Source organism: Streptomyces sp. NPDC058289 (assembly GCF_042880975.1).
In the GTDB taxonomy this organism is placed as follows: Bacteria; Actinomycetota; Actinomycetes; order Streptomycetales; family Streptomycetaceae; genus Streptomyces; species Streptomyces stoeckheimensis.
The window spans coordinates 1-54,341 of the sequence record NZ_JBHVYI010000055.1; the positions used below are offsets into that span (position 1 = coordinate 1).

55 protein-coding genes and 2 pseudogenes (1 of these 57 running past the window's edge) are annotated in these 54,341 nt (G+C 73.3%); 36 read left to right on the top strand and 21 right to left on the bottom strand.

The window, feature by feature from the left end; all coding sequences use genetic code 11:
* Positions 1–306: 306 nt before the first annotated feature.
* The 5 genes from ACFVX6_RS25830 to ACFVX6_RS25850 all read left to right on the top strand — a co-directional run bounded on the left by ACFVX6_RS25830 (position 307) and on the right by ACFVX6_RS25850 (position 3,086).
* Entirely contained in the window at positions 307–804 is a 498-nt protein-coding gene (locus ACFVX6_RS25830) for a hypothetical protein (RefSeq protein ID WP_389695244.1), read from the top strand.
* A gap of 63 nt (positions 805–867) precedes the next feature.
* Entirely contained in the window at positions 868–1,284 is a 417-nt protein-coding gene (locus ACFVX6_RS25835) for an ACT domain-containing protein (RefSeq protein ID WP_389695246.1), read from the top strand.
* Between the two features lie 125 nt (positions 1,285–1,409).
* On the top strand, positions 1,410–1,901 hold the full coding sequence (locus tag ACFVX6_RS25840) for a hypothetical protein (protein WP_389695248.1): 492 nt from the start codon (positions 1,410–1,412) through the stop codon (positions 1,899–1,901).
* Positions 1,829–2,341 (top strand): hypothetical protein, encoded by a 513-nt coding sequence (locus ACFVX6_RS25845; RefSeq protein WP_389695250.1) that lies wholly within the window; start codon positions 1,829–1,831, stop codon positions 2,339–2,341. The genes ACFVX6_RS25840 and ACFVX6_RS25845 overlap by 73 nt, the downstream gene beginning before the upstream one ends.
* A 244-nt stretch (positions 2,342–2,585) precedes the next feature.
* Positions 2,586–3,086 (top strand): hypothetical protein, encoded by a 501-nt coding sequence (locus tag ACFVX6_RS25850; protein ID WP_266911468.1) that lies wholly within the window; start codon positions 2,586–2,588, stop codon positions 3,084–3,086.
* 10 nt (positions 3,087–3,096) lie between these two features.
* Here ACFVX6_RS25850 and kstD read toward each other — a convergent pair whose 3' ends face one another.
* Both kstD and ACFVX6_RS25860 read right to left on the bottom strand, forming a co-directional pair.
* Positions 3,097–4,893, bottom strand: a complete 1,797-nt coding sequence (gene kstD / locus ACFVX6_RS25855) for a 3-oxosteroid 1-dehydrogenase (RefSeq protein ID WP_389695252.1) — start codon at positions 4,891–4,893, stop codon at positions 3,097–3,099.
* A gap of 200 nt (positions 4,894–5,093) precedes the next feature.
* Positions 5,094–6,218 (bottom strand): aminoglycoside phosphotransferase family protein, encoded by a 1,125-nt coding sequence (locus tag ACFVX6_RS25860; RefSeq protein ID WP_389695254.1) that lies wholly within the window; start codon positions 6,216–6,218, stop codon positions 5,094–5,096.
* A gap of 230 nt (positions 6,219–6,448) precedes the next feature.
* Between ACFVX6_RS25860 and ACFVX6_RS25865 the strand changes: the two genes are divergently transcribed.
* The gene (locus ACFVX6_RS25865) at positions 6,449–7,930 is read left to right on the top strand and encodes a hypothetical protein (protein ID WP_389695256.1); all 1,482 of its coding nucleotides are present in this window, start codon (positions 6,449–6,451) and stop codon (positions 7,928–7,930) included.
* A 76-nt stretch (positions 7,931–8,006) separates the two neighbouring features.
* On the opposite strand, the gene ACFVX6_RS25870 is transcribed toward ACFVX6_RS25865, so the two are convergent.
* Positions 8,007–9,434 carry a PP2C family protein-serine/threonine phosphatase gene (locus ACFVX6_RS25870; RefSeq protein WP_389695258.1) on the bottom strand — a complete coding sequence of 476 codons (1,428 nt, stop codon included), beginning with the start codon at positions 9,432–9,434 and terminating at the stop codon, positions 8,007–8,009.
* A 711-nt stretch (positions 9,435–10,145) separates the two neighbouring features.
* Here ACFVX6_RS25870 and ACFVX6_RS25875 point away from each other — a divergent pair.
* The 3 genes from ACFVX6_RS25875 to ACFVX6_RS25885 all read left to right on the top strand — a co-directional run bounded on the left by ACFVX6_RS25875 (position 10,146) and on the right by ACFVX6_RS25885 (position 14,943).
* Positions 10,146–12,380 carry a molybdopterin cofactor-binding domain-containing protein gene (locus tag ACFVX6_RS25875; RefSeq protein ID WP_389695260.1) on the top strand — a complete coding sequence of 745 codons (2,235 nt, stop codon included), beginning with the start codon at positions 10,146–10,148 and terminating at the stop codon, positions 12,378–12,380.
* 57 nt (positions 12,381–12,437) lie between these two features.
* Positions 12,438–12,893 (top strand): (2Fe-2S)-binding protein, encoded by a 456-nt coding sequence (locus ACFVX6_RS25880; RefSeq protein ID WP_266959941.1) that lies wholly within the window; start codon positions 12,438–12,440, stop codon positions 12,891–12,893.
* A gap of 67 nt (positions 12,894–12,960) precedes the next feature.
* On the top strand, positions 12,961–14,943 hold the full coding sequence (locus tag ACFVX6_RS25885; protein ID WP_389695262.1) for an APC family permease: 1,983 nt from the start codon (positions 12,961–12,963) through the stop codon (positions 14,941–14,943).
* Positions 14,944–14,965: 22 nt separating this feature from the next.
* On the opposite strand, the pseudogene ACFVX6_RS25890 reads toward ACFVX6_RS25885, so the two are convergent.
* Positions 14,966–16,081 (bottom strand): annotated as a pseudogene (locus ACFVX6_RS25890) (helix-turn-helix domain-containing protein); the annotation flags it as partial.
* Positions 16,082–16,224: 143 nt separating this feature from the next.
* Here ACFVX6_RS25890 and ACFVX6_RS25895 point away from each other — a divergent pair.
* Together ACFVX6_RS25895 and ACFVX6_RS25900 are read left to right on the top strand one after the other, a co-directional pair.
* Positions 16,225–16,797, top strand: coding sequence for a TetR/AcrR family transcriptional regulator (locus ACFVX6_RS25895; RefSeq protein WP_389695264.1), 573 nt, complete (start codon positions 16,225–16,227; stop codon positions 16,795–16,797).
* Positions 16,798–16,887: 90 nt separating this feature from the next.
* Complete coding sequence (locus tag ACFVX6_RS25900) at positions 16,888–17,532, top strand: DUF6461 domain-containing protein (RefSeq protein WP_389695266.1); 645 nt, start codon at positions 16,888–16,890, stop codon at positions 17,530–17,532.
* A gap of 12 nt (positions 17,533–17,544) precedes the next feature.
* Here the strand turns inward: ACFVX6_RS25900 and ACFVX6_RS25905 are convergent, their stop codons facing one another.
* On the bottom strand, positions 17,545–18,864 hold the full coding sequence (locus ACFVX6_RS25905; RefSeq protein ID WP_389695268.1) for a M48 family metalloprotease: 1,320 nt from the start codon (positions 18,862–18,864) through the stop codon (positions 17,545–17,547).
* Positions 18,865–19,002: 138 nt separating this feature from the next.
* On the opposite strand from ACFVX6_RS25905, the gene ACFVX6_RS25910 reads away from it, so the two are divergent.
* Entirely contained in the window at positions 19,003–19,956 is a 954-nt protein-coding gene (locus tag ACFVX6_RS25910) for a DUF4304 domain-containing protein (protein WP_389695270.1), read from the top strand.
* A 45-nt stretch (positions 19,957–20,001) separates the two neighbouring features.
* Here the strand turns inward: ACFVX6_RS25910 and ACFVX6_RS25915 are convergent, their stop codons facing one another.
* Positions 20,002–20,430, bottom strand: a complete 429-nt coding sequence (locus ACFVX6_RS25915; RefSeq protein WP_389695272.1) for a LysR family transcriptional regulator — start codon at positions 20,428–20,430, stop codon at positions 20,002–20,004.
* Positions 20,431–20,533: 103 nt separating this feature from the next.
* On the opposite strand from ACFVX6_RS25915, the gene ACFVX6_RS25920 reads away from it, so the two are divergent.
* The 7 genes from ACFVX6_RS25920 (at position 20,534) to ACFVX6_RS25950 (ending at position 27,508) form a co-directional block, all read left to right on the top strand.
* Positions 20,534–20,821: a helix-turn-helix domain-containing protein gene (locus tag ACFVX6_RS25920; protein WP_389695274.1), complete on the top strand. Its 288-nt coding sequence runs from the start codon at positions 20,534–20,536 to the stop codon at positions 20,819–20,821.
* Positions 20,822–21,030: 209 nt separating this feature from the next.
* Positions 21,031–21,429 carry a hypothetical protein gene (locus ACFVX6_RS25925; RefSeq protein WP_389695276.1) on the top strand — a complete coding sequence of 133 codons (399 nt, stop codon included), beginning with the start codon at positions 21,031–21,033 and terminating at the stop codon, positions 21,427–21,429.
* Positions 21,426–22,205 (top strand): transcriptional regulator, encoded by a 780-nt coding sequence (locus ACFVX6_RS25930; protein ID WP_389695278.1) that lies wholly within the window; start codon positions 21,426–21,428, stop codon positions 22,203–22,205. The genes ACFVX6_RS25925 and ACFVX6_RS25930 overlap by 4 nt, the downstream gene beginning before the upstream one ends.
* 71 nt (positions 22,206–22,276) lie before the next feature.
* Positions 22,277–22,729 carry a roadblock/LC7 domain-containing protein gene (locus tag ACFVX6_RS25935; protein ID WP_389695280.1) on the top strand — a complete coding sequence of 151 codons (453 nt, stop codon included), beginning with the start codon at positions 22,277–22,279 and terminating at the stop codon, positions 22,727–22,729.
* A gap of 71 nt (positions 22,730–22,800) precedes the next feature.
* Positions 22,801–23,175 (top strand): hypothetical protein, encoded by a 375-nt coding sequence (locus ACFVX6_RS25940; RefSeq protein WP_389695282.1) that lies wholly within the window; start codon positions 22,801–22,803, stop codon positions 23,173–23,175.
* Between the two features lie 162 nt (positions 23,176–23,337).
* Positions 23,338–26,901: a CDP-glycerol glycerophosphotransferase family protein gene (locus tag ACFVX6_RS25945; RefSeq protein WP_389695283.1), complete on the top strand. Its 3,564-nt coding sequence runs from the start codon at positions 23,338–23,340 to the stop codon at positions 26,899–26,901.
* 124 nt (positions 26,902–27,025) lie between these two features.
* Positions 27,026–27,508, top strand: a complete 483-nt coding sequence (locus ACFVX6_RS25950) for a VOC family protein (protein ID WP_389695285.1) — start codon at positions 27,026–27,028, stop codon at positions 27,506–27,508.
* A gap of 73 nt (positions 27,509–27,581) precedes the next feature.
* Here the strand turns inward: ACFVX6_RS25950 and ACFVX6_RS25955 are convergent, their stop codons facing one another.
* Positions 27,582–28,322, bottom strand: coding sequence for an NAD-dependent deacetylase (locus ACFVX6_RS25955; protein ID WP_389695287.1), 741 nt, complete (start codon positions 28,320–28,322; stop codon positions 27,582–27,584).
* 47 nt (positions 28,323–28,369) lie between these two features.
* Positions 28,370–29,176 carry an aminoglycoside N(3)-acetyltransferase gene (locus ACFVX6_RS25960; protein ID WP_389695351.1) on the bottom strand — a complete coding sequence of 269 codons (807 nt, stop codon included), beginning with the start codon at positions 29,174–29,176 and terminating at the stop codon, positions 28,370–28,372.
* Positions 29,177–29,319: 143 nt separating this feature from the next.
* Between ACFVX6_RS25960 and ACFVX6_RS25965 the strand changes: the two genes are divergently transcribed.
* Together ACFVX6_RS25965 and ACFVX6_RS25970 are read left to right on the top strand one after the other, a co-directional pair.
* Positions 29,320–30,198, top strand: a complete 879-nt coding sequence (locus ACFVX6_RS25965; protein WP_389695289.1) for an ATP-grasp domain-containing protein — start codon at positions 29,320–29,322, stop codon at positions 30,196–30,198.
* A 42-nt stretch (positions 30,199–30,240) separates the two neighbouring features.
* Positions 30,241–31,110, top strand: a complete 870-nt coding sequence (locus tag ACFVX6_RS25970) for a GNAT family N-acetyltransferase (protein ID WP_389695291.1) — start codon at positions 30,241–30,243, stop codon at positions 31,108–31,110.
* Positions 31,111–31,112: 2 nt separating this feature from the next.
* Here the strand turns inward: ACFVX6_RS25970 and ACFVX6_RS25975 are convergent, their stop codons facing one another.
* The 3 genes from ACFVX6_RS25975 to ACFVX6_RS25985 all read right to left on the bottom strand — a co-directional run bounded on the left by ACFVX6_RS25975 (position 31,113) and on the right by ACFVX6_RS25985 (position 32,745).
* A complete protein-coding gene (locus tag ACFVX6_RS25975) occupies positions 31,113–31,556 on the bottom strand; it encodes a subtilase-type protease inhibitor (RefSeq protein ID WP_389695293.1) in 444 nt (147 codons plus the stop codon).
* Positions 31,557–31,740: 184 nt separating this feature from the next.
* Positions 31,741–32,199, bottom strand: a complete 459-nt coding sequence (locus tag ACFVX6_RS25980; protein WP_389695295.1) for a cyclic nucleotide-binding domain-containing protein — start codon at positions 32,197–32,199, stop codon at positions 31,741–31,743.
* Between the two features lie 243 nt (positions 32,200–32,442).
* Positions 32,443–32,745 (bottom strand): hypothetical protein, encoded by a 303-nt coding sequence (locus ACFVX6_RS25985; RefSeq protein ID WP_389695297.1) that lies wholly within the window; start codon positions 32,743–32,745, stop codon positions 32,443–32,445.
* Between the two features lie 375 nt (positions 32,746–33,120).
* On the opposite strand from ACFVX6_RS25985, the pseudogene ACFVX6_RS25990 reads away from it, so the two are divergent.
* A pseudogene (locus tag ACFVX6_RS25990) lies at positions 33,121–33,285 on the top strand (MarR family transcriptional regulator); the annotation flags it as partial.
* A gap of 247 nt (positions 33,286–33,532) precedes the next feature.
* Positions 33,533–36,262 (top strand): DNRLRE domain-containing protein, encoded by a 2,730-nt coding sequence (locus ACFVX6_RS25995; RefSeq protein WP_389695299.1) that lies wholly within the window; start codon positions 33,533–33,535, stop codon positions 36,260–36,262.
* A gap of 75 nt (positions 36,263–36,337) precedes the next feature.
* Here the strand turns inward: ACFVX6_RS25995 and ACFVX6_RS26000 are convergent, their stop codons facing one another.
* Complete coding sequence (locus tag ACFVX6_RS26000) at positions 36,338–36,625, bottom strand: ArsR/SmtB family transcription factor (RefSeq protein WP_389695301.1); 288 nt, start codon at positions 36,623–36,625, stop codon at positions 36,338–36,340.
* A 128-nt stretch (positions 36,626–36,753) separates the two neighbouring features.
* Between ACFVX6_RS26000 and ACFVX6_RS26005 the strand changes: the two genes are divergently transcribed.
* Positions 36,754–37,296: a hypothetical protein gene (locus tag ACFVX6_RS26005; protein WP_389695303.1), complete on the top strand. Its 543-nt coding sequence runs from the start codon at positions 36,754–36,756 to the stop codon at positions 37,294–37,296.
* A complete protein-coding gene (locus ACFVX6_RS26010) occupies positions 37,293–38,054 on the top strand; it encodes an HAD-IC family P-type ATPase (protein ID WP_389695305.1) in 762 nt (253 codons plus the stop codon). Before ACFVX6_RS26005 ends, ACFVX6_RS26010 begins: the two co-directional genes overlap by 4 nt.
* Here the strand turns inward: ACFVX6_RS26010 and ACFVX6_RS26015 are convergent.
* On the bottom strand, positions 38,042–38,542 hold the full coding sequence (locus ACFVX6_RS26015; protein ID WP_389695307.1) for a DUF3224 domain-containing protein: 501 nt from the start codon (positions 38,540–38,542) through the stop codon (positions 38,042–38,044). The genes ACFVX6_RS26010 and ACFVX6_RS26015 overlap by 13 nt on opposite strands.
* A gap of 112 nt (positions 38,543–38,654) precedes the next feature.
* On the opposite strand from ACFVX6_RS26015, the gene ACFVX6_RS26020 reads away from it, so the two are divergent.
* Positions 38,655–39,695, top strand: coding sequence for a helix-turn-helix transcriptional regulator (locus tag ACFVX6_RS26020; RefSeq protein WP_389695309.1), 1,041 nt, complete (start codon positions 38,655–38,657; stop codon positions 39,693–39,695).
* Positions 39,696–40,067: 372 nt separating this feature from the next.
* Positions 40,068–40,598: a hypothetical protein gene (locus tag ACFVX6_RS26025; RefSeq protein WP_389695311.1), complete on the top strand. Its 531-nt coding sequence runs from the start codon at positions 40,068–40,070 to the stop codon at positions 40,596–40,598.
* A 15-nt stretch (positions 40,599–40,613) separates the two neighbouring features.
* On the opposite strand, the gene ACFVX6_RS26030 is transcribed toward ACFVX6_RS26025, so the two are convergent.
* Together ACFVX6_RS26030 and ACFVX6_RS26035 are read right to left on the bottom strand one after the other, a co-directional pair.
* Positions 40,614–40,982, bottom strand: coding sequence for a S26 family signal peptidase (locus ACFVX6_RS26030; RefSeq protein ID WP_389695313.1), 369 nt, complete (start codon positions 40,980–40,982; stop codon positions 40,614–40,616).
* Positions 40,983–41,037: 55 nt separating this feature from the next.
* The gene (locus ACFVX6_RS26035; protein ID WP_389695315.1) at positions 41,038–41,508 is read right to left on the bottom strand and encodes a hypothetical protein; all 471 of its coding nucleotides are present in this window, start codon (positions 41,506–41,508) and stop codon (positions 41,038–41,040) included.
* A 127-nt stretch (positions 41,509–41,635) separates the two neighbouring features.
* On the opposite strand from ACFVX6_RS26035, the gene ACFVX6_RS26040 reads away from it, so the two are divergent.
* The gene (locus ACFVX6_RS26040) at positions 41,636–42,013 is read left to right on the top strand and encodes a hypothetical protein (RefSeq protein WP_389695317.1); all 378 of its coding nucleotides are present in this window, start codon (positions 41,636–41,638) and stop codon (positions 42,011–42,013) included.
* Here ACFVX6_RS26040 and ACFVX6_RS26045 read toward each other — a convergent pair.
* The 3 genes from ACFVX6_RS26045 to ACFVX6_RS26055 form a co-directional block, all read right to left on the bottom strand.
* A complete protein-coding gene (locus ACFVX6_RS26045; protein ID WP_389695319.1) occupies positions 41,962–42,525 on the bottom strand; it encodes an adenylate kinase in 564 nt (187 codons plus the stop codon). The two genes, ACFVX6_RS26040 and ACFVX6_RS26045, sit on opposite strands and share 52 nt — an antisense overlap.
* A 29-nt stretch (positions 42,526–42,554) precedes the next feature.
* The gene (locus ACFVX6_RS26050; protein WP_389695321.1) at positions 42,555–43,391 is read right to left on the bottom strand and encodes a MerR family transcriptional regulator; all 837 of its coding nucleotides are present in this window, start codon (positions 43,389–43,391) and stop codon (positions 42,555–42,557) included.
* A 73-nt stretch (positions 43,392–43,464) separates the two neighbouring features.
* A complete protein-coding gene (locus ACFVX6_RS26055) occupies positions 43,465–43,950 on the bottom strand; it encodes a hypothetical protein (RefSeq protein WP_389695323.1) in 486 nt (161 codons plus the stop codon).
* Positions 43,951–44,323: 373 nt separating this feature from the next.
* On the opposite strand from ACFVX6_RS26055, the gene ACFVX6_RS26060 reads away from it, so the two are divergent.
* The 4 genes from ACFVX6_RS26060 (at position 44,324) to ACFVX6_RS26075 (ending at position 47,697) form a co-directional block, all read left to right on the top strand.
* Entirely contained in the window at positions 44,324–45,781 is a 1,458-nt protein-coding gene (locus tag ACFVX6_RS26060) for an MFS transporter (protein ID WP_389695325.1), read from the top strand.
* A 330-nt stretch (positions 45,782–46,111) separates the two neighbouring features.
* Entirely contained in the window at positions 46,112–46,258 is a 147-nt protein-coding gene (locus tag ACFVX6_RS26065; RefSeq protein WP_389695327.1) for a hypothetical protein, read from the top strand.
* 94 nt (positions 46,259–46,352) lie between these two features.
* Positions 46,353–47,090 (top strand): peptidoglycan-binding protein, encoded by a 738-nt coding sequence (locus ACFVX6_RS26070; protein ID WP_389695329.1) that lies wholly within the window; start codon positions 46,353–46,355, stop codon positions 47,088–47,090.
* Between the two features lie 61 nt (positions 47,091–47,151).
* Positions 47,152–47,697 carry an AAA family ATPase gene (locus ACFVX6_RS26075; protein ID WP_389695331.1) on the top strand — a complete coding sequence of 182 codons (546 nt, stop codon included), beginning with the start codon at positions 47,152–47,154 and terminating at the stop codon, positions 47,695–47,697.
* A 19-nt stretch (positions 47,698–47,716) separates the two neighbouring features.
* Here ACFVX6_RS26075 and ACFVX6_RS26080 read toward each other — a convergent pair whose 3' ends face one another.
* Positions 47,717–48,460 carry an SDR family NAD(P)-dependent oxidoreductase gene (locus ACFVX6_RS26080; protein WP_389695333.1) on the bottom strand — a complete coding sequence of 248 codons (744 nt, stop codon included), beginning with the start codon at positions 48,458–48,460 and terminating at the stop codon, positions 47,717–47,719.
* 233 nt (positions 48,461–48,693) lie between these two features.
* On the opposite strand from ACFVX6_RS26080, the gene ACFVX6_RS26085 reads away from it, so the two are divergent.
* The 3 genes from ACFVX6_RS26085 to ACFVX6_RS26095 all read left to right on the top strand — a co-directional run bounded on the left by ACFVX6_RS26085 (position 48,694) and on the right by ACFVX6_RS26095 (position 51,767).
* Positions 48,694–49,326 carry an ArsR/SmtB family transcription factor gene (locus ACFVX6_RS26085; RefSeq protein WP_389695335.1) on the top strand — a complete coding sequence of 211 codons (633 nt, stop codon included), beginning with the start codon at positions 48,694–48,696 and terminating at the stop codon, positions 49,324–49,326.
* Positions 49,323–50,591, top strand: a complete 1,269-nt coding sequence (locus tag ACFVX6_RS26090) for an MFS transporter (protein WP_389695337.1) — start codon at positions 49,323–49,325, stop codon at positions 50,589–50,591. Before ACFVX6_RS26085 ends, ACFVX6_RS26090 begins: the two co-directional genes overlap by 4 nt.
* 117 nt (positions 50,592–50,708) lie before the next feature.
* A complete protein-coding gene (locus ACFVX6_RS26095; protein ID WP_389695339.1) occupies positions 50,709–51,767 on the top strand; it encodes a LacI family DNA-binding transcriptional regulator in 1,059 nt (352 codons plus the stop codon).
* A 22-nt stretch (positions 51,768–51,789) separates the two neighbouring features.
* On the opposite strand, the gene ACFVX6_RS26100 is transcribed toward ACFVX6_RS26095, so the two are convergent.
* Together ACFVX6_RS26100 and ACFVX6_RS26105 are read right to left on the bottom strand one after the other, a co-directional pair.
* Positions 51,790–52,305 (bottom strand): putative immunity protein, encoded by a 516-nt coding sequence (locus tag ACFVX6_RS26100; RefSeq protein ID WP_389695341.1) that lies wholly within the window; start codon positions 52,303–52,305, stop codon positions 51,790–51,792.
* A 78-nt stretch (positions 52,306–52,383) separates the two neighbouring features.
* On the bottom strand, positions 52,384–53,697 hold the full coding sequence (locus ACFVX6_RS26105) for an ROK family transcriptional regulator (protein ID WP_389695343.1): 1,314 nt from the start codon (positions 53,695–53,697) through the stop codon (positions 52,384–52,386).
* Positions 53,698–53,963: 266 nt separating this feature from the next.
* Here ACFVX6_RS26105 and ACFVX6_RS26110 point away from each other — a divergent pair, with 266 nt between their 5' ends.
* Positions 53,964–54,341, top strand: partial view of an NADP-dependent oxidoreductase gene (locus ACFVX6_RS26110; protein ID WP_389695353.1) — the 5' portion only. 540 nt of this gene lie beyond the right edge of the window; 378 of the gene's 918 nt are visible here — the first part of the coding sequence; it begins with the start codon at positions 53,964–53,966; its stop codon lies off the right edge, out of view.

Here is a 54,341-nt window from a genome sequence, read left to right on the forward strand (position 1 = left end):
GCACCTCGCTGCACTGCCGGGGCACCCGGGTACGTCCAGTACGCGGGAGCCCCGGCAGCGCGCCGAGGCACGGCACCGGACGACGCGGGCCTGACCGGCAAGATCCGAAAGAGACGACCTTGGCCGTCTCCCGACGGAACGTGTACGCGGCGCACCACCGGGCGCGGAGCCGCCGCCCCGGTGGGGAGCCGCCGCCAGGCGGGGAGCTCGGATCCGGCGCCCCCCGCGGGCCCCCGTAAACCCCTTGCCGGACCCGGAGGGCCCTCGGCATCATGGCCGCCATGACGATCACCCGCCGAAAGGGCGATGCCGCGTAGACGGCCCGGCGCGCTGCGCGCCGAACGGGGAACGTACGAGGACCGGCGGCCGCCCGCCTGGGCGCGGGCGCTCCCGCCCGTGGACCGGCTGCCGCCCGAGGCGGCCGCGGCCGTGCACTGGGCCCGCCCCGGACGGGCCGGTGAGATCGCGGACCTGCTGGCCAGGTACCGCGGCTTCCTGAGCCGCCCCGGCCGCCACCTCTACTTGGGCCCCTCCCCGTGCGCCGACTGCCCGGGGTGCTCCTTCGCCGGCGTCGCCTCCGTCCGCGACGAGCTGCGCGACCACCACCGGCTGCTGCCGCCGGTCGGCAGCACCGCCCTCGGTCGCGTGCTGCGCGGCCTGGACGACGAGTTCCGCCGCCGCACGATCGAGGACCCGGACCCGCCGGACTCCGGATGTGCCGACTGGCTCGGCCGCCCGCTCGCCTGGTGGCACCGGCGGCTGCGCGAGGCGGACCCGGAGCCCGACCGGTCCGAGTACTGGTGACTTCGAGGGCACCGCCCCGGGGTGTCGGACCGGCCGCGGCCCGGCCAGGGGTACCGTGGCGGCGTGAGCGGAGAAGACGACCTGCGGAAGCTGCTGAGCGGAATGCGGCCCGAACTGAACGACGGGCTGTACGTGTTCTGCACCATCCCCGGAGACACCGACCCGGAGGCCCTGGCCGGGCTCACCCCCGTCGCCTCCGTCCTGGAACCCGAGGGGCTCACCCTCGTGCTGAGCCAGGAGGACGCCGACGAGGCCGGACTCCCGTACACGTACACCGCGGGCTGGATCACCCTGCGCGTCCACTCCTCCCTCGACGCCGTCGGCCTCACCGCCGCCTTCGCCACCGAACTCGGCGCACACGGCCTGAGCTGCAACGTCATCGCCGGCTACCACCACGACCACCTCTTCGTGGACGCCGCCCGGGCCGCCGAGGCCGTGGCCGTCCTGGAAGCGCTCGCGGAACGCTCCGCACAGGGCTGAGCCGCCCGCCCGTACCCCTTCCGGCGGCCTGCCGAAGAAGGTCATCTCCATGTGCCGCACCAGGCTTCCCGGGCGCGTGTGCGAGCGTACGCTGAACCCCCGAACAGGCCTGAGGCGTACCAGCCATGACGGAACGCCGGACCCGCAAGCGGCGCACGATGTTCGAACGTGACACGGAGCTCACCGCCGTCGACGAGCCCCTGGACCAGCTCACGGACCCGGGCCCCCACCGCCCCGACGAACTCCCCGCGCACGCCGAGGCCTTCCGTACGCTGCCCGGCCGCGCGGGACACCGCCCGCTGAGCCTCGCCCCGCTCACCGCCGAGGCCGTCTCCGGCCTGGTCCGGGAGGCCGTCGGCGAACACGCCGACGAGGCGTTCTGCCGGGAGGACTGGGCCGTCACCCCCGGCAACCCCTTCGAGGCCGTCGAGCTCACCGCGAACGTCCGGGCCGGGTGGACGAGGCCTGGGAGCTGTCCCGGGAACACGAGTACGGGGAGCCCTTCCCGGCGGCTGTCGTCTTCCCCGACTCCCGGACCGTCCACGTGGAACTGCTGCTGGCCCGCGGCCAGGCGAAGGCCGCAGCGGCGGAGCTCGAGGCCGTGGACCGGCGGCTGACCCCCAGGGGCATCCAGAACCCGTCCCGGTGCCCGCGGCGGCTCCACCTGGCCCGCGCGGTGGCCGCGGAGGATCCGGCGCGGGCGCGGGAGCCGGCCGAGGAGGCGGTACGCCGGGCCCGTGCCTTCGGGGCTGCGTCCGGCATCGGCCAGGCCCTGCGGGTGGCCGCGGAGGTGGCTTCGCCGCAGGACCGCCCGGCCCTCCTGGAGGAGGCGGTGGAGGTCCTGTCGGCTTCGCCGGCGGCCCACGAGCCGGCGCTCGCGCCGGCCGCGCCGGGGGAGGAGCGGGGGGATGCGGAGCTCCTGCTCCGGGCGGTCCTGGCGGCTCGGGCCTGCGGGGCGGACGGCCTGGTGGCCACCGCCACGACGGCCCTGCTCGCCCGCGGTGGCGCCCTGCCGTGCGGGTCCGTGCCCGGAGCGGCACCGGCCACCACCCGCTGAGCGGTCTCGGGGGCGCACAGGCCTGCGGGCGGGTGGGCGGGTGGGGCCGGGTCGGCCCTGCGGGGCTGGGTCCCCTACCCGCCCTTCGCCCGTTCCCCGGGGCTGCGCCCCAGACCCCGCGCCTCAAACGCCGGCGAGGCTGGATCTACCCAGCCCCCGGGCAGCGGCACACCCGGAGCCCGGGTCAGGGGGCGGGTCGGGGGTGGAGGGCCGCGGGACGCGGCAGGGCACGTACCATGGCGGCATGTCCTTCCTCCGCCGCCACCGCGCCGCCACACCCGCCGGCCCGGACTTCGACGTCCTGGCCATGGACCCGGGGGACTGGCCGGGCAACCTCGGGGCCGGGCTGCTGCCCGCGCCCGACGGCAGCTGCCAGGGTGTCTTCCTCCGCTACGACCTGTTCGGCGGACGCGGCCCCGCGATGATCATCGGAAACCTCCCCGAGGGTTCCCCCGCGCGCGACCTCTCCGAGGGCCAGGTCCCCTTCGAGGTGGCCCAGCTCCTCGACGCCCTCGAGAACGACGAGGACGTCGAGGTCACCGGTGCCGAGGACTGCCCCGTCATGCAGGGCGACAACCTCCTCATCGTCCGGAAGGTCAAGCTCTCCGAGAGCCGGATCAGCTGCGTGCAGTTCGACCGCAGCGACAACGTCCTGGTCACCATCGCGAGCTGGGACCGGCCGATCACGGACGACCTCTACGCGCTGCTGAAGCCGCTCCCGGCCGAGCTCTTCCAGCAGGGCTAGTCCGCCCGCGTCACGCGTCCGCGATGTCGTTGGCGGCCACGTAGCCGAACGTCATCGCGGGGCCGATCGTCGACCCGGCCCCCGCATAGCTGTGCCCCATCACGGCCGCACTCGCGTTGCCCGCTGCCCACAGGCCGCGGATCACCGATCCGTCCGCGCGCAGCGCGCGGGCCCGTGCGTCCGTGACGATGCCGCCCTTCGTGCCCAGGTCACCCGGCACGATCTTGAAGGCGTAGAACGGCGGCGCCCAGATCGGGGCCAGACAGGAGTTCGGCGTCACGCCGGGGTCCGTGTAGTAGTGGTCGTACGCGGTGTCGCCCCGGTGGAAGTCGGGGTCGGTGCCGTTCCACGCCTGCGCGTTGAAGCGGTTGAGGGTGGAGCGCAGGGCGGCCGCGGGCACCCCGATCTGGTTGGCGAGGGCGTCCCAGGTCCATGCCTTCTTCGCCGCGCCCGCCTGGTACCAGGAATCGGGGAAGACGATCGTCGGCAGGATGTCCTTGAACAGGTACTTGTTGCGGTAGTTCTGATCCACGATCAGCCAGGCCGGGATGTGCGAACCGGTCGCGTCCCGGTCCTTCTCGTACATCACGTGCACCACATCGCTGTACGGGGCGGCCTCGTTGACGAAGCGGGCGCCCTTCGCGTTGACCATCAGGCCCCCGGGCAGGGTCCGTTCGGCCAGGCAGAAGTACGGTTCGTTCGGGAGCGGGATCGAGGGACCCCACCAGGCGTCGTCCATCAACGCCAGTGCCGCACCGGCCCGTTGGCCCGCCCGGATCCCGTCGCCCGTGTTCTCCTTCGCGCCCACCGACCACTGGGTGCCGACCGGCTGCTGCTGGTACTGGGCCCGCATCTGCGCGTTGTGCTCGAAGCCGCCCGAGCCGATGACCACGCCCTTGCGGGCCCGCACCACGCCCCGTACGCCCTCCTTCTCCACCACCACGCCCGTGACCGCACCGCCTTCCTGGACCAGGTCGACGAGCGGGCTGTTCAGCCACACCGGGACCCCGGCCCGGATCAGACCGGCCCGCAGACCGGTCGCCAGGGCCTGGCCCATGGTCAGCGGCTTCTGCCCGCGCAGCGCGGCCGCCGTACCGCGTGCCAGGCATTCGGTGGACACCGCGAGCCCCTTGGCGCTCACGGCGGCGAGGTTGAGCCACTTGTAGTCCTGGCTGAACACCACCATTCCGGCCGGCACGGGCATGTACGCCGGGTTCAGGTGGGCCAGTTCGGCGCCGAGTATGTTCCCGTCGATCTGGTCCGGCTCGATGGAGCGGCCGTTCGGGAGCCCGCCGGGGAGGTTCGGGTAGTAGTCGCTGTAGCCGTCCATGAAACGGAAGCGCAGCGGGCTGTTGGCCATCACGAAGTCCAGCATCCGGGGCCCGTTGGCGAGGAAGGCCGCCTGCCGGTCCGCGGAGGAGCCGTTGCCGACCACCGCCGACAGGTACTGCGCGGCCTTCGCCGGGGTGTCGGGCACGCCCGCGCCCAGGATCACCGAGTTGTTGGGCAGCCAGATCCCGGCACCGGACCGGGCGGCCGAGCCGCCGAAGGTCGGGGCCTTCTCGACCACGAGCACGCTCAGGCCCCGCTTGGCCGCGGTGAGTGCGGCGGTCATTCCGGACGCCCCGGAGCCGACCACGACGACGTCGTACTCGCCGAGCGCGGGTTCACCGGCCGCGTGCGCGACGGCGGTCGGCAGCACGGTGGCGGCGAGCACCCCGGCGCCGGTCCCGGCGAGGACCGTCCGGCGGGAGGGGAGGGCATCGCTTGGTCCGGGACTCGCTGAGGAGGCGGTTCTCGCGGTCATGGGCAGGCTCCAGCGGAGAGGGAGTGAGGGGTGGATCCAGCATTCTGATGCTGAGTCAGAAAAGGTCTTCGGGGGATCATGTGAAGTCAAGGCATACGCGCCGGTTGCGCTCCGGGCCCGGACGCGCGAAATCCCGTGCCGCACACACCGGGTGTGTGCGGCACGGGATTTCGTGGGCGACCGCGCGGTGCGCGGCCGGGTCAGCGCGTGCCCACCGCCGCGCGGACCGCCCTGCGGGCCATGCCCGCGTCGTCGTGCAGGCGGCGCAGCAGCAGGCGCTGCTCCTCGCCCGAGGACTGGGCGCCCGCAGGCAGCGTCTGGGTCGGCGTGGCCGCCAGCATCGAGCGCTGCACGGCCGTCTCCGACATCCGGATCTCCCGGGTCAGCACCAGCATCAGGTTCACCAGGAACGCGTCCCGGGCGGCCGGACCGGCAGCCTGCGCCAGGCGGCTGATCTGGGCCCGTGCGGCCGGGGCGTCGCCCAGTACCGTCCACAGGGTGGCCAGGTCGTAGCCCGGCCGGTACCAACCCGCGTGCTCCCAGTCGAGGAGGACGGGACCCGTCGGGGACAGCAGCAGGTTCGACAGCAGCGCGTCGCCGTGGTTGAACTGCCAGGGGTTGCCCGACATCTTCACGCCGTGCAGCAGCTTCTGCAGATCGCCGAAGTCACGGTCGGTCAGCAGGCCCAGCTGGTAGTCCCGGGCGATCCGCCGGTCGTAGTCCAGCGGACGCCCGAACAGCTCGTCGGCGGGCTGCCAGCCGTTCACCTGGCGCACCGCTCCGAGTGCCGCCCGCAGGTCGGCCCGCGGCGGGGCCTCCACCGGATGCCGCTGGAGCGCGGCGACCCGGCCGGCCATCCGCTCGACGATCAGTACGCAGTTCTCCGGATCGGCGGCGATCAGCCGCGGCACCCGGACCTGCGGGCGGTGCCGGACGAACGTCCGGTACGTCGCTATTTCGTGCCGGTACCGCTCGCGCCACTCGGGCGAGTGATCCAGTAAAACCTTCGCGACGGCCGTCATCCGTCCGGTGGTTCCCACCAGCAGGACCGACCGGCCGCTGCGGCGCAGTACCTGGACCGGCGCGAACTCCGGACAGATGCGCTGCACGGAAGCGAGTGCGGTGCGCAACTGCGCGCCCTGGGGACCCGACAGGTCGATTCTTCCGCTGAGCGGCTGCGATCCGGTACCCGGCATCCGCCGTGCCCGTACGGCGCCCTGCGCCGAGGCCGCGGGGCGGCCGGGTTCGAGGTAGGGGCCGCCGCCCGCGGGGAGCGTGCGGTGCGGCCGGACCGGGGCGGACACGGAGGACGTGGCTACGTACATGGCGTTACGGATCCCTTCGTGCGCCGACGAGTTGCATACGCCGCCCCGCCGGATCCCGTGCATCACCCTGGGGAGTTCCGCCGGTGACCGGGTCGGGGAGGCGCATTCCTACCTGACACCCGGGCGTGGGTGGCGGACCACATTGCGTGCCCTGGCGAACCCTGGCGAATAGTCGCTCGGCATCTGACGGGGGGCTACTGTCAACTCAGCCGAGAACCTGGGGGCTTGACGTGAGCAAAGGTCCAAACACCCGTCTGAACGACCTGTTCGGCCTGGCCGGCTGGTCCAAGGGCGAACTGGCGAGGATGGTCAACCGGCAGGCGGCCTCGATGGGTCACCACCAGCTGGCCACAGACACCTCGCGGGTGCGGCGCTGGATCGACATGGGGGAAACCCCGCGCGAGCCGGTGCCCACGGTACTGGCAGCACTGTTCACCGAGCGGCTCGGTCGTGTCGTGACCATCGAGGACCTCGGGTTCGTACGACAACGGCGCACCGCCAAACAGCAGTCGGACGGGGAGCAGGAGAACCCCGACGGAATGCCCTGGGCGCCCGAACGCACAGCCGCGGTCCTCACCGAATTCACGGGAATGGACCTCATGCTCAACCGTCGCGGTCTGATGAGTGCGGGTGCCGCGCTCACCGCCGGCTCAGCCCTCAGCAATGCCATGCACGACTGGCTCCACACCGACCCCGCCCGCGCGAAGGACGTGCACCGCCACGGTGACTCCTTCCAGGCCGACTCCGCGGGCTACGACCGCTACGAGGCCGCGCCCATCGGCTCCCAGGAGATCGAGGCCCTGGAGCGTTCGGTGGAGGTCTTCCGCGCCTGGGACGCTTCCAGAGGCGGCGGCCTCCAGCGCAAGGCCGTGGTCGGGCAGCTCAACGAGGTGGGCGGCATGCTCGCGTACCACCACCCCGACCACCTCCAGCGCAGGCTGTGGGGGGTGGCCGCCAACCTGGCGGTCCTGGCCGGCTGGATGTCCCACGACGTGGGCCTGGAGCCCACCGCGCAGAAGTACTTCGTCATCGCCGCGCACGCGGCCCGCGAGGGCGGCGACCGGCCGCGCGCCGGGGAGGCGCTCTCCCGGGCGGCCCGTCAGATGGTCCACCTGGGCAAGCCGAACGAGGCCCTGGACCTGATGAAACTGGCGCAGTCCGGCTCCGGCGAGCAGACCCTGCCCCGGACCCGCGCCATGCTCCACACCATCGAGGCCTGGGCGCAGGCAGCGCTCGGCAAGGGGCAGGCCATGCGCCGCACCCTGGGCGAGGCCGAGGACCTGTTCGTGTCCACCTCGGGCGACGTGCCGCCGCCCTCCTGGATGCAGCACTTCGACGAGGCCGATCTGCACGGCATGCAGGCGCTGGCCTTCCGTACCCTCGCCGACCACGATCCCTCGGCCGCGACCATCGCGCAGCAGCACGCGAAGGAGGCCCTGCGGTTGCGGGCCGACGGCCACCAGCGCTCGAAGATCTTCGACTACATCTCGATGGCCTCCGCTTGCTTCATCGCCGACGACCCGGAGCAGGCCGACCGCTACGCCCGCCTGGCGCTGGTCTCGATGAACGAGACCTCCTCGCACCGGACATGGGACCGGCTGCGCGAGATGTACCGGCTGAGCGGCCACTACTCCGGATTCGCCGGCATCGAGGAGCTCCGCGAAGAGATCAAGCTGGCCCTCCCGAACAGTCACGTGGCGCGATCGGTCTGAGACCGGTGGCCGACGGGGTCCGGGGACGAGAAAGGCCGCGCCTCCCGGCGCGGCCTCGAGTCCCGTGAACCGCCCGCTACGAGCCGATACGGGCCACCAGTACGCAGGCGTCGTCCTCGCGCTCGCCCTCGCCGAACTCCCCGATCACCAGGCGCACACAGTCCTGCGCGGACCGGGCGGCGGAGAAGTGCGGTGCCAGCGCCAGCAGTCGTTCGGTCCCGTCGGCCTTGCTGAACTCGATGCTGCGCGGCGTCAGTCCGTCCGTGTGCAGGACGAGTACGTCGCCCACCTCCAGCCGCTCCTCGGCCTGGCCGTACGTGGCTCCGGAGGTCGCTCCCAGCAGGACGCCCTCGGGCGGCAGCAGTGAACGGCCCTGGCCGCGCCGGAACAGCAGCGGGGCGGGGTGACCGGCCTGCGCCCAGGACAGCACCCGGCGCGCGGGATCGTAGCGGCAGCACACGGCGGATCCGAGCGCGGGCTGGACGGAGGTCTCCAGGAGCTGGTTCAGCCAGCCCATCAGCGGGCCCGGCTCGATGCCCGCCATGGCCATCCCGCGCAGGGCGCCGAGCATCATCGCCATGCCGGAGGTCGCGGTCACGCCGTGCCCGGTGAGGTCACCTACGGTCAGCATCGAGTCCCCGTCGGGGAGTTCGAGCGCGTCATACCAGTCGCCGCCGATGAGGGCGCTGGTCGCGGAGGGCAGATAATGCGCCGCGACGTCCAGCGCCCTGGTGTTGTCGTGCGGGAACCGCAGGGAGCCGCGCCACGGGGGGAGCACGGCTTCCTGCAGCTCGACCGCCAGCCGGCGCTCGGTCTGCGCGATCTCCTGCCGACGCTGCAGCGAGTCCCGGGACTCGCGCACCGCCCGCTGGCTCCGGCGCAGTTCACTCACGTCCCGCAGCACGGCCCACATGGAGGCCGTGCAGCCGTCGGAGTCGAGTACCGGCTCGCCCCTCATGTGCAGCGTCCGGACCCGGCCGTCGGCCCGGACGATGCGGAACTCGCCGTCTATCGGCTTGCCGTCCACCAGACAGGCCGTCACCATCGCAGTCAGCAGCGGCTGGTCCTCGGAGAACAGGGTGGATCCCAGTTCATCGAGGGGCAGCGCGCCGGCCTCGGGGGAGCGGCCGAAGATCTGGAAGAGTTCGTCGGACCAACTGACCTCATCGGTCAGCAGGTTCCACTCGGCACTGCCGACCCTGGTCTGCTGGGCCTCGGCCCCCGTCTCGGGGGCGGCCTGCGGCAGCGCGGCCGACTCGGGCGAGGCGGGCGGCAGTCCCTCTTTGAGCTGGCCGAGGTGGGCGCGGATGTCGTCGAGGTGGTGGACGGCGAGGTCGCACAGTGCGCGCTGCCAGCGGCCCTGCGCGTCGTCGTCGTCGACCACGGTATCGCGGCGGACTGCGTCGACTTCGCCCCGGAGCTGTCGGGTCTGCGAGATCAGCGCGTCCACCGACCCTGGCTCTGGGGGTTGCGCGGGGCGGTCCGCGTACAGGTGGGACGGCATCTGAACTCCGATACAGGCGCGGCACGGCCAAGTCTGAGGAGGGACCGGTTCTGAAGGAAGGGCCGGTAACGACTGTGGCACAGCCAGCGACGGCCTGTAAGGCGTTTGGCAACATCCGTGGCGGACTTGCATCAGGCATATGCCTGAGGCCTTCCGGCCCTCCTGGAGCGTGCGAACGAATCCAGTCAGCCCCTGTCGACTGGCAGGCGGCGGAACCCCGTTGGCCCTTGTCGTTCCCGGGCCGTCGCTCCGTGACCGGTGCCGGGCGGATCGCACCGGATGCGTGGCGGGCCCGGGCGCACCCGGCGTGCACGGTGTGCCGTAGCCGTGCCGCAGCCGTGCTCCTTCCCCCGTCCGACCACGGCCGGAAACCGGCCGTGCGGACGAGGGCGATCGATCGTACGGCCGAGGTGTACGAGGCCCGCCCGCTGCCGTATTGGCGAAAGACGACGCAGGACCCGGATCAACACGACCGGGCCGGCGCCCCCCGAACGAAGGACCCCGTGGGCCTCGGCCGCGCCGGCCGCGCGAGAGGGCGGATCCGACCGCCCGTGCAGTGTGATCGTGGCCCCGGGTGACGGTATGTCCGATATTCCGCCCGGGGTGTGATCCAGGCTTCCCCCAGCACCCCCGAATGGCTACTCTACGTGCCGGTAATGAGCCGGGGAGGCTCGCTGAGGCGGGCCGCGTGCAGGGTGGGGACACAACGACATGACCGGGCAGAGCCATGCGCCGACCGATGGGCAGAGCCGGCGGTCCTTCCTCACCTATCTGATCGCCGCGCCGACCCTCGCCCTCGTCACGCGCGCCGGAGCCGACCTCCTCGCCCCGCAGCCCGCGCAGGCCGTGATCCCGACCCTGCCCGCCCCCGCCGACCTGGTCGACCTCGGCGACCTGTTCATCCTGGCGGGCGCCCCCACCTCGGCCCTGCTCGCGCTCGTCGTGGAGGCCGACGGAACCATTCGCTTCCGGCTGCCGCGCGAGGAGGTAGGCCAGGGGCTCACCACCGCCGTGGCGATGCTCGTCGCCGAGGAACTGGACACCCCGCTGGCCGCCGTACGGGTCGAACTGGACGACGCGCGCCCCGAGCTGCTCTTCAACCAGCTCACCGGATCCTCCAACTCCATCCGCTCCCTCTACGGTCCGGTCCGCCAGTGCGCCGCCACCGCCCGGGCCCGGCTGGTCGCGGCCGCCGCCGTGCGCTGGAGCCTCCCGGCGTCGACCCTGATCACGGCGAACGGCGCCGTCCGCGCCCCCGACGGCCGCACCGCGACCTACGGCTCCCTCGCCGCGGCCGCCGCCGAGCCCGCCCTGATCGTCCTCGGCGCCACCCCCAAGCCGACGGCGAAGCACGCCCTGGTCGGCAAGCCCACCAGCCGGATCGATGCCCGCGCCATGGTCACCGGGGCCCAGCGCTACACCCTCGACCTGGACGTGCCCGGGGCCAAGCCCTGCGTGGTCCGCCGCCCGCCCACGCTCGGCGGCAGCGTCCGCTCCGTCGCCAACCTCGACGCCGTCCGGGCCATGCCCGGCGTCCTGCACGTGGTCACCGTCGCCACCGGGGTCGCCGTCGTCGCCGAGACCTTCGGGCAGGCCCTCAACGCCAAGGCCGCGCTCCAGGTCACCTGGGGCCCGGGCCCGGCCGACCAGCTCTCGGACGCTGCCGTGCGGACGAAGCTGCGCGCCGCCACCCCGCCGCTGCTCGTGCCGCCGCTGCTCACCGCGCACGTGGACGCCGAGTTCGACTTCGCCTTCGTCAGCCACGCCCCGATGGAGACCAACTCGGCCGTCGCCGACGTGCGCGAGGACCGCGCCGAGATCTGGTCCGGGCTCAAGTCGCCGATCGTGGCCCGCGAAACGATCGCCGCCGACCTCGGCCTGCCCCTGGACAAGGTCACCGTCCACGTGGTGCAGGCGGGCGGTTCCTTCGGCCGCCGGCTGTTCTTCGACGCGGCCCTGGAAGCGGCCCGGATCTCCAAGGCCTGCCGCCGCCCGGTCCGACTGATGTGGACCCGGGTGGACGACACCCGGCACGGCCGGATGCGCCCGGCCACCCACCACAAGATCCGGGCGACGCACCTGCTGGGCGAGGTGCTCAGCTTCGAACACCGGGTCGCCGCCGCGGAGACCGACTTCCGGCACGGACTCGGCGAGATCATCACCGCCACCGCCGCCGGCCTCCCGCTCGGCATCGGCAACGCCACCCTCGCCCAGACCCTGTTCCTCACCACGATCAAGTCCCCGTACCACTTCGGGCTCACGACCCAGGCGCTCACCGAGGTGCCGACCGGGGTTCCCACCGGGTCCTGGCGGTCGGTGTACTCGGCGAACACCCGGGGGGCCGAGGAGATCGTGGTGGACGAGCTGGCCGCCGCGACGGGTCGGGACCCGTACCAGTTCCGCCGGACCTTCCTGAAGACGGCCGCGCAGCGCGCCGTGCTCGACAAGGCGGCCACCGAAGGGGGCTGGGGCCGGGCCATGCCGTCCGGGTGCGCCCAGGGCATCGCCTTCCACGAGGAGTACAAGTCCCGGACGGCCTGCCTGGTCGAGATCGACACCAGGGATCCGGAGCACATCCGCGTCACGAAGGCGGTCATCGCCGTCGACGTGGGCCTGCCCGTCAATCCGCGCGGTCTGGAGGCCCAGATGATCGGCGGTCTGACCGACGCGATCTCCACCACGCTGAAGGCCGGTCTGCACCTGGACAAGGGGCTCCCGCTGGAAGGCAGTTACAGCCAGTTCCACTGGGCGCAGCAGCGCGACACCCCGAAGGACGTACGCGTCTTCGTGCTCCCGGCGACCGGAACCGAGCCCGGCGGGGCCGGCGAGCTGGGCCTGCCCGCCGCCGTCGGTGCGATCGCCAACGCCTACGCCCGGGCCACCGGCACCAAGCCGCGCAGCTTCCCCCTCGACTTCGACGTCGACTTCACCCCTTACCCGCGCTAGGCCGTCTGGACCTGACCGGCAACATCCCCAAGAGACGACCTCCAGGAGAGCCGAACCGTGCCCTCGCACACCTTCACCGTCAACGGGCAGAGCGTCACCGTGGACGCGCCCGACGATCTGCCCCTGCTGTGGGTGCTCCGCGACATGCTGAACGTGCGCGGCCCCAAATACGGCTGCGGAGTGGACGTCTGCAAGGCCTGCACCAGCCACCTCGACGGGGTGGACGTCCGCCCGTGCGTGGTGCCGGTCTCCGCGTGCGCGGGGAAGGCGGTGACCACGATCGAGGGACTGGCCGACGGCGAGGACCTGCACCCGGTGCAGGAGGCCTGGCTCGAACAGGACGTCGCCCAGTGCGGCTTCTGCCAGCCCGGCCAGATCATGGCCGCCGTCGCCCTGCTGAAGCGGACCAGCACGCCCACGGACGAGGACATCGACGCGATCGCCAACATCTGCCGCTGCGGCACGTACTTCCGCATCCGGGAGGCCATCCGCAGCGCGGCGGCGAAGATGTAGGCGGTTCACCCCATGACACAGGGTCTATATGGGACAAATCGCCACGGTTTTGGCTGATCATGCCTGAATGAGGCGTATCAATGCGAAACGTGTGCTGGTCGGCGAACCGCTCGACACCGCGCGTCTGGGCGAGACCCTGCTGCCCAAACGGCTCGCGCTCCCGATCTTCTGCAGCGACCCGCTCTCCTCCGTGGCCTACGCCACCGAGGAGATCCTGCTGATCCTCGCCCTCGGCGGGGTCGCGCTGCTCCACCTCGCCTGGTACGCGGCCGCCGCCATCGTGTTCCTGCTCGTGGTCGTCGTCGCCTCCTACCGGCAGACCTGCTACGCCTACCCGGGCGGCGGCGGCGCCTACATCGTCAGCTCCAAGAACCTCGGCCAGACCGCCGCCCTCACCGCTGCGAGCGCCCTGCTCGTCGACTACGTCATGACGGTCGCCGTCTCCGTGGTCTCCGGGGTCTCCGCCATCACCTCGGCGATCCCCTCCCTCTCCGACCACGAAGTCCCCCTGTCGGTGGCTTTCGTGGTGCTGCTGACCCTCATGAACCTGCGCGGGGTACGGGAATCGGGCCGCGTCTTCGCCGTCCCCACCTACGGCTTCGTCCTTGTCATCTACCTGATGTTCGCGGTGGCCGCCTACCGGCTCGCGACCGGCGACACGATCCGCGCCGAATCCGCGGAGCTGCCGATCACCGCCGAGGGCAACTACGCCGGCCTCGCGGTGGTGCTCCTCGCGCTGCGGGCCTTCGCCTCCGGCTGTACCGCGCTCACGGGCGTCGAGGCCATCAGCAACGGCGTCCCCGCCTTCCAGAAGCCGAAGAGCAAGAACGCGGCGAGCACCCTCGCCGCGATGGGCGCACTCGCCGTCACCATGTTCGCCGGGATCACCTACCTCGCCATGAACTACGAGGTGCACGTGGCGGCGGAGCCGACCGAGCTGGGCCTTGCCCCCGGAACCCCGATGTCCACCGCGCTCGCACAGATCGGCAGAGCCACCTTCGGCGACTGGCACGTCCTCTTCTACCTGCTCCAGGCCGTCACGGCCGGCGTCCTGATCCTCGCCGCGAACACCGCCTTCAACGGCTTCCCGATGCTCGCCTCGATCCTGGCCAAGGACCGGTACGTACCGCGCCAGCTCTTCAACCGCGGCGACCGGCTCGTCTACTCCAACGGCGTCGTCCTGCTGGCGCTCGCCGCCATCGGCCTGATCGTCGCCTTCGACGCCCAGCTGACCCGCCTCATCCAGCTCTACATCATCGGCGTCTTCGTCTCCTTCACCCTCTCCCAGGCGGGCATGGTCAAGCACTGGAAGCAGGAGCTCGCCTCCCCGGAGACCCGCAAGGAGGAACGGATCCACATCCACCGCCGGCTCGCCATCAACGCGGTCGGCGCCGTCATGACCTCCGTGGTCCTGGTCATCGTCCTCATCACCAAGTTCACCCACGGGGCCTGGCTCGTCGTCATCGCCATGCCGCTGCTCTTCATCGGGATGAAGGGGGTGCGCCGCCACTACGACACGGTGGCCCGGGAAGTCGCCGTCGCCCCCGGGGTCAAACCCCGCAAGCCCGCCCGCCACCACGTCGTCGTCCTCGTCGCCGCCGTCCACGCGCCGACCCTCAAGGCCCTCGGCTTCGCGATGGGGCTGCGCCCCGACACCCTGACGGCCGTCTCGGTGGCCGCCGACGAGGACGATGCGAACCGGCTGCGCGAGGCCTGGGCGGACCACGACCCGGGCATCCCGCTCAAGGTGCTGCACTCCCCGTACCGCGAGGTGGTCGGGCCCGTGCTGGCCTACGTGCAGGAACAGGCGGCCGCCGAGGGCACGGACATGCTCTCCGTGGTCATCCCCGAGTACGTGGTCGGGCACTGGTGGGAACAGCCCCTGCACAACCAGAACGCGCTGCGCCTCAAGGCGCGCCTGCTGTTCACGCCCGGGGTCGCGGTGATCGACGTGCCGTTCCTGCTGGAGTCCGCGAAACCGTCGGAGGAGGGAGCTGCGGGGACGGGGGACCCGCAGGAACAGGCGGGGACCCGGCCGGGCGCTGGGTGACCGCCGTGTGGGCCAGCGCCAGCTCCACGACGTGGGCGGGATCGGCCAGCGAGCGGCCGGTCAGCTGCTCCAGGCGGCGCAGCCGGTTCGAGACGGTGTTGCGGTGGCAGTACAGCCGCTGGGCGGCGTACGTGGTCGAGCCCCGGCAGGACAGCCAGGTGCCCAGGGTGGTCAGCAGCACCCTGCGGTCCTCCGGAGCCAGCGCCAGGACCGGACCCAGCACCACCTGACGCAGCCGGCCCGCGAGTTCGGGCTCGGCCGCGACCAGTGCCGCCGGAAGCCGCTCGTCCAGCAGGGCGGTGTGCGGACCGTCCGCCCCCGGCGCCGCGCGGAGCGCGAGGACGGCCAGCCGGCGGGCCGCGGCCAGCTCGCCCGGCGTCTCCACCACCGGGCTCACCCCGGCCCGTAAGCCGAGGGGCGCCAGCAGATCGGTCACGGAGGTCAGCGGCAGCCCGCCCAGCTCCACGAGGCCGGTCTCCCCGTCGGCGCGGATCCGCCACAGCACGCGCGGGGCGCCGGCCGGGGCCGCCCACGCGCCGTCCCCGGGATCGAGGACCACCACGGCGAACCGGCCGCGCTCCGGAAGTCCGAGCCGCCGCGCCGACTCGGCGGACCGGCCCGCCGGACCGCCGTCGTCGAACAGGGCGTCGAGGAGGGCGCCCCGCAGCTCCCGCTCGCGGTCGCCGCGCACGGCCTCGGTCCGACGGTAGGACTCGGCCGCCGCGTCCGCCATCCGGTCGACCACGTCCCACAGCGCGGGCGCCCCGGGCAGCAGCCGGGGCAGCGCCGCCCGGTCGTGGGCGGCGACGGCCTCGGTCAGGACCTGCCACAGCAGCCTGCCGCAGAGCCGGTGGAGGCGCAGCAGGGAGTCGAGCGGCAGCCCCTGCCGGGCGCGGAGCTCGCCGTCGGCGCGGGCCTCGCCGAGCTCGGGCGGCAGCCCGCGGGCCGCACGGACCAGACCGTCGACGGTCTGGCGGAGCAGCTGGTGGACCCGCTCGCGCAGGGCGGCCCGGCCGAGCAGGGCAACGTAGACGGCGCAGGCCGGGTCCTCGGCCGGTGACCGGTCGGCGAGCCGCTCGGCGGCCACGGCGATCCGGCGGTCCAGGTCCTCGCGTATCTCCCCGATGATCCGCTCCATGACGGGCAGGGTGGCACGTCCGGGGGGCCGCTGGGGAGGGCCGCGACGAGGCGGTGTCCGCTAGCGTGTCCGAAGCACTGCACGTGCAGTGCATATGCGGCGGTCATACCGGCAGCCACGTCCACACGGTCAGGGATCCACCCATGCGCCAGAACCCCGAGCGCCGCGCCGCGCTGCTCGACGCCGCCATCGAAGTCCTCGCCCGCGAAGGCTCACGGGGGCTGACCCTGCGCGCAGTGGACGCGGAGGCCGGGGTGCCGACCGGCACCGCCTCCAACTACTTCGCCCACCGCGCCCAGCTCCTCGTGCAGATCCTGCACCGCACCCGCGAGCGGCTGACCCCCGATCCGGCGGACCTGACGGGCCCGTTCGACACGAAGGTGCTGCTGCGCCGGCTCCTGGAGCGCATGCGCCGCGAGCGCAGCGTCCACACCGCGATGCTGGAACTGCGCCTGGAGGCCACCAGACGGCCCGAACTCCAGGAGGCACTGGCCGGGTTCCAGGGCGCCGAACTGGAGGCGAACATCGCCTGGCACCTGGAGGCGGGACTGCCGGGGGACCGGCAGGGCGTGGTCCTGATCTACCTGGCCATGCTCGGGCTGATCGTCGACGACCTGACCGTGCCCGGACTGCTGGACCCCCAGTCCCCCCAAGGGGTCGAGGGGCTCATCGACACCATGGTCGAGCGCCTCCTCCCGGAAGGTCCCGCCGACTGACTATCGTGCCGGTAGGGCCGGTTCCGGCAGGACCGGCGGCACCGGCTCGCATCGCGGGGATCGCAGGGATCGCGGGAGGAAACCGTGGCAATGGCGGACATCACGGGGCAGGGTGCGGCCGACGGCGCCCGCGGCTGCGACGGCGGCATCCAGTGGTTGGCGGACTGGAGCGCCTGGTACGTCAGCCTCACCTTCGCCCGGGGCATCGGCCCCGAGGAACTGGCCGCCCGGCTCGGCGCCCTGCCGGACCTGCACCCCGGGCCGCTCGGAGCCATCGACGCGTGGAGCATGGTCACCGAGACGGTGGACGGCGACGGGGTGGCCCGGGTCGGGAGCTGGGGCGGCTGGTCCTTCGCCGTGGAACACGGAGTGCCCGCCGGGGCGCAGCGCCTCGCGGAGGTCTCCCGCTCCGGGGCCGAGGCCGTGTACCTCGACCCGCAGCCCGATCACCCGCCCAAGCAGTTCGCGTACGCCCGGGACGGCGAGCTGGTCTGCTGCTTCGGCATCGGCGAGGAGCACTGGCGCGGCGGCCACCGGCCCGACTTCCTCCTGCCCGAGCTGGTCGAGGCCAAGATCCTCACCCCGGACGGCTGCTACGCCCGCCCCGAGGACGAACCGTACGGGGAACGCGACCGCCTCACCCTCGCCGTACTGGAACACCGCTTCGCGCTGTCCCTTCCCCGCCGCCTCGTCGAGGAGACCCCGCTCCCGGCCTACGTGACCTGCACGCAGTAGGGGTGCTTCCCGTCAGCCGGCGTGGTCCCGGATCACCCGCCGGGCCAGCAGGGCGCGGGCCGGAGCCAGTTCGGCCGCGACCACCTGCGCCCGGGGCCCGTCGCAGACGACGAGGGCGGGCCGCGGGTCGGCCGAGGCCAGGCAGCGCCGGCGCAGGTGGGTCGGCGGGTGGGTGTCGTCGACGCTGTGCCCGCGCCGGGCCGAGACCCGGCGCAGCCGCTCGTACTCGTTCTCGGGGACGGAGCCGATCCGCGCGGCCAGCCGTTCCCACAGCTCCCGCTCGGCGGCCTCGCGCACCTCGCGGCCCCCGGACCCACCGCCCGCCCGGGCCGCCGCCATCGACTCGCGCCGCAGGTGTGCCTCGACGCCTTCGCTGACCAGCAGCCGGTCGAACAGCGTGACGGCCGCCCCGCTGGAACCGGCACGGGCCGCGCCGGCGTCGGCCATGTACTCCGCACGCTGCGAAGCCCGCAGGCTCAGGCCGTCGAGCAGGTGGATCAGCCCGTAGACCGCCCAGCGCGGCAGGAACGTCAGGGCGTTCACGAACCAGTCCATGATGTTGTCGTGCTTCACCGAGCTCAGGACGGAGTGCCATTCGACCAGGGACCGCAGGGCCCCGTGCACCACGAACGAGGAGCGGACGTCGCCGTTCGCGAAGTGCCCGAGCTCGTGTCCCAGCAGGGCCACGCGCTCCTGCGGCGTCAAGATCTCCCACAGCCCGAGGCCCAGGAACATCACGCGCCGGCCTCGGTACCCGTAGGTGCGGACCCCGGCGTTGACGGAGGCGTCCACGACCACCGCGTCCACCCCCGTCGTCCCGACGGCGGCCCCCACCTCGTCGATCAGCCCGAAGAGTCCGGGGGCTTCCGCCCGGAACAGAACCGGCGGCCCCTTCGGAAGCCGGCCCGGCCGGGGCAGCAGCAGGGCCACGGCCACGAGGAGCAGGACGCCGAGCACCGGCTGGATGCCGGTGTGCCACCCGCCGATGATCAGCACGGCCGCGGCCAGGAACAGGCCCGCGGTGACCCCGTGCACCAGCAGGGCGAGCCCGAAGGCCAGGGCGGTCGACCGATCCGCCCCGCCCCGCCCGGCCCCGCTCCCGCCCCGCTCGATCTCCTCCGCCAACTGCTCCCCGTGACGCGCAGCCAGGCGCCGCCGGACCTTCGCGAGGCGGCCCCGCTCCGGATCCGGGGCGCCCGGGTCCACGTTCCAGTCGCAGGCTGCGCACCAGGTGACGTACCACGCGTGCAAGGTGACCTCGGTCCCGCACTCCGGGCACGGCCGCACGCCCGGGGCGTCCGTCGCCCCGACGTTCTGCCTCACGGTTTCCATGTCCGCTGATCCCCTCCCCGCCGCGGACCTGCTGTGATCCGCGGTCCGCGCAGGATAGAGGGGACCGGGCCGGCCTCCGTGGCCGCCCGGGGATGGACGGTTTTGGTCGGGGAGCGGGCGTCTTGTGACACTACGAGGGTGAACGCGACCGACTTGTTCCACCAGACGCTGCGCGAGCGGATCGCCCCAGCGCTGCGCGACGCGGGTTTCACCGGCACGGGGCTGGAGTACCGGCTCCGCGCCGCCGAACCCGACCACGCGCTGCTCGGCTTCCAGCGGAGCGCTTCGTCCGGGGCCGCCGAGTGCAGGTTCACCGTCAACCTGCGCGCGGTTCCGTACGAGGAACACGAGGCCCTGCGGCGGCTGCGACCGGCCCTCGGGACCCGGCTCAGCGCCAACCGCATCGGCCCCGTCGGCTGGCACGCCAGGATCGGACGCCTGCTCGGCCATCCGCACGACCACTGGTGGAGCATCACCGACGAGCGCACCGCCGCCCGCGTCGCGGACGAGGTCACGGACGCGGTGCTGCGCCACGCCGTCCCCGCCCTCTGGGGCGAGGTGACCGACCGGCCCCCGCTGCCGGGGCCCGTGGTGGATGCGGCGCCCGACTGCCTGGATCCGGTGTGCTTGCGCGTGGACGGCGATCCGTTCCCCGTCACGAGCGGAGAGGCCCCCCTGCCCGTGGACCTCGAGGGAACCCTCGTCCTGGAGACGGGAGAGCGGCGCCGGGCCTCGCCCTTCCTCACCGTCCACGACGAGCTGACCGACGCGGAAGCCCGCATCGTCATCGACGCCCCCTGGCGGCTGGAGCAGCCGCTCTTCGGCTCGGTCCGGGTCGACATCGCCGCCGACGGCGACGTCCGGGTCTCCGCCAGCCCGGGCAGCATGCTCCCCGGACATCCGCTGGCGCTCCTCGGCGAACTGGCCCTGTGCCGGATCAACACGGCCGAGGTCACCGGCAACGGCTCCCTGCGGCTCAGCTTCGAACTGGGCACCCCGCGCGAGGCCTGCCTCACCGTCTCCGGCGCCCCGCACGCGCTGACCGTCGGCGCGCCCTGGCACATCGAAGGCTGGACACCGGCCCGCATCTGACCGGCCCCGGCGGACGGCCCGCATCTGACGGCCCGGCCGGGAGGCTCAGCCGCCGAGCTGCCGTGCCAGGTGCCGGATCATCGACTCGGTCGCCGGGCTGCGGTCCCCGTACGGGCGAACTCGCCGGGCCTGACCGGCCCGTCGAGCGGCGGCCTGGCGTGCGGGGGCACGGCGAGCATCAGTTTCGACCCGCAACTGGCCGTCGCGCAGCCCCGCGATATCGCGCAGAGCCTCCTCCGCGGCCTCGATCTCGGCGAGCACTCGGGTGGCGTGGGATACCAGGGTGTGCCCGGCGGCGGTCAGGCGTACGCTCCGACCGGAGCGTTCCAGCAGCGAACAACCGGCCTGGCGTTCGAGCGCGGACAGCTGTTGGGAAGCGGCGGAGGCGGTGACGTCGGCGCGGAGGGCGGCACCCGCGATGGTGCCCGTGCGCGCGACCTCGACCAGGAGCTTCAGTTTCCGGGGGTCGAGCATTAGTTGATCTTATGCTCAGGTTTACGCGAGTCCGCTGGTTTTGAGCTCCATGAGCGACTTTGATGGGTTTGCCAGGCCTCGTACCGGAGCAGGGGGACCACTCATGGGCACCGAACACAGCCAGAAGGACCGCGCAGGCAGCACAGGCAGCGCAGGCGGGGGCGGCGCCACCACCACCGCACCCACCCTCATCGGTTCCGTGCAGCGGGCGTTGCGGCTCGTGGAAGCGATGTACGCGGAGGGCGGGGCGACCGCCAAGCGCCTGTCCCGGCTCACCGGAATCCCGCTGCCCACCGTGTACCACCTGCTGCGCACCCTCAGCCACGAGGGCTACGTACAGCGCGAGGGCGGGGCCTTCCGGCTCTCGGACGATCTGCCGCTCGCTTCGTGACGGGCGGGTCCGCGGGGGGCGTTCGGGGCGCGCGATCCAAAAGAATGATCAAAAGGGGTGGGGTTCCGGCCAAGCTGTCACGTGCCATCGCGCATGTTCCAGCGGAAAATGCCAGAACGCCCTTCCGTACTGTGGAAGTTGAGTAAGTTCCCTTCTGTCGCGCCGTACGACCGTGCACCACGCACGGTCCGGCCGGGAGGGGAGTCCGCGTGCCCGGGATCGACGAATGCCTGCTCGAAGCCATGGCCCTGCCTGGTGCCAGGGGGGCCTCACTGGTCGACTGGAGCAGCGGCCTGGCCCTCGGCACCGCCGGGGAATCACCGGTGGGGGACCACGAGACCACCGCGGCCGAGACCGCCGAGCTGGCCCGGGCGGCTGCCGAGTACGAGTCCTTCGCCCCGGGCGGAACCGAGGCGCAGGACAGCGCCGGGCCGCCCGTGGAGGACCTGATCGTCACCACCCGGACCGGCTACCACGTGCTCCGTTTCGTCGAGACCAGCTTCGACAGCAGCGTGTTCCTGCACCTGTGGCTCGACCGGACCGACGGAAACCTCGCGCTCGCCCGGCACAGACTCCGGGCCCTGGCCGAGGAACTGGTGCTGAAATGACCGCTGTTGCCACCGTTGCCGTCTCCCCGCTGCTCACCCGGCTCGCCGCCGAGCGGGCGACCGGCGCCCTGTTCCGCGAGCGCGGCACCCTCTTCTTGGAGGACGGCCGCGTGGTGCACGCGGAGAGCCCGGCCACCCCCGGACTCGAGGTCCTGCTCACCACCGGCGGGGGCCTCACCCCCGAGCGCTGGACCGAAGCCGTCAACGAGGCCGGCGCCCGCCGCCAAGTCGCCCGCTTCCTCGTCGACAGCGGCGGGCTCGCAGGCGGCGAACTGGAGATATGCCACCTCGCCGCGATCTTCGACGCCGCCTTCTTCGCGCTCTCCCCGGGCAGCGGCCCCTCCCGCTTCCGGCGCGGGGCCACCCACTGGATCGGCTCCGTCCGCTCCGTACCCGCCGCCGCCGTCGAGCGGGAGACCTGCCGCCGCCGGGAGCTGCTCGACGCGGTCTGGCCCTACCCGCTGCTGGACACCTCCCCGGTCGTACCGCGGGCCGCCGCCCCCGGGCAGACCGTCACCGCCCGCCAGCGGATCCTGCTCGACCGTGCCGACGGGGTCCGGACACCGGCGGACCTCGCCTGGGTGCTGGGCCGGCCGGCCTTCCACACCCTGCTCGACGTACGACGCCTCGCGGCGGCCGGGCTGGTCGAGACCCCGCACGCGCCGGCACCCGCCGCCGCCGCGGAGACGCCGCTGCCCGACTGGATGACGCAGGCGCAGTCCCCGGACGTGGCGTTGCTGCGCCGGTTACGCGACGCACTGGAGGCAAGCCTGTGAGGCTCCCGCTGCGAGCCGCCCAGCGCGGCGACCGTTCCGAGCGGCGGCAGTCCGAAAGGAGAAGGTCCGACATGAGTACGGTGCCCGCCGAAGCCGAGGCCGAGATACTCGCCGAGCTCCGGCGGCTGCGGGCCCGCGTCCCGCAGCTGGGCGGGGCCCTCGCCGCGAGCGTCGACGGCCTGGTCCTGGCCCACGACAGCGCCGCCACCGAGGCGGAATCCGTCGCGGCCCTGACCGCCGCGGCCCTGGGGGTGGCCCAGCGGCTCAGCGACTGCACCGGGCAGGGCGGGTTCCGCGAGCTGCTCGTGCGCGGAGAGGACGGCTACGTCGCCACCTACGCGGCGGGCGATGCGGCCGTGCTGACCCTGATCGCGGAGCCGCGCGTCAACGTCGGACGGCTCCACCTGGAGGCCCGCCGTTCCAGCCTGCGCATAGCGGAGCTGATCGATCACAGCCTCGGCCGCCGCGGCCCGGCTCCGGGGGCGGCCCCGGGCGCGGGCCCCGGCACCGGTCAGGGCGCCTGATCCCCTCGACCACGTACATCCGTACCGACCGAACAAAACGCTCAGGACACCGAAAAGAAAGAGGAACCCCCATGGCCAACGTGGAGACATCGCTCAAGGAAGCCACCACCAGCATCGACGGCGTGCTCGGCGTCGCCCTGGTCGACTGCAGCAGCGGCATGGCCCTCGGCACCATCGGCGGCGGCAAGGAACTCGACCTCACGGTCGCAGCCGCGGGCAACACCGACGTGGTGCGGGCCAAGCTCCGCACGATGGAGATGCTCGGCTTGAAGGACGAGATCGAGGACATCCTCATCACCCTCGGAAGCCAGTACCACCTGATCCGGCTCCTGAAGGGCCGGGGCTCCGCGGGGCTCTTCCTCTACCTGGCGCTCGACAAGACGCGGGCCAACCTCGCGATGGCCCGGCACCAGCTGAAGAAGATCGAGGCAGAGCTGGAAGTCTGATCCGATGACGGCGAGGTGGCGGGCGGCAGAACTCATGGCCGCCCGCCCCGGCGGCTTCTCACCAATGTCCGAGATGGCCGGATTTTATCATCTCGTTACAGAGTAAGATGCTGTAATCGGCTGATCATCAATATTGTTAGTAAGCTGGAGAACTCGCCGCCCATGCCCCCGCGCCTGAGTATCGTCGTCCCCGTCTACAACGTCGAGCTTTACCTCGACGAGTGCCTGGAGTCCATCGCAGCACAGACATTCGACGACTTCGAAGTCGTGCTCGTCGACGACGGTTCCACCGACGGCAGCGCGGCACTCGCCCAGGCGTTCGTCGACCGCGACGACCGCTTCCGGCTGGTCCTCCAGAAGAACGCGGGACTCGGCGCCGCCCGCAACGTGGGCGCCCGCCACGTCAGCCCGGGCAGCGAGTACCTGGCCTTCGTCGACAGCGACGACACCATGCCGCCGTACGCGTACCAGCGCATGATCGACGCCCTCGACGAGACCGGCTCCGACTTCGCGGCCGGCAACGTCAAGCGGTTCCGCTCCGTCGGCATGCAGCAGTCCTGGGGCCACCGCGTCGCCTTCGCCGCGACCCGGCTGAAGACCCACATCTCCAAGTTCCCGGCGCTGGTCACCGACCGCACCGCGTGGAACAAGGTGTACCGGCGCAGCTTCTGGGACGAGCACGCCTTCCAGTACCCGGAAGGCATCCTCTACGAGGACGCCCCCGTCTCGATCCCCGCGCACTACTTCGCGAAGAGCGTCGACGTCATCGGCGAGTGCGTCTACCACTGGCGCGTCCGCGAAACCGGCGAGCGCTCCATCACCCAGCGCTCCACCGACCCGGTCTCGGTCATCGACCGGGTGACCTCCGTCCGCCTGGTCCGCGAGGCACTCCAGGGCAAGCAGGGCGCCGCCTACACCCGCTACCTGCGCGACTACGACCGCAACGTGCTGAGCGAGGAACTCCCGCTCATCTACAAGTACGTTCCCGAGGCCGGCGCCGAGTTCCGTGCCGCCTTCGCCAAGGAGGCCGGCGGCCTCGTCCGGGAGATCGGCCCCGGGCTGTGGCCCGACCTGACGGTCGCCGACCGGCTCAAGGCCTACCTCGCCGGGGAGGGCCGGATCGAGGAGTTCGTGGCCCTCGTCCAGCACCAGCGGGACTTCACCTACAGCGTGCCGGTCAAGGGACTGGCCCGCCCGCAGGCCGACTACCCGTTCCTCAAGGCGCCGGTCCCCGCCAAGGTCCTCACCCTCGGCCCGCGCGAACGCCGCGTCGTCAGCCGCGTCGAGCAGGCCCACTGGGCCGACGGCAAGCTGCTGCTGCGCGGCTACGCCCTGCCCGGGCACCTGGGCGCCGAGAGCCGCCTCGGCTCGCGCAAGATGCTGGTCTTCCGCGAGAACGGCAAGCGCCGCCGGACCGTCGTCACCACCCGTACGGTCGCCTCCCCGATGGCCACCGTGAACTCCCCGCACCTCGCCCTGCGCCACGCCGACTGGGCCGGCTTCACGGCCGTGATCGACCCCACCGCGTTCCAGACGGGCGGGAAGTGGAACGAAGGCGTGTGGAGCACCTCCGTGGCCGTCACCGGCGCCGGCGGTCTGCACCGGGCCCGGCTCAAGGGCGGCGAGCACGACAGCGGACAGAACCCGCCCGCGCACTGGGTCGCCCCGGACGTGCGGATCGTCCCGAGCACCAACGGGACCTTCAGCGTCCAGGTGGAGATCGTCCGCGCCCGCGCCCTGGACGTCCGCCCGGCCGGTGACGACGCCGTCGAGGTGACCGGCGAGCTCGCCGCCGAGGTCGGCGCCGGAGCCGCCCTGCGCGCCGTGCACGTCTCCACCCGAACCGTGCTCACCTTCCCGCTGGAGACCGCCCCCGCCGTCGCCGGCGGCCGGATCCCCTTCACCGCGCGCGTGCCGCTGGCCGATCTGGCCGCCGTCCCGGACGCCCCCGTCGTGCCCGGCGAGTGGACCCCGGAGCCGTGGAGCCTGTCCGTGACCGGCGCCGACGGCGCCGAGCACCGGCTGGCGCACGACGAGCGCGCCGGCTTCAACGGACTGGTCCTCGCGCTGCCCGGGGAGGAGCCCGGCCGGACCCTCTTCGCCAAGCGCGGCACCACCGGACACCTGACCCTCTCGGTCCAGGTCTCCCCACCGCTGGTCGACACCGTCGAGGCCAAGGACGGCGCGCTCACGCTCCGGGGCCGGTTCGTCGCCCCCCTGGACGAGCCCTACGAGCTGGTCCTGCACGACCCCACCGGCCTGGAGTTCAGCTACCCCGTCACCCGCGACGGCGACACCTTCGAAGCCTCCTTCGAGCCGGTGCTCCCCGAGAGCCGGGCCGGCCGCACCCCGCTGCCGCAGGGCCGCTGGTGGCCCACGCTGCGCCCGGTCTCCCGGGGCGGAGCCACCGCCGGCCTGCTCGGCGTCGACCGCGGCGCCCCGCTGCAGTTCGCCCCGACCGCCCTGCAGGCGGGACCCCACGCCGTCACGGCCCGGGGCCGCCGGATACGGGTCGAATCCCGCCTCTACGACCGCGTCGCCCTGATCGCCGACCCGATGATCAGCCCGCACGACCGCTCGCGCTACGCGCAGCGGATCGCGCGCGACGTGACGTACCCGGCGCAGAGCGCCCTCCCGGTCAAGGACATCGTGGTCTACGACGCCTTCCAGGGGCACGGCGCCGGAGACTCGCCGCGCGCCATCCACGAGGAACTCCTGCGGCGCGGCGAGAAGCTGGAACACGTCTGGCTGGTGCGCGACGGCCGGGCCGAGGTCCCGGAGACCGCCCGCGCGGTCCAGTACGACAGCCTCGAATCCTGGGACGTGCTCGCGCGGGCCCGGTACTACGTGGTCAACGACAGCGTGCCGCGCGCCTTCCGCCGGCGTCCCGGCCAGACCGTCGTGCAGACGTGGCACGGTACGCCGCTGAAGCAGATCGGCCACGACTTCATGCACGACTACTACACCAGCCCCGAGGTGCTGGACGCGCTGGAGCACGACAGCGCGCAGTGGTCGCTGCTCGCCTCCCCGGGCTCGTACGCCACCCCGGTCCTGAAGCGGGCGCTCGGCTACGGCGGCGAGGTCATCGAGTCCGGCAGCCCGCGCACGGACGCGCTGGTGCGGCCCGACGCGGAACGGATCGCGGAGGTCCGCCGGCGGCTCGGCCTGCCGGAGGGCAAGAAGGTCGTCCTGTACATGCCCACGTGGCGGGAGAACCGCCTGGGCTGGACGGTCACCTCCGGCTACAAGCTCGACCTGCAGATCGACCTGGACGCGGCCCGCCGCGAGCTCGGCGAGGACCACGTCCTGCTGATCCGCGGCCACCACAAGGTCACCGAGCAGGTGCGCGAAGGCGTCCGCGACGGGTTCGTCGTCGACGTGTCGCGCTGGCCCGACGCCACCGACCTGCTGCTCGTCGCCGACGTGCTGATCTCGGACTACTCCTCCGCGATCTTCGACTTCGCGCACACCGACCGGCCGGTCCTGCTCTTCGCGTACGACCTGGAGCACTACCGGGACACGCTGCGCGGGTTCACCTTCGACCTGGAGAAGAAGGCCCCGGGCCCGCTCCTCAGGGATTCGGCGAGCCTGATCGAGGCCGTGCGGAACGTGGACGCCGTGGGTGCGGAGTACGCGCAGGCGCGTGCGGCGTTCCGGAAAGAGTTCTGTGACCTGGACGACGGTCAGGCGGCCCGGCGGATCGTCGATCGCATGCTCGAGATGTAACCCGCAGGAGTGCATTCCAGACTGGATACGGACCGGTCCCGGCCCCACCGATGAGTTTCGGGGCCGGGGCCGGTCTGTATGTGCGGGACGGATTCCCCCCACCCCGCACACTCTGGAGGCAGTCATGGCGAGCAACCCCTTCACCACGTGCCTGTGGTTCGACGGTGCGGCGGAGCCCGCCGCCGACTACTACCTGTCGGTCTTCAAGGACGGCAAGCGCGGCCGCGTGGGCCTTCGTCCCGAGCACAGCGGCGGCGTGGCGGGCGAGGTCATGGTCGTCGAATTCGAGATCAACGGCCAGAGGTTCGTCGGGCTCAACGGCGGCCCGCAGTTCCCCTTCACCGAGGCCGTCTCCTTCCAGATCCACTGCGCCGACGATGCCGAGGCCGACTACTACTACGAGGCGCTGACCGCCGACGGCGGTGCGGAATCCGCCTGCGGCTGGGTCAAGGACAAGTTCGGGCTGTCCTGGCAGGTCATCCCGGCCGGGACCATCGAGCTGATCTCCGACCCCGACCCGGGGCGGGCCGCGCGGGCGACGGCCGCGATGATGAAGATGAAGAAGCTCGACGTGGCCCAGATGCGGCGGGCGGCCGACGCGGGCTGATACGGACCGGGGCCGGGACCGGGGCCGGCGCGGGCGTGGGTTGCCGGGGCCCGACGCGCGGGCCCCGGCCGGGTCAGAGGAGCGCGCCGTCCGAGGCGATCCGCGCCAGCAGGGCGGGCAGAGCCGTCCCGATGGGCTCGCGGATCACCTCGTCGGCGAGGGGGTCGTACGGGGTCTCCTCCGCGTTCACGATGATCAGGCGGGCCCCCTCCTCCGCGGCCATCCCGGCCAGCGAGGCCGCGGGCTGCACCTGGAGCGTCGAGCCCACGGCCACGAAGACCTGGCACCCCTTGGCGACCGCGACGGCCATGGCGAGCACCTCGGGGTCCAGCCGCTCCCCGAACATCACGGTCGCCGCCTTCAGGATCCCGCCGCACGCGAGGCAGGCCGGATCCGGCTCCCCGGCGGCGACCCGGGCCAGCGCCTCGTCCATACCGGTACGGGCACGACAGGCCGTGCACACCACGGCCCGGGCCGTGCCGTGCAGTTCGAACACCTTCCGCGCGGAGGTCCCGGCGAGCTGGTGCAGCCCGTCCACGTTCTGCGTGATCACCCGCAGCGGGATCCCGGCACGCTCCAGATCGGCGACGGCGAGGTGCGCGGCGTTCGGCCGCGCCCCCAGGGCCCCGATCTCGGCGCGCATCAGCCAGGATCGGCGGCGGATCTCCGGATCGGCCATGTAGGGGGCGTAGGTCACGAGCTTCTCGGCGTCGGGCTCGCGGCGCCACAACCCCTGCGGCCCCCGGTAGTCGGGAATCCCCGAATCGGTGGACATCCCGGCCCCACTGAACACTGCGACGAGCGGCTTTCCCATGGGGCCGACTCTAGGCAGCCCGGGCGGTGTTCTCCACGGGGTTTCGGCTAGCGCGCATAGTCCGCGTCCGAGCCCGCGTCCGCGCCCCCGTCTGCGTCCAGCAGCTCCTGAAGGCGGGGGACCGCGAAGTCGACCAGGGCCGGGACGGGCAGGAGACGGCACACCGCGCCGCCGACCCGCGACGGGCGGATGCCCGCGTGCCGTTCGAAGTCGGGTCCCACGACGGGGAAGTGGGTGTCGTTGTCGTTGCCCACGTCCGGGGTTTCGATCCAGACCCGCTCGCCGGCCACCTCCATCGGGAAGCGCCGCACCCGCAACCGGGGGCGGGGCGCGAGGGACTCGACGTAATGCAGGAACGAGTTCCGGTTGTGGCCGACCCCGATCAGCAGGATGTGCGCGCCCAGGTCGTGCAGCCGGCCGAACGGGGAGGTGCGACCCAGTGCGAAGCCCAGCGACTGCCCCGCCGTGACCTCGGCCGCGTGGGCGCCCACCGCGGCCACCGAAGCCTGCGGGTGCCCGCTGCGCAGGCTGTCGGGCAGGGACCGCAGGGCCTCCGGTACGGCGCCGAGCGCACGCGTGACCGGCATTCCCGGGTGGAACAGCGGAACCGCGGCCCGACGTTCCGCAACGGCCGCGTCCGGCAGGCCCACGTGCTCCGGGTCGGGATCGGCCACCTCCCAGGTGAAGGCCGGAACGGCCACCGTCCCGGCCGGACCCACGGCCTCGCGCAGGCTCGCCACCACCGTCGCGGCGCCCCCGTCCACCCGTCCGAGCGCGGACAGCGAGGCGTGCACCATCAGCGTCATGCCCTCGCCGACGCCGGCCTCCCGCCAGCCCGCGACCAGCTCACCCATCCCGAGCACGAACGCCCTCCCGTTCTCCGGCCGGCTCCGATTCCGGCACCCCGGCATTCCGGTTCCTGTGGCGATCACATCATTCCGGTGGGACGCCGGTGAATCCGGGGCCGGTTCCGCGCGGACGTCCGTAGGGTGACGGCATGCAGACCACCGTCCTGTACTGCTCCGATCCGCTGAACGGGCGCCGCCCCGACGCCCACTTCGCCGAGGAGGCCCGCGCGGTGCGCGCCACTGGAGGCGGCGTCGGGCTCATCGACCACGACGCGCTGCTCGCCGGGGACGCCGGCCGGGCCGTGGCCGGGGTGCCCACCGGGGCGGGGGCGCTCTGGTACCGGGGCTGGATGATTCCGGCGGGCCGGTACGCCGAACTCGACGCCGCCCTGCGCGAGCGAGGCAGCGCACTCCGCGTCACCCCGGACGCGTACCGGCGGGCTCACGAACTCCCCGGCTGGTACGAGGCGTTCGCCGGGCTGACCCCGCCCAGCCGCTGGCTGGCGACACCCCCGGGGAGGACACCGGAGCCGGACCGGCTCGCGGACGCCGCCGCGGCCCTGCCGTCCCGTGCCGGCATCGTCAAGGACTACGTCAAGTCCCGCAAACACGAGTGGGCCGAGGCCTGCCACCTCCCCGACCTCGCGGACCGGGCCGCCGTCCACCGCGTGGTGAACCGGTTCGTGGAACTCCAGGGCGAGGACCTGACCGGCGGGGTGGTGCTGCGTGCCTTCGAAACGTTCACGGCGGCCGAGGGCGTGGCCACCGAAGTGCGGGTCTGGTGGCGCGACGGCGAACCCCGGCTGGTCACCGCCCACCCCGACAGCCCGTACGCCGAGGCCGCGGCGCCGGACCTCGGACCGGTGCGCGCCGCCGTCGCGGAGCTCGGCTGCGCCTTCGTCACCACGGACCTCGCGCTGCGCGCTGACGGGGTCTGGCGGGTCGTTGAGGTGGGCGACGGGCAGGTGAGCGATCTGCACCGGGAGGCCGAGCGCGGGGCCTTCGTCCGCCTCCTGACGGGTGGTTGAGCCCACGCGGACCGCAGGGGCGGATCTGGTACAACAGCGGACATGACAGGACTCGCTGGACTCGAGATCAACGGCGCGAGCGCCGCCGACATGGCGCTGCTCCGGGACTGGGCCGATGAGGAGGGCTGGAACCCCGGGGACTCCGACCGCTTCGCGTTCGCCGTCGCCGATCCGGGCGGATTCCTCGTCGGGAGGCTCCGCGGGGAGCCCGTCGCCTGTATCTCGGCCGTCCGGTACGGCGCCGGATTCGGCTTCATCGGCTTCTACATCGCCCGCCCCGACGTGCGCGGCCAGGGGTACGGGATCCGGTTGTGGAAGGCCGGCATGGAGCGGCTCGACGGGCGGCTCGTCGGGCTGGACGGGGTGGTCGAGCAGCAGCACAACTACCGCAAGTCCGGCTTCCGCTCGGCTTGGAACAACGTCCGCCACGAGGGAGTACCGCGGCTGGCCGGGGACCTCCCGGAGGAGACGGCGCCCGGGGTGCGGATCGTGGACGCGGCCACCCTGCCCTTCGGGCAACTCGCCGCGTACGACCGGAGGTTCTTCCCCGCGCCGCGCGATGCCTTCCTCGCCGCCTGGGTCGCACTTCCCGGCCGCACCGCCCTCGCCGCCGTCCGGGACGGCCGGATCGAGGGGCTCGGAGTGGTCCGGCCGGGGAGCGGCGCCTCCCGGATCGGCCCGCTCTACGCCGCCGACCCGGCCGTCGCCGCCGCCCTCCTGCTCCGGCTCGCGGAACGGACCCCCGACGGCACGGTCGCCGTGGACGTGCCGGACGCCCATCCGCGAGCCGCCGCCCTGCTGGGCGGACTGGGTCTGACCCCGACGTTCGAAACCGCCCGGATGTACACGGGCCAGGAGCCGGACCTCGACCTGACCGGCATCTACGGGGTCACGAGCCTGGAGCTGGGCTGACCTCAGATGGTGAAGACCGTGCCGGTGCTGTTCCACAGCGCGCACGGGTTCGCGTACGTGTAGGTGTAGCTCATCCGGCGGCCCTGCCACACGCCTTCGGCGGTGACGGTCAGCGGGCTCCACTCCCGGGTACACGCCGCGTCGGGGCGCGGCTCGGCGAGTGCGTCCAGGTCGGGGGCGTGGACCTGTAACTCGGCGCAGGCGGCCGCGGGGTCCGGGTGGGTTCCGCCGGGCCGGGGCGCGCAGACCAGGGTGACCGCGCGCAGCACCGTACCGCTCACCGAGTCCTCGCCGTCGGTGACGCTCAGGACGAGCGCGGACGGGGCGTACAGGCTTTCGCCGCCGGCGGGCGCGGCTCCGGCGGCGCCCGAGCCCGCCAGGGCGGTGAGGGCGGTGAGCCCCATGGCGGCGGACGACAGTCCCAGGGTCCTGGTGACGGATCGCATGTCGAACACTCCTCGCGTCGTTGCGTCGGATAACGGACGCGAGTCTTGCCCATGCGGAACCGGAACGCCCGTTCGCACCTCTACTTCTCGTCACGCAGCGCGCACGCATGACCGCAGACCGCAGCGGTCCCGGGTGGCTGACCTGTGGGGGAGCGTTCGGCGGAATCGGCCCGAACCGCCCGGGTCAGCTCGCGGCGAGCCGGGGGGCGTACGTGTCGATGAGGCGGGTCCGGGTCTGGTGCAGCCGCAACGCGAGGACCCGACCGACCCAGTGGCCGAGGGCGGACCCGAAGGCCGGATCGGCGTCCATGAGCATCCGTACGGTCGTGGCGTCGAACTCGTACGCGCGGACCGGCGTCATGGCTTCGGCGGCCAGCTGCCACACGTACGGCGGGAACAGCCACGACCAACCGACCAGTTCTCCCGGGCCCAGGCTCTCGATGGGGGTGGGCCGGCGACCCGGAGCCGGGATCTCCAGGGTCACCGTGCCGGAGCGCACGATCCAGAAGGAGTCCGCCCGGGTGCCCTCGTCGAAGATCCGCGCACCCTCCGGGAAATTGACCTCACGGGCGTGGGACATCAACCGTCCGCGGTGCTCGGTCGACAGGACGGCAGCGATCCGGATGGGGGAAGGTGTGCTCACGACGGCCTCCGATCGGGACCCCCCGCTCCCCCCAGTGTCGCCGACGCCGGGCCGAATCCGAGGTGTCCGCCTCCGGAGAATTGTCCGATTTTCGGCGACGCAAACCCCGAGGGCTGCAGTCGCGGGCCTGAAGCGCGGCCCGGCTTCGCCCCGGCGGTCCTGCCCGGCTGCTCCCCGGGGCCTTCCCCGCGCTTCCCGGTTACTCCACGGTTACTCCGCGGCTACTCCACGGTTACTCCGCGGTCATTCCTCGGCGCCGGCCTCCAGGCAGGCCAGCTCCATGGCGTCGAGGACGGCCTCGTGGCTGCGCCCGCTCAGTTCGGAGACGTTCTCGATCTGCGCCGTCGCCCAAGCCGCCAGGGTCATCGCCAGCACGCGGAGCCCGTCGGTCCCGTACTCCGCGAGGACCTCGTCGGCGGTGTTCATCGCCTCCTCGGGCACCTGCTCCGGTGGTTCGAGCCCGGCCAGGCCGCGGAGCAGGGTCAGGGTGCGGCGGGAGATCTCGGGGGTCATCCTCGCCAGCCGCGTGTCTTCTTCGTCGCTCATCCCGCTCCGCCCCTCCGGTCCCGCGCCCGCGTACGTCCCCGGGCGTGCGCTCCTGCCCGTGCCTGTGCCGTCCCCCCAGGGCACCGTAGAGGGGAGCGGGCCCGGGTGGGGCGGCAATCGCCAGAACGGGCCCGGCATCCCATGATCCGGACGGAGGGGCGGGGGCGGGCGCCCGTGGCTACCCGCCCGCCTCAGGCCCGGCGTGCGGTGCCGGTGCCCGCCGTGTCACCGGTGCCGGCCGTCCAGTCGCAGTCCGTGGCGATGAGCCGGAAGCCGGCCGGCCGGCGCCGGGCGTGAACGGGAACCCATGGACCAGGCCCGCCGCGCCGCGGTCGAAGCTGCCGCGGGCGCGGACCGCGGCGACGAGCGCCGGGAACCCGGCTCACGGGTCTCGCCGAGCAGGCCCGGATCACCAAGCAGACCTCAGGTTTCCTCGTCGACCAGCTGGAGCGGGCCGGCTACGTCCACCGCACGCCCGACCCGCGACTGCTCCGCAGCGCCCTCACCCGCCTCCGCGAGGTCGCCGACCCCTATCGGTGAGCAGGTCCGGGCCCGGGGTGAGCGGGACCGGTGCGATTTGGCATGTGATGGGTCAAGTGCGGTGAACAGGGCCGGGATTCCCCCTAGGGTGCCCGTGGTCACGGCCGTGAACGTCCGTACGATAGTTTCCGGCCATTCCGTTTTTCACACTCCGTCACCATCCCGTACTCCGTACTCCGTACTCCGAATGACGTGCACCGCGTCGCGCAGCACAGCGCGGCGCCGCGCACACCGAACTGGGGGGTTCATGCGTAGATCCAGAGGGCTGGCCGCCGCTCTCACCCTGGCCCTGGCCGGCACCTGCACGGCCATGGGCCTCGGCCTCGTCGAAGAGGCCGCGGCCATCACTCCGCCGGTGGCCTTCACGGCCGACGAACTGCCCACCTGGCAGGCCAACGGTGTCGTCTGGGCCCTCGCCGAGGCGGGCGACCAGGTCTTCGTCGGCGGCACCTTCTCGGCGGTGCGCCCGCCGGACGGCGCCGCCGGAACCGAGCAGGAGGCCGTGAACTTCGCGACGCTCGACGCCGCGACGGGCGCCCCGACCTCCTGCAAGCTGTCCTTCACCGTGGGCTCCGGCACCGCCACCGTCCGCGCGCTCGTCCTCTCGCCGGACAAGGCGACCCTGTACGCCGGCGGCTACTTCGGCGCCGTCAACGGCACCGCGGTTTCCAGCCTCGCCGCCATCGACGTGGCGACCTGCACCGTGAAGACCGACTTCCGGCCCGCCTTCGCGGCCACCGTCCGGGCCCTCGCCGTCACCGGCGACACCGTGTACGCGGGCGGCGACTTCCTCACCGTCGCGGGCCAGCCCCGCGAGCGGTTCGCCGCCGTGTCCGCGGCCGACGGCGCGCTGAAGCCGTTCACCGCGAACGCCGACGAGCCGGGCCGGGCCGTCGAGGTCACCCCGGACGGCTCGCACGTGGTCCTGGGCGGTGACTTCTTCACCGTGGGCGGTACGAACAGCCACGCCCTCGCCGTCGTCGACGCGACGAGCGGCGCCGTCACCAAGGCCTACCCCGGGTTCATCGAGACCAACTCGGTGGTCAAGGACATCGCCACCGACGCGACCGGCTTCTACACCGGCAACGAGGGAACGGGCGGAGGAGTCTTCGACGGCCGGATCGCCCTGAACCTCAGCGACTTCGGCCAGCGCTGGCGCGACACCTGCCTCGGGGCGACCCAGGCCGTGCTCCCGTACCAGGACGTGCTCTACAGCGCCTCGCACGCGCACGACTGCTCCGGCATCGGCGAGTTCCCGGACGGCCAGCGCCACCACCTGCTCGCCCAGCCGACCACGGCGACCGGCAAGCTGGGCTGGGCTCCCGACACCAACGACGGCATCGGCGAGGGCATCGGCCCGCGCGTGATGGCGGTCGGTTCCAAGGGCGGAGTCCAGTACCTCTGGGTCGGCGGCGAGTTCACCACCGTCAACGGTGCGGCGCAGCAGAGCCTGACGCGCTTCGCATCCACCGGGGACACGGGTGCGCCCAGCGTTCCGGTGGCGAGCGCCGTGAGCTTCAAGCCCGGTGAGGTGCAGGTGCGCTGGCGCACCAGCCTCGACCTGGACGACAGCACGCTCACGTACAAGGTCTACCGCAACGGTTCGGCCACGCCGATCGCCACGGTCGCGGCGGACTCGCTGTTCTTCCGCCGCCCGCAGGCCTCCTGGACCGACACCACCGTCACCGCGGGGCAGTCCTACACCTACCGGGTGACCGCCACCGACGCGGCCGGCAACGCCAGCGCCCTGTCGGCGACGGCGAGCGTGACGGTGCCGAACTCGGCCGACGGGTACCCCAATGCGGTCCGCACGGACGGCGCCCAGCTGTTCTGGCGCTACGACGAGTCGGCCCTGCCCTTCGTCGCGGACTCTTCGGACGGCAACCAGAGCGGTGTGCACCTGAACGCCCCCGCCCTGCGCCAGACCCCGGGTGCGGTCTCGGGCGCGAGCACGGCCATCGGCTTCAACGGCACGGACACCCAGGTGTACGGAGACCGCCGCCAGAACGTCGGCTCCACCTACAGCATCGAGACCTGGTTCAAGACGAACACCACCACGGGCGGCAAGCTCATCGGGTTCGGCAACAACCAGGCCCGCGGCAGCAGTCAGTACGACAAGCACATCTACATGACCAATGACGGCCGCCTCGTCTACGGCGTCTACAGCGGCGGGACCCACACCGTCACGACCGCCGCCGCGTACAACGACAACCAGTGGCACCACGTCGTCGCGACCCAGGGTCCGGGCGGCATGACCCTGTACGTGGACGGCGCCCAGAAGGGCACGCTGGGCTTCACCGCGCACGAGAACTTCGCCGGTTACTGGCACGTGGGCGGCGACAGCCTCGGCGGCTGGCCGGACCGTCCGGTCAGCGAGTACTGGGCGGGTCAACTGGACGAGACCGCCGTCTACCCGACGGTCCTGAGCGCGGCCCAGGTGCAGAACCACCACACCCTGGCCTCCGCTCCGGCCGACTCGGTCGTCGAGGTCCAGGCCGCGGAGGACACGTACGCCAACGCAGGCGCCCCGAGCACCAATTACGGGACGTCCGGCTCGCTCGCGGTACGCGGAACCTCGTTCTACGCGAGCTACCTGCGGTTCAACCTGCCCGCCGCACCGGCCGGCACGGTGCTCAAGTCGGCCACGCTGAGCGTGAAGACCAGCACCATGAGCGGCGCCGGTACGACGGACACGGTGTCCGTGCTCCCGGTCACCGGCTCCTGGACGGAGGCCGGGACCACGTACGCCAACCGCCCGGCACTCGGCGCTCCGGCGCTCGGCAGCTTCGCGGGCGTCCCGGAGGGCTCGGCGGTCCAGACGACCGGCCTCGACAAGGCCACCGTCGCCGGGGCACTCGGCAGTGCGTACAGCATGGCGCTGAGCAGCGCCGGGACGGACGCGCTGTGGCTGTGGTCCTCGGAGGCCGCGGCCAACGAGGGCTCGCCGAAGCTGACGCTCACCTTCGGCGCGCCGTAGCAGGACCGGGTCCTACGTGCGGCGGCCGGTGCGGATACTCCGCCCGGCCGCCGTCGCGGTTTCCCGGAACGGTTCCTAGGGCCTGTCGTGGTGGACGTGCGCCAGGATCTGCCGGAGCAGGGCGGCGACGTGCGCGTCGTGGAGTTCGTAGATCACGCTGCGCCCGTCGCGGCGGCCGGTCACCAGGTCGAGGTGGCGCAGGAGCCGCAGATGGTTCGAGACGGTGGGCTGACCGAGGTCGAGCGCCTCGGCCGGTTCGCCGACCGAGCAGGGGGATTCCCGGGCGAGCGCGCGGAGCTGGTCAGCGCACTGTTCGCCCTCGCCGTCTACCTCACGGGACTGACCCTCCAGCTCACCGGCCACGGAGGCCCCGTCCCGCAGGCCCCGTACCGCAGGCCCTCTTCATCGCGGCGTACGCCTTCGGCGGGTTCTTCACCCTCCGCGAGGCGCTCCTCGCCGTACGCGGCGGCCGCTTCCAGGTCGACTTCCTCATGCTCGTCGCAGCGGCCGGCGCCACCGCGATCGGACGGTGGGAGGCGGGCGCGGTCCTGCTCGTCCTGTTCAGCCTCGGCCACGCCCTGGAGGGCTACGCCATGGGCCGCGCCCGCCGCTCCATCCAAGCGCTCGGCGCGCCGGCCCGCGTACCGCCCTGGTGCGCCGGGGCGCGGGAGCGCCGGTGGAGGTCCCGGTCGAGGACCTGGCCGTCGGTGACACCGTCGTCGTCCGCCCCCCACACCCGGATCCCGGCCGACGGTTTCGACGCTGCCGGCACCAGCAGCGTCGACCAGTCGCCCATCACCGGCGAGAGCGTCCCCGCGGACAAGATCCCCGTCGCCGACCGGGCCGCCGCCCTCGCCGACCCGGGCGCGGCCGGTCCGGAGAGCCGCGTCTACGCCGGCACGGTCAACGGATCCGGCGCCCTCGACATCGCCGTCACCCGCCTCGCCGGGGCAACACCCTGGCCAGGGTCGTCAAGCTGGTCCAGGACGCCGAGGAGCGCACCTCGCCGACCCAGCGGTTCACCGAACGGTTGACGAAGTTCTTCGTACCGGGCGTCCTCGTACTCGTCGCCGTACTGCCGCCGTGCTCAGCGCCGTGGGCCGGGCGGCGCGCGGGGGAGTCCTGGTCAAGGGCGGGGCGCCGCTCGAGGAGTTCGGGCGGCTGCGGACCATCGCCTTCGGAGGAACTCGCCCGGACCGGCCGCACCACCATGCTGGTCCGCCGGGGCGACCGCCGGCTCGGCACGCTCGGCCTGATGGACGCCCCGCGCCCCGAGGCAGCCGCGGCGGTGGCCGCCCTGCGCGGGCTCGGCGTGCAGCGGACCGTGATGCTGTCCGGCGACGACCAGCGGGTGGCCGACGCGGTGGGCCGCGCGGTCGGCATGGACGAGGTCCGGGGCGGCCTGCTGCCCGAGGACAAGGTCGCCGAAGTGACCCGGCTGCGCCGCACGGCCCGTACGGCGATGATCGGCGACGGCCTGAACGACGCCCCGGCCATGGTCGGCGCCACTGTCGGCGTGGCGATGGGCGCGGCCGGCTCGGCCGTGGCCCTGGAGACGGCGGACATCGCGCTGATGTCCGACGACCTGCGGCGGCTCCCCTTCATCACCGGCCTCAGCCGCCGCGCGAGCCGCGTCATCCGCCAGAACCTCTGGCTGAGCCTCGGCATCGTCGCGGTGCTCGTCCCGGCCACCGCCCTGGGCCTCGGCATCGGCCCGGCGGTCCTGGTCCACGAGGGTTCCACCCTCGTGGTCGTCGCCAACGCGCTGCGTCTGCTGCGCTACGCCGACTGATCCGCGGCCGTGACCGCAGCTGCGTCCGTGAACGCGTAGTCGAAGGCGTACTCCACCGAGGTGTCGCCGTAGCGGTGGACGAAGGAGCCGGAGCCGTCGAGACCGGTCAGGCCGCCGGTGCCCGAGCCGGGGACCACGGTGAAGCGGCAGTGGGTGCCGGTGGCGTCGAAGGTGCCGCGCTCCTCCAGGACGAAGGCGCCCTCGCGGCCGTCGACGGTGCCGGTGACCAGCTCCATGCCGGTGAAGGTGCCGGTGCTGTCCCCCGTGTAGGCCACGGTGTAGGTGCAGGTGGTCGCGGGGGCGGTGAGGGCGCCGGTGAAGGCGTTGGTGACCGTGGCGCAGGCCAGGCGGGGAAAGACGCCTTCCGGGCCGACCGGGTGCTCCTCCCAGTCCTTGAAGGTGAAACCGTTGGGTGCGGGTGCGGGTGCGGGTGCGGATGCGGATGCGGATGCGGGTGCGGATGTGGGCGTCGTGGTGGGCGTGGGCACGGGGGCCTCCGGGTGTGGGCGGGTTCGGCGTTCGGCGGGCTGTCGGCCCGTCTGTGCACAGCCTGGTCCCTGTACCTGACACCTCCTGTCAGGTATGCCGGACAATGACGGCATGCGCGCCGACCGGCTCCTCTCCCTCCTCCTGCTGCTCCAGAACCGCGGCCGGATGACCGCCCCCGACCTCGCCGCCGAACTGGAGGTCTCCGTCCGCACCGTGTACCGGGACGTCGAGGCGCTAGGCGCCTCCGGGATCCCCGTCCACGCGGACCGCGGGCCGGCCGGCGGATTCCGCCTCGTCGACGGCTACCGGACCCGGCTCACCGGTCTCACCGACGTCCAGGCCGGCTCCCTGTTCCTCGCCGGCGCCCCCGGCCCCGCCCGGGACCTCGGCCTCGGCGCGGACCTCACCGCCGCGCAGCTGAAACTCGAGGCCGCCCTCCCCGCCCAACTCGCCGACCGGGCCCGCCGGATCCAGCAGCGCTTCCACCTCGACGCGCCCGCCTGGTTCCGGGACGCCGACCCCGTACCGCACCTCGCGCAGATCGCCGAGGCGGTGTGGGAGCAGCGGATCCTCAAGACCCACTACCGCCGCTGGACCGGAGCCGTCCACCGGGCGCTGTGGCCGCTCGGGCTCGTCCTCAAGGGCGGCATCTGGTACCTGGTCGCCCGGGCCGCGGAGCCGGATGCAGAGGATCAGCCGGTGGAGACAGAGGTGGAGGTCGAGGGGCCCCCGACCGCCCCCGGGAAGGCCGACAGCGCCGTGCGGACCTACCGTGTGGGTCGGTTCCTCGCCGTGGACACCCCGGGCGAGCGCTTCGAACGCCCCGAGGGGTTCGAACTCGCCGCGTACTGGGAGGAGTCCGCCCGCCGCCTGGAGGCTGCCACGCGCCGGCAGACCGCCGTCGTACGGCTCTCTCCGCGCGCCCGGCGGCTGCTGCCGATGTGGTTCGGGGCGGCGGGCGTCCGCGCCCTCGCCACCGCGGGGCCGCCGGACGCGGAAGGCTGGGTGGGCGTGGAACTCGCCGTCGAGTCCGGTTCCGTGGCCGTCGGCGACCTGCTCCGCCTCGGCGCGGAGGCCGAGGTGCTCGGACCGCCCGAGCTGCGCGGGGCCCTCGCGGACGCGGTGGCCGAACTGGCCGGGCGCTACCGGTGAGAACCGGTGGGAATCCGGTTGCGCCCGGCCGGCTACTGCACGGCGAAGATCCAGGGCATGACGATGCGAAAGGGCGTTCTACGCCCGGGGCTTTGAGCCCCCGACCGCCGGGTCCCGAGGGCCCGGCCGACCGTGTGGACGCCTGGGTGGAAGAGGCCGGGCAAGGCCGTACCGGCAATGCCCACGGGGCGGCCCGCTCCGCGGTCTTCGCCGCCGTAACGCCGCGACGGCGACGGGGGGCCCGAGGCGAGGCGGCTCGCCTCCCTCGCGTCCTGTGCGCAGGGCGACGTACGGCTGTGGGCGCTCCGGCTGCTCACCGATCTGGCATCCGGCGCCGAGGACCGTACGGCCGCTGCCCGGACCGCGCTGCCCTTGCTGGACGATCCCGACCCGCCCGTGCGGCGGGCGGCCGCCTGGCTGTTCGCCGTGGCGGACCGGGCGGGGGCCGAGCAGCTCCTCACCGCCCCCGTGGACCAACTCGGCGCACCCGACCCGGTGGCCCGCCTCGCGCTCGCCGAGGCCCTGCTCGTACGGGGCGGGGACGGCCTTGCGGAGCGGCTGCGCACCGACGCCGATCCTGCGGTCAGACTGCGGGCCACCCCGGCCCCCGAAGGCGAAGCCGTCCTCGAGGACCTCGACGCCGCCGGGACCCGGATCGGCGGCCCCGGCAGCGGGGTGACTTGGCGGATCGGCACCGTGTGGGGGGATGATCCCGCCGCGGCACCGGCCCTGCCCACCCTGCGGGCGGCGGCGGAGCAGAGCGTCCGCGTCCCGACGTACCTCGGCGACCGGGACGAGGAGATGCACGAGGACGAACGGCTGACCGCAGCGGTCCGAAACACCCTGCGACGGATCGACGGCCTCCGGCGGAAAGGACCGGGCTCCGGAGGGGAGACGGCTTAGGGCGTGTCGTCCGGATCAGGCCCGCCCCGCGGTGCCCGGTGCCGCGTGGACCTTGGCCGCCGCCCCGGGGCGGGGCACGCCGTCCACCGCGAGGCAGATGCCGAAGACGCGGTCGTGGCCGGTCCAGCCGTTGACGCGGCCCCGGTTGTTGGAGATCTGGACCCGGCGGCGCGGGGCGTCCACGGCCGTGACGAGATGCAGGTACACCGTGCCGGACACCCGGGCCAGCACGATGTCGCCGGGTTCCAGCAGTGCGGGGTCGGCGGGGGCCACGCGGACGCGTTGCCGGCTGTGGACGAGCGGGACCATGGACGTGCCGGTGGGCCGGAACTCCACCGTCGCGCCCGCGCGGACACGGTCTGCCTGGACGTCGAGCATTCCCATCCGGCGAGTGTGCCCCGGTGGTGTGCCCGGCGGGTACCGGGTTTCGGCGGTGGCCTCAGGGAGTGGGCGGCGGTTCGACCTCCAGGAAACGGCGGCGGCGCGGGCCGCGGTACAGCAGGCAGACCCAGCCGAGCCGTTCGAGCGCGGCTGCGCAGGCCGTGAGGCGTTCCTGCTCCTCCTCGGCCGCGCCGCCGCCCGGCGGGCCGAGCCAGGTCACCTCGACGCGGCCCGCCCCGGACGCGGCGGGGCCCACCCGGTAACCGGTCCGGGTGCGCGGCCCGTCCGGGTCCTGCGGATCCCGCGCCGACGGCGGGATGCCCGCCGCCTCCAGGACGAGGGCCACCGCGCGCGGCATCAGCCGGAGCTCCCACGGGGCGGGAACTCCGGCGCCGGACGGGCCGTTGACGAGCCGGCGGATCTGCAGCAGGCCTTCGTAGGCGGTACGGAGCTCCGTCGCCCGCCCCGCCTCGGAGGGCGGTGGGCCGTCGCCGGTCGCCGGTTCGAAGCCCTGCCCGGGTGTGTTCACGTACGGCTGTCCCCTCGTCCGATCCGTCTCGTCCGGTCTCGTACCGTCCGCTTCTGAGTACCTCACACCCAACGGTCTGAGTATCCGGCCCGATTCCCGGGACGGCTCCCGCTGATCGAATGGGGGCATGACCTCCGAGACCGTCACCAGCGCCGCCACCGCCACCGTCACCGCGCCCGCCGCGAGCCGCCCGCGGATGCAGCAGCACGTGACCACCGCCGGCTCGGCGCTGGCCGTGGCCCTGGTCCCGCTCGTGGTCGGGGTCCTGGTGGCCAAGGGGCTCGCCGCGGACCCGCACGCACCGGTCAACGCCCTGATCACCGGCGGCGGCCAGCGCGCCGGTCTGCCGCGGGCGGAGTGGCGCCGCCGCGGGCACGCCACGATGCGCCGGCTGCGCACGGTCCGGCGCGGAGCCGTGCGCGGAACGGTTCGAGGCGCCGTACGGGGTCGTGCCTACGTGACGGGCGGCCGCTCCGTGGCGGGCGCCCGCCCTGCGGGCCGCTGAGCCCGCAGCCAGGCCTCGGCGGCCTTCGGGGAGCGCAGCCGCACCACCCGCAGCGGGGCGAACCGGGCGTCACCGGCCAGCCCGCCGATCTCCGCGCGCCGGGCCCCGTACTGGGACCAGGCCCACCACGCGGGGTGGTCGGCGAGCAGCCACTCCCGCCACCGCTCCCGGTTGCCGCCGAACAACCGCTCCCGCAGCAGGCTCCGGCGCAGCGAGCGCACCAGGACCCGGCGCATGACGGTGCGGCGCGGCTGGTCCAGCCACACCACGGTGTCGGCCCGCCGCCACAGCAGCTCGCGCGCGGCCTCGGGCCCGTGGGAGTCGAGGATCCACCGGTCGCCCTCCGCGATCCGCGCCAGGTCCGCGACGTAGGACGGGCTGACGGCCCACCCCGGCCCGGAGAAGTGCAGCTCGTCCATCTCGTGGTACGGCAGGGCGAGCAGCTGTCCCAACTCCCGGGCCAGGGTGGACTTGCCGGCTCCGCTGATGCCGACCACGAGTACGCGTTGCATCAGCGGAGCCTAACCGGGGGCGTGGCCCCTCAGGCGCCGAGCGGTTCCTGCAGTTCGGTGACCCACTGGTCCCGGTCCTCCGGGCAGGACAGGGACACCTCGCGGGCGTAGCCGGAGGAGCGCTCCCCGTTCGCGTCGATCCACTGGGCCAGGGCCTGCGCGGTCGGCAGGACGGAGTCCATCGAACCCCGGTGCACGACCGTCGCCGCCCGCTCGACGGCGGGCAGCACGACGATGCGTACGTCGCCTCCGAGGTCCTCGGCCCGGACGTCCGCCGGCACCGCCACCCCTGCGTGGACCCGGACGGCGCCGGGCCGAGACGCGTCGCCGGCGTCCTCGTAGTACGCCACGCCCGGGTCCGTCAGCGTGACGCCTGCGGCCTCGACACGGCTCAGCAGCTCGGCGTAGAGCGGGCCGATGACCGGGCCGATGTCCTGCCCGTCGTAGCTGGGCGCGACCCCGCTCAACTCGGCGAGGCGGACGGGCGGAAGGCTCTTCACGACGATGTCGATGGAAGACATGGTTCCCTCGTTCTCGATGATCCGGAGCCTCGTCTCGACCTGGGTCAGCCGGGCCGCCGCAGCGGCCATGGCCGATTCCAGTTCCGCCTGCCGCAGCCGCAGCATGCCGCGCAGCTCCTCCGCGCCCACCAGCTCGTCGAGTATCGACCCCACCTGTTCCAGGCTGAAGCCGAGCTCTTTGAGCGCGATGACACGGTTGAGGCGGGCCAGCTGCCCGGCCTCGTAGTAGCGGTAGCCGCTGGCGGGGTCGACACGGGCCGGGTGCAGCAGTCCGAGGGCGTCGTAGTGACGCAGCATGCGGACCGATACCCGGCCGTGCTTGGCGAAGTCTCCGATGGTGAACATGACGCCTTCCAGTGCAGGCCCTGACACGGTGTGAGAGTCAAGCGCGCCCAGAATATGCAGCCATCGGGCCAGGTCAGCGGCTGGCTTGGCGGATGCAGAGATCCACGATGGAAGGTGGCAGGGACCCTTCCGCGGCCGCGCACAGCTCGTCCGTACGGGGCAGCGGAGGTACGGGGTTCCGTACGGGGCGGTCGGGCCGGGCGGCCTTCTTGGGCGGGTGCGCGCGACGCGGCGCGGCCGGTTTCGTGCGCCGTTCGGCCGCCGGGCGCGGGGCCTCGCCGGCACGCCGGGCGGGTCCGTGCCCGGCGGTCCGGTCCGTGCGGTCATGGTCGGAGCCGGCCTCCGTCGGGAGTTCGCCGAGGGGCAGCGGCTCGGCGGGGAGCCCGACCGCACCGGCAGCGGGGGCCGCGCCGGCCGGCCCGCCCAGATCCGGTGCATCGGCGGGCGGTACGGGGCCGCGCGCGGGCACGTCGGACACCCGCGGGCCGCCGACGGACACGCAGCCGGCGCTCGCGAGGAGGGCGACGAGGGAGAGGGGCAGGACCCGGCGTAACTGCATCGGACCACCATGCCGCACGGGCGGGCGGGCCGGTTCCCGCGCTCCCGCGTGTGGGTGAGGCGGGGACGGCCGAGTGGGCGGGGGAGGGCGCCGTGGGGGCTGCTGAAACGGTTCGCCGAGCTCACAGTGATCGTTTCTGCCCTGTCGGGAGGTTCACCGGCCCGGGAGGACGCGCACGTGGACGGGGGTGGACCTGGCGGAGAAATCCCGACAAGGTTCGGATGGGAACGACAGTGCGGATGCCGGGGGAGGCGCGACCTCCGGTGCTCCGCACCGCCGTGTCGGCTCCCGGACCGGCCCCGCCCGAGCGGCGGGAACGCTCCGTTGGGCCGCCCGCCTGCCCGCCCGCCTGCCCCGTATGGAGTCTCGCCCCATGACCGCAGCCCCCGCGCCCGGCAACGAACCGCAGCCCCCGGAGCCGAAGCACCCGCCGAGCCCTGCTCCCGCCCCTGCCTCCGCCTCCGCCCCTGCTCCCGTCCCTCCGTCCGTCCCTGCTCCCGTCCCCACGCCCGGATCGCCCGCCGGGCCCGCCTCCGCGACCGGCAAGGCGGTCGCGATCGCTCCGGACAAGGCCGTCGCCGGGTGGCGGGGATGGGGGGCCGTAGGGGCGGTGGCGCTCGGGATCTTCTGCCTCATCACCTCCGAGTTGCTGCCCGTCGGCCTGCTCACCCCCGTGGGCGCCGATCTGGGTGTGTCCGACGGCACCGCCGGGCTGATGGTCACCGTGCCGGGGCTGATCGCGGGATTCTGCGCACCCCTCGTCACCGTGGGCGCCGGCCGGCTCGACCGGCGGTGGGTACTGGTCGTGCTGATCGCCCTGATGGCCGTCGCCAACCTGGTCGCGGCCCTCGCGCAAGGCTTCGCGGTGCTGCTGGCAGCCCGGCTGCTCGTGGGGGTCAGCGTCGGCGGGTTCTGGGCCATAGCCGGCGGCCTCGCCGTCCGCCTCGTCCCGGCGCACCACGTCGGCCGGGCCACCGCGCTCGTTTTCGGCGGAGTCCCCACGGCCTCGGTGCTCGGGGTCCCGGCCGGGACCCTGCTCGGTGAACTCGGCGGCTGGCGCTTCGCCTTCGCGGCCGTGGGCGGGCTCGGACTCCTCACCCTGGCCGCGCTGCTCCTGCTGCTCCCTCCGCTGCCGCCGACCCGGACCATCACCTTCGCCCAACTCCCGGCCCTGCTCCGGCGCAACGGCGCGGTCCGGGCCGGGGTGGCCGTCACCTTCCTGCTCGTGACGGGGCAGTTCGCCGCGTACACGTTCGTACGGCCCATCCTGCAGGACGTGTCCGGTGTGAACGCCGCCTACGTGAGCACCCTCCTCCTCGGGTACGGAGTGGCGGGCGTGGCCGGCAACTTCCTGGCGGGGGCGCGCGACCCGTACCGCACGCTGTTCACGGTCGGGGCCTCCCTCACCGTGATCCTTGCGCTGCTCGCCACGGTGCCGGGAGCGGTCGCGGGGACGGTGCTGTTGCTGGCCTGGGGGCTCGTGTACGGCGGGGTCTCGGTCAGTCTCCAGAGCTGGATGATCAAGGCCGCGCCGGATGATGCGGAGGCCGCCTCCTCGCTCATGGTGGCGATGTTCAACCTGGCCATAGCCGCGGGTGCCCTGGCGGGCGGTCTCGCCGTCGACGGCATCTCCGTGCCCGCAGCCCCCTGGGCCGGAGCCGCCCTGATGGCCCTGGCCGCCGTCACCGTCCGGATCACCTCGACTTCCCGCACGGCCACGCGGGCCGTCACGGGTGGGGGCGAGGTGTCCGGCTCCAGTGCCGCCTCCAATACCACCGATGCCGGAGGCCGCGCCGAGGCCCGCGACGCTTCACCGGCCGACCGGCGGTAGACCGGCGATGGACCAGCGGTAGCCCCTAAAGGCGGACCAGCGGTAGACCCTCGAGGACGGACCAGCGGTAGACCTGGAGCAGGAGTTGACCGTCCGCAATCCGGACGGTCGACTTCCCCAGCCTGGCAGAGGAGCCCTTCCCGACGGGGCGGTTCCGGTGAAGTGGTCATGCCCAGACGGGGCGGATGGGGTGGATCGGACATCCGGCTTGACCTGGGGCATCTCCTGGGGAAAGAGTGCGCCGGTCGAACACCACCAACCGGACCGACCGCGTCCGCGCATCCGGACGTCCAGCGCCACCGCACGAGCCGCACCTCGGAGATCCCTCACATGCCCATGTCCGCCCGCTCTCCTCTGGCTTCGGCAGCCGTCGGCGGTGTCGTCGCGGGCATGTCCGCGCCCCCGGCGATCGGCGGTGGCCCTGTTCCGGCCGCCGACGCCGGGACGGTCCTGGTCGCCCGGCGGCGCAGGACCTGACCGGCCGGGTACGGGGCCGACACCGCACCGCCGCGCCGCCCCCCGTACCCGCCGCGAGACAACCGTGTCCCCCGACCCCTATGAGAGTGGGATCGTGCCCGACGACGATCGCTTGCTCGTACGCCCCTACGTAGCCCCCTCGGGCCCGCTGCGCGGCTCCTCCGCGCCCGCCTGGCCCGAGGAGTCCGGGCGGATCCTCGTACCGACGCGCTTCGGGGCGTCCGCCGAGGAGCCCGCGCCCGACCTGCGGAACGCTCCCTCGGCGGCTTCGGCGGCTTCGGCGGCCGACCGGCGGGGTAGCCGGCTCCCGTTGGTGGGACTCGCCCTCCTCGCCCTCGGGGCGGCCGGGGCCCTCGCGTTCCTCCTGCGCGGCCCCGACCGCGAGCCGCCGCGTGCCGTCGTCCCGCCGAACCTGTCCGTGCCGGTCCTCCCCGCGCGCAGTCCGGGGGCGGGCGAGGAGACCGCGTCGGCCGGGGAGTCCCTGAGCCCGCCCGCGCCCGGAACCCCGTCCGCGACGGCTCCGCCGACCACGGGACGGCCCCCTTCCGGCCCGTCGCCGAGTACGAGCCGGGACCCGAAGCCCACGGGCCCGACGGGCACGCGCCCGACGCCCGGCGACGGAACCCTGGGCCCGGGGGACCGCGGGGCCGAGGTGCGCGCCCTGCAGGAACGGCTCCACGCGCAGGGGTTCACGTACGTCTCCCTCACCGGCGTCTACGACGAGCAGACCCGGCGCGGCGTCCTCCAGCTCCAGCAGAACAGGAGCATCAAGGGCGACCCGCCGGGCATCTACGGTCCGGCGACCCGCGCGGCCTTCGGAGACGAAGGCTGACACGGCCCGTTCGCGCGGGTCGAGCCCTCGGTGGCAGGGTGCGGTCATGGATCAAGCGGTCATGGATCGAGCAGAGGTGTTGCTCATCGGAGGGCGCGCGGGCGTCGGCAAGACGACCGTGGGATGGGAGGTCTCGGCGCGCCTGCGCGCCGTGATGGTCGCCCACTGCGTCATCGAAGGCGATTTCATGGGGCAGGCACATCCTGCTCCGGAGGGAGACCCCGGCCGCAGGAAGATCGCCGAGCGCAATCTGACGGCGCTCTGGTCGAACTACGCCGAGCTCGGGTACCGCCGCTTGATCTACACGCACACCGTGAGCGTTCTGGCCGAGAACGAGGGCATGTTCCAGCGGGCCATGGGGGCGAACGTCAGGATCGTGCGGGTCGTGCTCACCGCCTCCGACGCCACCGTGCGCGAGCGGCTGACCGCTCGGGAACTGGGCTCGGAGCTGGAGCACGAGCTGGAGAGCAGCGCCCGCAAGGCGCGGATCCTGGACGAGCGGACGCCTCTGGACACCGTGCGCGTGGCGACCGACGGACGGTCCGTGGTCGACATCGCGCGCGAAGTGGTGGGCACCGCCGACTGGCTGCCGCGCACCGCGGGTTAGCTGCTCACCGCACGGCCCCTCAGCGCCCGCCGGCGACGCGCAGGATCGTACCGGTCGTGTACGCGGCGTCCGCGGACAGCAACCAGGCGATGGCGGCGGCGACCTCCGCCGGCTGGCCGGCCCGCCCGAGCGGGATCTCGGCGGCCGCGAGCGCCGGGCGGTCCGGGTCGCCCATGGCGGCGTGCATGTCGGTGTCGATGATGCCGGGGGCCACGGCGTTGACCCGGATCCCGTCCCGGCCCAGCTCCTTGGCGAGGCCCAGGGTCAGGGTGTCGGTGGCGGCCTTCGTCGCGGCGTAGTGGACGTAGCGGCCGGGACTGCCCAGGGTGGCGGCCGCGGAGGAGACGTTGACGATCGCTCCGCCGCCCGACTCGGCCATGTCCCGGGCGGCCCGGCGGCAGCAGAGCAGGTACCCGAGGAGGTTCACGTCGAGCACGCGGCGCAGGTCCTCGACCCGGATGTCGGCGAGCCGGCCCGGAGTGCCGGTCACTCCGGCGTTGTTGACCAGTCCGGTCACGGCACCGAACTCGGCTCCGGCGATGTCGAAGAGCCGCTCCACGCCGCACTCCTCGGAGGTGTCGCCGCGCACGGTCACACACCGCGCGCCGGCCTCCCGCACCCGGTCGGCGGTGGCCTTGGCGGCGGCGTCGTCGTGGAGGTAGCCGAGGACGAGATCGTGCCCGTCGGCGGCGAGCCGGACGCACGTGGCGGCGCCGATTCCGCGACTGCCTCCGGTGACGATGGTGACCGGACGGTGTGACATATGAGCCTCCTGCGTGACGCATTACCCCGTGTCGTGCCCACACCTGGGATCGCGGCAGGCTAACACCGCGACAACCCGCCCGACCAGCACAAACGAACTCTGGGAGCGTGCTGCCGAGGAGACCGCGGAGGTCCCCCGAGCGGCTCGGCATCGGGTCAACTAGGCCTCGATGGCAGCGTCTTGATGTCACAACATCTCTTTTGAAACAACTCTTGCAGGTCTACGCTCAGCGCATGGTCGCTTCCTCTGCCGCATCTGCCGCATCCGCCGAGTCGTTGGGACAGGACATCGAGCTCGACACCGCTGCCCTGCGCGTACTTGCTCACCCGTTGCGCCTGAACGTACTGACCCTCCTGCGCGAGCGTGGCCCGTCGACCGCCACCCGGATCGCCGATGAACTCGGCATCAACCCCGCCGCGGCGAGCTACCACCTGCGGCGCCTCGGGGCGGGCGGGTTCATCGTCGAGGAGTCCGGGCGTGGCACCGGACGCGAGCGGTGGTGGAAGTCCGCCCATCGCCAGTCGATCCACGATCCCGCGTCCGCGTCCGCGTCCGCCGAACAGCGCGAGGCCGGACGCGGGTACACGCACGCGGTTGCACTTGCCGCGGCGGACCGCCTGCGCAGGGCCGCGCACGAGGTACCGCTCCTGCCCGAGGAATGGCTCGACGCCGCCACCTACAGTGACTTCCTCCTGTACCTGACACCGGGAGACGTCGACCGGATGCGGGCCGAGATCTTCCAGGTGATCTCGCGCTATCGCCATGGAGAGGGAGAGGCCCCCGAAGGGGCCGTTCCGGTGGCGCTGCAAGTGCAGGCGTTCCCGGTACCGGGGACGGCTCTGCCGCCGGCAGGCGGTGGCGCGTGAACGCGCACGGCATAGCCGCGCCCGCGGCCGCGCGGCCCGCCCACCGGGACGTCAACGTCCTGCGCTGGCTCGTTGCGTACACGGCTTCGATCACCGGCGACGTCGTCTACTTCCTCGCCCTGTCCTGGGCCGCCGTACGCGTCGGCGGGCCGTCGCAGGTGGGTCTGGTGGTCGCGGCCGGAGCCCTTCCCCGTGCGGTGCTCATGCTCGGCGGGGGCGTGGTGGCCGACCGGTTCGGACCGCGCCGGGTTGCCGTCGTCAGCGACGCGGTCCGCTGTGGGGTGATCCTCGTGGCCGCCGCGGCAGTCGCGCCGGCATCCCCGAGCGTGTGGCTGCTGGTCACGGTCGCGTTGATCTTCGGCGTGGTCGACGCGGTGTTCATGCCGGCCGTGGGCGCTCTCCCGCCGCTCATCGCGCCACCCGCACAGCTCGCCAGGGTCCAGGGGATGCGCGGGCTGTCCATCCGGCTGAGCAACGCGGCCGGCCCCCTGCTGGCGGCAGCCGTCCTGGTGACGGCCGGTGCGGCCGGTGCGTTCGCCGCCGCAGGCATCCTCTTCGCCCTGTCGCTCGCCACCCTGCTCACCGTGCGGGCCGCCTCTTCCGTGGAGGTGCCTCGGCGTACCTCCGCCTGGCAGGAGCTGGGTGACGGGTTGCGATATGTCCGCCGTCACCGGATGCTCGCCCCGCTGGTCACTGTGATCGGGCTGAGCGAGATGTGCTTCAGCGGCCCGGTGGCCACCGGCTTGGTGCTCCTGGCCGACGAACGCGGCTGGGGCGCCTCGGGCACGGGCTGGATCGCGAGCGCATTCAGCGTCGGAGCCGCGGCTTCGGCCTTGCTGCTCACCGTCTCGGCGCGGATACCGCGCGCCGGGCTGGTGATGAGTGGAGCGTTGTTCCTCACGGCCGGGGGAGCGGTCGCCCTGGGCCACGCGCCCTCACTGCCCGTCGCCGTCGCCCTCGGCTCCTTGATCGGACTGACCGGCGGGCTCACGACCACCGTGAGCGGTGCGCTGCTCCAGACGGAGACGGACCCCCGCTACCTCGGACGGGTCACTTCGGTGACGACCCTGTGCACGCTGGGCCTTGCGCCCGTGCTCTTCCCCGCCGTCGGCGTCACGGTGGCGCTGTGGGGAGCGGACGCGTTCTTCCTCGGATGCGGCGCGGTCTGCCTGCTCGCCGCAGGGCTCGGCCTCGTCGTCCCCGTGATCCGACGAGCCGAACTCCAGGCTCCGAAGTCCATGTCGCCGACCGCCGTCGATGGTTGACCGGGGCGGTTCGCCGTCCTGGCCGGTCGCAGCGCGTGCGATCCGCCCTTTGTGGGGGAGAAGGAGGTCTGACCGGGGTCCGGGAGGGGTCTGAGCGCGGGCGGATACAGTGCCGACATGGACGCAGCGAGCACGGCCACCGGTACGGGCACCGGAACGGCCACCGGCACCGGCACGGCCCCGACCCTGGAGGACGTGGCCCGGGCCGCCGGGGTGTCCCGGGCCACGGTGTCCCGCGTGGTGAACGGGGTCCGCAACGTGGACCCCGCCATCCAGCAGGCGGTCCAGCGGGCCGTCGCCGCGACCGGATACGTACCGAACCGCGCGGCCCGCTCGCTGGTGACCCGGCGCTCGGGTGCGGTGGCGCTGGTGGTCTCGGGCGCGGGAGCGGACACCGGCCGGGTGTTCCAGGACCCCTTCTTCGGCCGGGTGGTGAGCGGGGTCGTACGGGCCCTGCGCCCGCGCGGTGTGCATCCGGTGCTGCTGTTCGCCGACGGGGAGGCGGACCGCGCGCAGGTGGTCGCGTACCTCACCCAGGGCGGTGGGGACGGAGCACTGCTCGTCACCACCGACGGCCGTGACCCGCTGCCCGAGATGCTCGCGCGCGCCGGTCTGCCCGCGGTGCTCTTCGCCCGCCCGGCGCCCGAGGTTCCGCTGGACTGGGTCGACCTGCGCCACCGCGAGGGCGGGGCGCTGGCCGCGCGGCACCTCCTCGCCCGGGGCTGCCGGCGGCTCGCCGCGATCGGCGGCCCCGCGGACGTCCCGGCGAGCCGGGACCGGGTGGCGGGCTTCCGGGAGGCGCTGGCGGGAACGGCGGTACGGGTGGCCGAGGCGGACTTCACGCTGGACGGCGGCGAGCAGGCGATGCGCGCGCTCCTGGCCGAACGACCCGACCTGGACGGGGTGTTCGCGGCGAACGACCTGATGGCCCAGGGCGCCTGCCTGGTGCTGCGCGAACACGGCCGCCGGATCCCGGAGGACGTGGCGGTGGTCGGCTTCGACGACTCCGGCGCGGCGGTGGCGGCCAGGCCCCGCCTGACGACGGTCCGGCAGCCGGTGGAGGAGATGGCGGCGGAGATGGTCCGCCTCCTCCTGGACCGGGTGGCCGGCACGGCCCCGGCCGACCCGGTGGCGGTCCTCTTCGACCCGGAACTGGTGGTCCGCGACTCGGCGTGAGCGCTGCCGCCGCCCGCCCGGTTCAGCAGTCGAAGGCCGACCAGCAGATGTCGTTCCGGAGCCGCTGGTCGTCGAGCACGAGTGCGCGGATCGGCTCCGGGAGTTGGTCGCGCTGCCACCGGCACTCCCGGCGTCCCGCCGCCTCGCCTTCGCCTTCCGGCGCTGCGGCACGGGCGGCCTTGATCGCATAGGCGGCCGCGCCGAGTTCGTGCGCGGCGACGTGGGCGACGGCTCCGGCCTGGCCCGCGGCGTACGCCGCATGGCGGGCTGCCCCGCGCAGGTCCCTGGCCGCGCCCATCGCATGACCGCCCGCCGCGCGTGATGCGGTCATCGTGACCTCGCCGCGCACCCACGCCCGGGCGTGCTCGATCGCCCGGCGCGGCCGCGGGTCCTCGGGTCGAGCCGACTCGAACAGGTCGAGGACGTGCTCCGCGCAGGATGCCGCCCACAGGGCGAGGAGGTGATGATCCGGGTCGGTGAGGGTCCCGCCCCGGCGGATCGTCACGAAACGAGGGTCTCGGGTCTTCGGGAGGATCATGGGGCGCTCCGCTCCTTGTCCGGCCGGTCGGGTGGTTCGTCAGAGTAGCGCCGGGGGAGGTGTGCCGAGCGCCCCGACCTAGCCCCCGGCCGCCGCCGGGCCGCCGCGGGTCTGGAGCGAGGTTTGCCAGCCCGGAGCCTCCGTCGTGGGCTCCGGCGGCGTGCGCCGGCCGCCCGCGGCGAAGAAGGCCGCCAGCGGGAGGGTGGCCGCGCCCACCGTGACCGCGTCCGGGCCCAGCGAGCCCATGTCGATGGTGACCCGGGCGGCCGGATGGCGCAGCGAGTAGCGCATCGCGTGCTCCCGTACCGCCGGGAGGATGTGCGGGCCCAGCATCAGGCCCGCCCAGCCGCCGATCAGGATCCGCTCCGGCTGGAAGAGGTTGATCACGTCCGACAGGCCCGCACCCAGGTACTCGGCGGTCTCTTCGAGCAGGTCCAGCGCGACCTTGTCCCCGCCGCCGGCCGCCGCCAGCAGTGCGGCCAGTGCGTCCTCCTCGTCCCCGACGATCGCGTCCCCGCCGCCGCCCCGCTCGGCCCACCGCGCCAGGAGCGACTCCGCCCCCGTGTACGCCTCCAGGCACCCCAGCGCCCCGCAGCGGCAGCGCCGCCCGCGGACCTGCACGGTGAGGTGGCCCCACTCGAGCGGTGCGCCCCCGGGGGTGGCGCCGTCCGGGGACCCGTCGGTGATGAGGCTCGCTCCGACGCCGGAGCCGAAGAGCACGACCACGGCGTCCCGGGCCCCGCGCCCCGCGCCGAACCACATCTCCGCCTGGCCGAGCGTGCGCGCCCCGTTGTCGATGATGTACGGGACCTCGGGCGGTACGGCTCCCGTCGCGCGCAGCAGCGCCTCCAGCGGGACGGCGTCCCAGCCGATGGTCTGCCCGTGGACGACGGTTCCGCCGGGCGCGTCGCGGTCGACGATGCCGGGTACGCCGATGCCGACCCCCAGGAGCCGGTCCGACCCGACCTCGGCACGCTCCAGGACGGTGGCGATCCCGCTCCGTATGTGGTCGACGATCGGGCCGACGTCGTAGCAGCCGCGCGGCTGCAACGGGAGCTCGGTGCGCGCCAGTTCGGTGAGGGTCAGGTCGAACAGCTCGACCCTGACCCGGGTTTCGCCGACATCGATGCCGATCATGTGCGCGCTGGCGGGCGCCACGCGCAGCAGCGTGCGCGGGCGGCCGCCGTCCGAGTCGACGATGCCGGCCTCCTCCAGCAGTCCGTCCGCGACGAGTTCGCCCACCACGTTGCTGACGGATCCCGAGCTCAGCCCGGTCGCGGGCCCCAGTTCCTGCCGGCTCAGGGGCCCTCCGAAGTACAACTGCTGCAGCACGGCGCTGCGGTTGCCCGTTCGCAGGTCCCGCACCGTACGTCCACTGCGCCCCGTCGTCATGTGACTCCTTCCGCCCCTGACATCGATCGCAACATACCGTGCGCGACCCCTGGGCGCGATCCACCACCGCCCCTTAATTCACGCTCTGAATTAATCGGCCCGCCGAAAGGGGCCGAGTCGCGAACCCTCCTCCGCAGCCGCTCCGCCGCGCCGCGCCCGGCCCTCCTCCCGGGGCGGGCGCCGCTCTTCGTGGTGGGATGGGGGGCGGGGGCAGTTGAACGGCTCACGGAGAGGCGAGAGGTATGTCCGAGGACCAAGAGGGCACCATGCGGGCGATGACGTACGACACGTACGGCGGAGTGGAGGTGCTCTCCGAGACCCGGATCCCGGTACCCAAGGTCGGACCCGGCGAGGTCCTCGTCCGGGTCCGGTGCGCCTCCGTCAACCCCGTCGACTGGAAGATCATGGCGGGCGGTCTCGACGGCCTGATGGACGTCGTGTATCCCGTCGTCCCCGGCTGGGACGTGGCCGGGACGGTCGAGTACGTGGGCATCGACACCCCCGAGTTCACCGCCGGCGACGATGTCGTCGCCTACGCCCGCAAGGACTACGTCCACGGCGGTACCTTCGCCGAGTTCGTCACCGTGCCGGTACGGGCCCTCGCGCCCAAGCCCGCCTCCCTGACCTGGCAGCAGGCGGCGGGG

What these genes read in the sequence shown, in the direction of transcription:
- ACFVX6_RS25830 (WP_389695244.1), top strand. Translation starts at nt 307, where the DNA reads ATGCCGCGTAGACGGCCCGGCGCGCTGCGCGCCGAACGGGGAACGTAC.
- ACFVX6_RS25840 (WP_389695248.1), top strand. Translation starts at nt 1,410, where the DNA reads ATGACGGAACGCCGGACCCGCAAGCGGCGCACGATGTTCGAACGTGAC.
- ACFVX6_RS25850 (WP_266911468.1), top strand. Translation starts at nt 2,586, where the DNA reads ATGTCCTTCCTCCGCCGCCACCGCGCCGCCACACCCGCCGGCCCGGAC.
- kstD (WP_389695252.1), bottom strand. Translation starts at nt 4,893, where the DNA reads ATGACCGCGAGAACCGCCTCCTCAGCGAGTCCCGGACCAAGCGATGCC.
- ACFVX6_RS25860 (WP_389695254.1), bottom strand. Translation starts at nt 6,218, where the DNA reads ATGTACGTAGCCACGTCCTCCGTGTCCGCCCCGGTCCGGCCGCACCGC.
- ACFVX6_RS25870 (WP_389695258.1), bottom strand. Translation starts at nt 9,434, where the DNA reads ATGCCGTCCCACCTGTACGCGGACCGCCCCGCGCAACCCCCAGAGCCA.
- ACFVX6_RS25875 (WP_389695260.1), top strand. Translation starts at nt 10,146, where the DNA reads ATGACCGGGCAGAGCCATGCGCCGACCGATGGGCAGAGCCGGCGGTCC.
- ACFVX6_RS25885 (WP_389695262.1), top strand. Translation starts at nt 12,961, where the DNA reads ATGAGGCGTATCAATGCGAAACGTGTGCTGGTCGGCGAACCGCTCGAC.
- ACFVX6_RS25895 (WP_389695264.1), top strand. Translation starts at nt 16,225, where the DNA reads ATGCGCCAGAACCCCGAGCGCCGCGCCGCGCTGCTCGACGCCGCCATC.
- ACFVX6_RS25900 (WP_389695266.1), top strand. Translation starts at nt 16,888, where the DNA reads ATGGCGGACATCACGGGGCAGGGTGCGGCCGACGGCGCCCGCGGCTGC.
- ACFVX6_RS25905 (WP_389695268.1), bottom strand. Translation starts at nt 18,864, where the DNA reads ATGGAAACCGTGAGGCAGAACGTCGGGGCGACGGACGCCCCGGGCGTG.
- ACFVX6_RS25915 (WP_389695272.1), bottom strand. Translation starts at nt 20,430, where the DNA reads ATGCTCGACCCCCGGAAACTGAAGCTCCTGGTCGAGGTCGCGCGCACG.
- ACFVX6_RS25920 (WP_389695274.1), top strand. Translation starts at nt 20,534, where the DNA reads ATGGGCACCGAACACAGCCAGAAGGACCGCGCAGGCAGCACAGGCAGC.
- ACFVX6_RS25930 (WP_389695278.1), top strand. Translation starts at nt 21,426, where the DNA reads ATGACCGCTGTTGCCACCGTTGCCGTCTCCCCGCTGCTCACCCGGCTC.
- ACFVX6_RS25935 (WP_389695280.1), top strand. Translation starts at nt 22,277, where the DNA reads ATGAGTACGGTGCCCGCCGAAGCCGAGGCCGAGATACTCGCCGAGCTC.
- ACFVX6_RS25940 (WP_389695282.1), top strand. Translation starts at nt 22,801, where the DNA reads ATGGCCAACGTGGAGACATCGCTCAAGGAAGCCACCACCAGCATCGAC.
- ACFVX6_RS25945 (WP_389695283.1), top strand. Translation starts at nt 23,338, where the DNA reads ATGCCCCCGCGCCTGAGTATCGTCGTCCCCGTCTACAACGTCGAGCTT.
- ACFVX6_RS25950 (WP_389695285.1), top strand. Translation starts at nt 27,026, where the DNA reads ATGGCGAGCAACCCCTTCACCACGTGCCTGTGGTTCGACGGTGCGGCG.
- ACFVX6_RS25955 (WP_389695287.1), bottom strand. Translation starts at nt 28,322, where the DNA reads ATGGGAAAGCCGCTCGTCGCAGTGTTCAGTGGGGCCGGGATGTCCACC.
- ACFVX6_RS25960 (WP_389695351.1), bottom strand. Translation starts at nt 29,176, where the DNA reads ATGGGTGAGCTGGTCGCGGGCTGGCGGGAGGCCGGCGTCGGCGAGGGC.
- ACFVX6_RS25965 (WP_389695289.1), top strand. Translation starts at nt 29,320, where the DNA reads ATGCAGACCACCGTCCTGTACTGCTCCGATCCGCTGAACGGGCGCCGC.
- ACFVX6_RS25970 (WP_389695291.1), top strand. Translation starts at nt 30,241, where the DNA reads ATGACAGGACTCGCTGGACTCGAGATCAACGGCGCGAGCGCCGCCGAC.
- ACFVX6_RS25975 (WP_389695293.1), bottom strand. Translation starts at nt 31,556, where the DNA reads ATGCGATCCGTCACCAGGACCCTGGGACTGTCGTCCGCCGCCATGGGG.
- ACFVX6_RS25985 (WP_389695297.1), bottom strand. Translation starts at nt 32,745, where the DNA reads ATGAGCGACGAAGAAGACACGCGGCTGGCGAGGATGACCCCCGAGATC.
- ACFVX6_RS25995 (WP_389695299.1), top strand. Translation starts at nt 33,533, where the DNA reads ATGCGTAGATCCAGAGGGCTGGCCGCCGCTCTCACCCTGGCCCTGGCC.
- ACFVX6_RS26005 (WP_389695303.1), top strand. Translation starts at nt 36,754, where the DNA reads ATGCTCGTCGCAGCGGCCGGCGCCACCGCGATCGGACGGTGGGAGGCG.
- ACFVX6_RS26020 (WP_389695309.1), top strand. Translation starts at nt 38,655, where the DNA reads ATGCGCGCCGACCGGCTCCTCTCCCTCCTCCTGCTGCTCCAGAACCGC.
- ACFVX6_RS26030 (WP_389695313.1), bottom strand. Translation starts at nt 40,982, where the DNA reads ATGGGAATGCTCGACGTCCAGGCAGACCGTGTCCGCGCGGGCGCGACG.
- ACFVX6_RS26040 (WP_389695317.1), top strand. Translation starts at nt 41,636, where the DNA reads ATGACCTCCGAGACCGTCACCAGCGCCGCCACCGCCACCGTCACCGCG.
- ACFVX6_RS26045 (WP_389695319.1), bottom strand. Translation starts at nt 42,525, where the DNA reads ATGCAACGCGTACTCGTGGTCGGCATCAGCGGAGCCGGCAAGTCCACC.
- ACFVX6_RS26050 (WP_389695321.1), bottom strand. Translation starts at nt 43,391, where the DNA reads ATGTTCACCATCGGAGACTTCGCCAAGCACGGCCGGGTATCGGTCCGC.
- ACFVX6_RS26055 (WP_389695323.1), bottom strand. Translation starts at nt 43,950, where the DNA reads ATGCAGTTACGCCGGGTCCTGCCCCTCTCCCTCGTCGCCCTCCTCGCG.
- ACFVX6_RS26060 (WP_389695325.1), top strand. Translation starts at nt 44,324, where the DNA reads ATGACCGCAGCCCCCGCGCCCGGCAACGAACCGCAGCCCCCGGAGCCG.
- ACFVX6_RS26065 (WP_389695327.1), top strand. Translation starts at nt 46,112, where the DNA reads ATGCCCATGTCCGCCCGCTCTCCTCTGGCTTCGGCAGCCGTCGGCGGT.
- ACFVX6_RS26075 (WP_389695331.1), top strand. Translation starts at nt 47,152, where the DNA reads ATGGATCGAGCAGAGGTGTTGCTCATCGGAGGGCGCGCGGGCGTCGGC.
- ACFVX6_RS26080 (WP_389695333.1), bottom strand. Translation starts at nt 48,460, where the DNA reads ATGTCACACCGTCCGGTCACCATCGTCACCGGAGGCAGTCGCGGAATC.
- ACFVX6_RS26085 (WP_389695335.1), top strand. Translation starts at nt 48,694, where the DNA reads ATGGTCGCTTCCTCTGCCGCATCTGCCGCATCCGCCGAGTCGTTGGGA.
- ACFVX6_RS26095 (WP_389695339.1), top strand. Translation starts at nt 50,709, where the DNA reads ATGGACGCAGCGAGCACGGCCACCGGTACGGGCACCGGAACGGCCACC.
- ACFVX6_RS26100 (WP_389695341.1), bottom strand. Translation starts at nt 52,305, where the DNA reads ATGATCCTCCCGAAGACCCGAGACCCTCGTTTCGTGACGATCCGCCGG.
- ACFVX6_RS26105 (WP_389695343.1), bottom strand. Translation starts at nt 53,697, where the DNA reads ATGACGACGGGGCGCAGTGGACGTACGGTGCGGGACCTGCGAACGGGC.